The sequence below is a fragment of the Pseudoalteromonas sp. Cn5-37 genome (genome assembly GCF_021532495.1).
In the GTDB taxonomy this organism is placed as follows: Bacteria; Pseudomonadota; Gammaproteobacteria; order Enterobacterales; family Alteromonadaceae; genus Pseudoalteromonas; species Pseudoalteromonas simplex.
The window spans coordinates 1-57,671 of sequence record NZ_JAKGBA010000020.1 but is presented as its reverse complement, the minus strand read 5'-3'; the positions used below and the strand labels follow the sequence as shown (position 1 = coordinate 57,671).

The window sequence follows — 57,671 nt, the reverse complement described above, 5'->3', positions numbered from 1 at the left end:
TTAAAATCACCCAAAACGCCGCAGAAGGGACGCCTCCCGCTGTGAGTATCCGTGGGGTGGGGTTACTTGATTACAATACGGCTAATACCTCACCTGTTGCTATGTATCTTGATGGCGTTGCGGTGGGGTCTGCTAATAATCAAATTGTTAACTTGTACGATATTGAACAGCTCGATATTTTACGCGGCCCGCAGGGTACCTTGTTTGGTCGTAATTCTACCGGTGGTGCAATACTTATACGCTCAAATCGCCCTGAGTTTGATAGCTATGGCTCGTTGACATTAGGCGTTGCCAACAATAATGCCACCAGCGTTGATGGTATGTGGAACCAGCAACTATCAGGTTCCAGTGCATTACGAATTGCGGTTAACTATCAAGACTACGAATACTCAACAAAAAACACTTATGCAGACTCGCCAACAGCTGGCATGGAGCAAAAAAATGCCCGTGTGTCTTTTTTGTCTGAGTGGGATAACGTTGATCTTTACCTGCAAGCGCATATTGAAGATTGGGATGGTATTGCCCAGCCAGTTGGTAGTATTGGTATTGTCGCAAACCCTTTAACGGGTGAGCTGTGTTCACCAGCAGATGCGGGCTCAACACGCTGTTTTGATAACTTTGGTTTTAATGATGGCAGTGATGACTTCTTTGCGGTGAGCGTCAATAACGACTCACCTCATAAATCCGATGGCTACGGTTTTATTGCTGAACTGAATTGGCATTTAAACGAGCAAAGTACATTTACTTCACTGTCGAGCTTTAACGATTTAGAAAGAAGCCACGCTTTTAACTGCGATGGCTCCCCAGCTCGTTTGTGCGAAGGGGTATTAGGGTTAGATACCCAACTATTCAGCCAAGAATTCAGGTTATTAAACGAACTTGCTGATTACACACTCACCAGTGGTATTTATTTTGCCGGTGAGACAATTGAGCAAGATAATTTAAATGATATTTTACGTGATTTCCGGGGTGTTTTACCGACAAATTTAACCGCGACCTTTATCTACGATAACGAAATCAAGATGCAAAATTTGGCTGTATTTAGCCAAATTGAAGTGCCTGTCGCAGATAAATGGATGATTACAGCCGGTCTTAGATATGACTATGAGTCACTTGAGTATGACTCAATCGCCACCTTAAATGCGGTGGTTGATGTAAACGACTTAGATGGGGTACTGGTACCATTTTATCGTGTTACCGATGAGCAATCGGATAACGGTTTTACCGGGCAATTTGCCGTTAATTATCGCTATTCAGATACAAGCAATCTTTATTATCGTTTTGCTAATGGTAGTAAAAGTGGTGGCTACAATGGCGGCTTTTTGTCATCCGAAGAACAAGCAATCTTGGCAAACTATGGCAAAGAGCGCTTAAATGCCCATGAAATTGGCTTAAAGTCGTTCTGGCCTGGGAAGCAACTTAGAATGAATTGGGCGGCGTTTTATTATGATTATAACGACCAACAAGTGTTTATGAACCAAGCGTCAGAAACACCGCAAATGCCCCCAGTGCAATTACTTGAAAATGTGGCTGATTCAACTATTTACGGCCTTGAAACTGAAATTTATTACCAAGCAACTAAACAATTAGCCATGCTACTTTCAGTAGGCTATATCCCTCATGCTGAATTTGAAGAATACGTTGATCCACTTGGTAATAGTATTACCGATAACCAACTACCATTTACTTCTAAATGGAATGTATCAGCGGGGTTAAAATACGACACCAGCTTGGCGTCGTATCCGTTATCGGCCAACATTATTTACGATTATCAGTCTGAGTTTTATTTTGACCAGAACATGAACCCATATGCCCGCCAAGACGGTTTTAGCATTGTTAATGCGCATCTAAAATACGATGTTGAAAATTGGTCATTTACTTTATGGGGCAAAAATTTATTTGATACTGAATACAGTCAGTTAAAGTTCGATTTAAGCTCGTTCCTAGGCATGCTTGAAGACTTTAAAGGGGAAGGGCGTCGCTATGGCTTTGATGTTTCACTGCAATTCTAGTCGTTGCCATCTCCACACTGGTACAGGGGTTTTGTGAATGCGGTTTAAGCTGTATTTTAGTACTCTGCTGTTTTTGTTGTTATTAAGAGTCTCGGCTAATGCACAAGAGACGTTTGTCTACACCGATGCTGTGGCTGATCAAAATCTTCATGATGTCGGTGATGTGTTTACGGCGAACGATAATATGTTCCCGCAATCAGTGGCTGAAATTGATACTTGGCGAGCCAGCAAAAAGCCACAATCTCGAATAAGCTCGGTTGGTGGTAGTTATTGGTTAATTGTTGAAATTGAAAATCAAAGTGATATCGAAGATTTAGTGCTCTATCCGTATAACACCTTGGTTTCAAAAATAGAAAGCCGCATTTACGATATCACTGATCCAACAGCCCCCATACAGCACTTTGTAACGGGTGGTAAAGAGCCAAATCAGTTTGCATTCCACTATGGTAATCGTTTGTCTCTTGAGAAAGGCAAGCGCTATACGCTAATTACCTATTTTGAAAGTGACTACTTTTATACCCCTGCAAAGCTAGTATTAACGCCATACCAAGATTATTTTCAGAATATAACCGTTGAAAATATGGTCATGATGCTCTGCTTTGGGGTGGGTATTGCGCTTGGCTTATATAACTTATTAATTTATTTGGTTTCCCGTGATGTGACACATCTTTACTATGCATTATTTACTGCATCTTGGGTGTTTGCTTGGAGCCACTTTTTCCATATTTCGGATCAGCTATTTGGTTACTATAATCCTCACCTTCATTGGCTTGGCTTTGCGCTCACGCCATTAACCAATATTCTGTTTTACAACAACTTGCTTAAACTCAAAGAGACATTTCCAAAACTGGCGCAATTATCATTGATGGTGGGTGTGATCGCGACCTTGGGTATACCGTTTTGTATTTTATGGCCAAGCTTTGGTTTTTATTGGTCAACGTTAGTGACGGGCGTTGCTTTATGTTTAGGCTTATACATAGGTATTCGCTGTATGCTTATTGGCTTTAAGCCAGCGCGATATTTTGTGCTTGCTTACATAGCCATGATGCTACCGAATATGGTAGGTAATTTAACTAATTTAGGCTTGCTGCCAGCAACCTCCATTAATTTATATTTATTGGGTTTGATAGGCACCGCTATGGACGCTATGTTGCTTGCGTTTGCTGTGGCCGATAAGTTTAGACTGCTTCACGATGACAACGTAGAGCTCAACAAAAATCTAGAAGAAAAAGTCCATTTAAGAACGTTGGAGCTTGAAGAACTCGCCTCAGAGCTTCGCGATGCAAATGAGGCTAAAAGCCGTTTCTTAGCGAATATCAGTCATGAAATTCGCACCCCAATGACGTCAATCATTGGTTATGCAGATGGCATTATGCTCGGGGATATTAAGCCCCATGAGCGCAACCATGGAATTGGGGTTATTTTGCAAAATAGCCGTCATGTTCTTGGATTAATTAACGATATCCTCGATATGTCGAAGATTGAAGCTAACAAGCTCGAAATTGATTTAGTCGAAACAGACTTGTTTGCCACGATTGCCAATATAGAGTCGCTCATTGGCAAGCAAATTCGCGATAAGGGCTTAAAGTTCAGTGTCGATTATCAGTTCCCATTACCAGACTACTTGATTACCGATCCGAGTCGATTAAGGCAAATCTTATTAAACTTAACAACCAATGCCCTTAAGTTCACGCAAGTGGGGCGTATAACCTTAACTGTGAGCTGTCACAACGATAAGTTGTCAATTAGTGTAAAAGATACTGGCATTGGTATGACTGAAAAAGAGCAGCAGTTGTTATTTAGTGCTTTTTATCAAGCTGATTCGAGTATTTCTAGGCAGTATGGTGGTACTGGGCTTGGTCTTAATATTTCAAAGAGCCTTGCGCAGAAATTGGATGGGGATATCAGCGTTAAAAGTAATGTCGGCTCTGGCAGTGAGTTTATTTTCACTATGTCGGTGTACACCACAGACAGCACTCGTTGGCTCAATGATATGAGCGAAGTGAAACTTGTTGAAACCTCACCGTTTAGTAAGCTTGATGCACCAGAGAATTTAAAGGGTAGGGTATTACTTGCCGAAGACCACCCAGACAACCGACGTTTAATTGCGCGAATACTAGAGCGTATGGGGCTGACAGTGACCACTGTTGAAAATGGTAAAGACGCAGTACAAGCGACCCTCGAAGACAGCTTTGACCTTATTTTGCTCGATATTCAAATGCCGATTATGGACGGCCAAGAAGCTTTAAAAATGATGCAAGCAACCGGAGTAAGCGTGCCTATCATTGCGCTAACAGCGAATACTATGAAGCATGAAGTGACGCGTTATATGAAGCAGGGCTTTAATGATTTGATTGCAAAACCAATCGATAGAAATGCCTTTAGTCATAAAATTGCCAGTTATTTAGAATGCGATGAGTTAGCAGATATAAAGTTGCCTGAAAAAGAGTTTCAGGCATTAAAAAATGATTATATAAAAGGGTTAGAGACACAGTACAAAGAAATGCTAGAACAATATAAAAAAATGGATTTAGAAGGGTTCAGCAAAAATGTGCATATGCTCAAAGGTGCAGCTAATATGTTTGAGTGTGAAATGCTGTATGTAAAAGCAGTGGCTGTCGATACGGCCTTAAAAGAGGATACTGTAACCTTGGATACCCAGTTAATTGGCTCATTATTTAATGCGATGGAAAATGAATTTACCAAGGTAACCCATTGATTGTTTGAATAGCGGCTATTTATTTGTAAGCACAGACAAATTAGCTATTTCTTGATATTAATATTGTTAAAACTCTTTGCTGAGAAGGCATGATGCAGTATCAACATATTTCAGTTCCCTCGAGCGGCGCGCAAATTACGATTGATAGTAAGGGCCAATGGCATATTCCTGATAACCCGGTTATTGCTTATATTGAAGGCGATGGTGTGGGTCAAGATATTAGCCCGGTGATGCGAGATATTGTCGATGCTGCGGTGAGTCATGCTTATCAAGGTGATAAACAAATACATTGGATGGAAGTGTTCAATGGCGAAAAAGCGGCAGCATTATACGACGGCGACTGGTTCCCGCAAGAAACCCTACATGCCGTTAGACAGTATAAAATTGCCATAAAAGGGCCGCTAACAACCCCCCTTGGCGGTGGTTTTCGCTCTTTAAATGTGGCTCTTCGTCATGAGATGGACTTATTCGTTAACATGCGGCCCATTCGCAGTTACCCGCATTTACCTTCTCCTTTGAAAGAGCCTGAAAAAACCCAAATCACAGTAATACGCGACAGCTCTGAAGACGTTTACTCGGGCATTGAGTGGCAGGCTGGCAGTATTGACAACGAACGTATGCTTGATTTCTTATGCCAAGAAATGGGTGTCACCCGACTTCGTTTTGATAACCAATGCGGTATTGGCATTAAAAATAGCTCGAAAGAGGCGGCAGAGCGACTAATGCGTTACGCCCTTAACTTTGCCCTTAAAGAGCACAGTGAATCACTGACGGTGGTGCACAAAGGCAATGTACTTAAATTTACCGATGGAGCCTTTAAACGTTGGGCATTTGCCCTAGCAGAGCAAGAGTTCAACGCTGAAGCGCATGAAAATGGTCGTTGGTTGGTGATCAAACGAGACGAACAAGATGATTTAATCATTAAAGAAGTGATTGCTGATAATATGCTTCAACAAGCGCTGCTCACCCCAGAGCAATTTGATGTGGTGGTAACAACCAATCAAAACGGCGATTACTTAGCTGATATGCTAACCGCACAAGTTGGTGGGGTAGGTATTATGCCTGCGGCAAACTTAAATAATGAAGTGGCCTTTTTTGAACCGACTCATGGTACATTTAATCGCATCGCCGGGGAAGACAGTGCAAATCCAACAAGCAGTATTTTAAGCGCGGTCATGATGCTACGTTTTATGGGTTGGCACGAAGCGGCGAATAAAATAGAGAAAGCCCTAGAAGAGACGCTTAGCGCAAATGAAATGACGTTTGATTTGGCTAACTTAGTAGCCGATGCGACGATGCTTAGTTGCAGTGATTTTGCAACAAGCATCATCGCGCGAATAAGTAACTCAAATAATGAACCATATTAAGCGGCATTGGCGCTTTTAACTGCGTAGACACATGGTTTACCTGTTAACTGTGCTGCACGTTGATAAATGTGCTCTGCACCTGGCTCATTGCTTGTCATGCCTGTTAATGTATCCATTAACGCAACCACTAAAATAGCTGGTACTTGGCAGCAGTATTCATCGAGCACCGCAGTTGTTGTTTGTGCATCAACATGGCAATGAGGGTGAGTACGTACTGTGCTATATGCTTTTAACAGTGTGTCTGCTTGTAAAACATCATCATCTTGATGTTTGGTTTTACGACATTGGCAACCAAACTCATCAACCATGGTTGCCAGTGTTTGGTAAATTTCTTCGCAAGCTAAATCGCTTTTTTTACAAAGCTGCTGCTCGATGAATGAGTGTAATTGACCATTGATGTAAAGGCCGTCCTGTTGAGTGAATTGCGCTGAAGTTTTCATAATCATTTTCTCTTTGTTTATGTGCTTAACTTCACTCTAGCCCTTCACTCATTATTAATGAAATTGTTGTTTTCAATAACTGATATTGATTTTATCAATATTATGCTGTTTTTAGCGATCAGCCACAGTACTGGCAAAGGCGAGTAGCTCTCTACGCAGCCACTGATGCGGGTTTGCGTGATGTAGCAAAGGGCTCCATAACATTTTTACTTCAATAGGAACTATTTGAAATGGCACTGGACTTATTACCAAATCAGTGTGTTTTGCAAGCAACATGGCTTGGCGGCGGGGCAATGTGGCTATGAGTTGAGGTGATTGGCAAAGGAGGCTCGCAACCATGTAATGGCGGGTGAATACGCGAATATTGCGGGTTTGTTCTAATTGCCATAATGCCTCATCGACCCAGCCGAGTTTTTGGCTGCCTGATTTATTTGTTACTGCGGCTTCTACGCCCCAACCAGCCCGATTTACCCAAATGTGTTCTTGTGCAAGGTAGCCTTCAAGGTTTTGCTGTTGTAAGTAAGGGTTGTCTGGGTGTGTTAAGCAGCAGTAATTGTCTCGCCACACACTGGCTTGGTGGAATGAGCGGGGCAGGCCGTTAAAGCGATTAATGGCAAGGTCGATGGTGCCTTTTTCCATATCTTGAAGGTTAACATCGCTTGGGCTCAAAATATCAAAATTAAGCCCCGGATTTTTTGCAAGCTGCTGAGTGATAAACGGCGCAATAAGCGTTGATTCAAGATAGTCGTTTGCCATGATCCGAAACGTAATATTCGCGGTGCTCGGGTCGAATACCTCACTTGGCTGAGTAATTTCCTCAGCCATTTTTAACAGTGATTCTATCTCTGGTTTAAGACTGAGCGCTTTTGCCGTTGGCGTCATTGTGCCAGCGGCTCTCACTAATAATGGATCATCAAATAAATCACGCAAACGTTTAAGGGCATTACTCATTGCAGGTTGAGTCAAAGCTAGTTTATTGGCGGCTTTAGACACACTTTGTTCATCAATGAGTACATTTAAATACACTAATAGGTTGAGGTCGACGTGCCTAATATTCATTTGATCAATCTTATTTATTATCTTTATTAATTACCTAAATTAAAGCGCGCTTGCTATTGTGTGTAAACAAGGCGACTAAAATAATCAGCATAAGCGATAAAAATAATGCCACAGCAAAGTTCACATTTGGCTGTTAAATCACACAGCGAACAGTTAAATCAGGTCGTAGCGACTAAGCTTGCCCGTGCGGTGTATGCTGGCTTTGAGGCTATGTTTGCAGAGTTTTTAAATATAACTCTCGGTGCACAAAGTCGTTTTGAACAGCGCCAGTGGCATCAAGTTCAAGGGGCTATGAAATCGCGATTGCAAGTTTACGAAGGGCAAGTAAAAAAGGTAAGCCAAGCGGTAAAAATTATTGCTTATAGCGAAGTAGACGACCCAGCGCTTTGGTTATTAGCCAAACAAATATACGCAGAAATGGTGCAAAATCACGAAAACCAGCCCATTGCTCATACCTTTTTTAATTCAACCTTCGGTGCAATTTGGGACTCACGAAAAATCCGCAATGTGCACTTGTTTGTGCTAAAAGCGCGCTATCAACTGGGGCCAAGGCCCTTTGATTCACTGGTTAGCCGCATTTCTCTGCAAAATGGCTTTGAAAGTGCGATTAGTAGCTTGATAAAGCGCCATGTGTTTCGCTCACAATACGCTAACTTTGCTGATGATGTAGCCATGTTACAGCGCACCTTGATTGCTGGAGCGAAACAACAATGCCCACAAGTTTATGAGCTGCTTGCTCTCAACGATGGCTATATTGAATACGCCAATTCATTGTTTTTCAGAAATAAAGCGTGCTACATCATAGGTCGTTGTATTGCTAAAAATGGCGATAACATGCCATTTGCTATTGCGCTATTAAACAGTGAAAAAGGGTTGCACATTGATGCTGTGATGATGGGAGCTGATCAACTCAGCTTGTTGTTTGGCTTTGCGCGTACTTATTTTATGGTCGACACTGACCAACCCGCCCGATATGTTGATTACCTCAGTGTTTTAATGCCTCATAAGCAACGTTTTGAGCTGTTTAATGCTATAGGCTTTATCAAACACGCAAAAACCGAGTTTTATCGTTATAAAGTTGATACCACCCGTAATAGCCCCGTTGACGATAAATACACACTTGCGCCGGGTACGCCGGGCATGGTGATGCTGGTATTTACCACCCCAGGCTCAGATTATGTGTACAAGGTCATTAAGGATAAATTTAGTGCGCCAAAAACGGCTACCAAACAGCAGGTGATGGCTAAATACGATTTTGTCAAACAAGCCGACCGAGTTGGCCGGCTAGTCGATACCCATGAATTTCGCTATTTAGCGTTCGATTTGAGCCGATTCAGTGATGAGCTTATACAAATAATGCAACAGCAAATTGGTGACAGCCTTGTGATTTCGGGTAATGCACTTATTTTGCGTCATGTGTATGTAGAGCGCAAAATGACGCCGCTTAATTTGTATATCAACGACTGTGATGAGCGAAAACTGCAGCAAGTAATGGTTGATTACGGTAAAGCAATAAAAGAGCTTGCGGGGGCTAATATTTTCCCCGGTGATATGCTGATGAAAAACTTTGGTGTAACCCGTTGGGGAAGAGTGGTGTTTTATGACTACGATGAGATTTGCCCGATGACAGAGTGTCAATTTAGAGAACTGCCAAAAACCGAGGATTCATTAGATGAACTCAGTAGCGAAAGCTACTTTGATATCGCAGAAAACGACGTATTTCCGAGCCAGTTTAAAGTATTTTTTAGCGCTAATAAGCGAGCGTTTGATCACTTTAATGCTGCGCATCAAGATATTTTCACCGCCACAATGTGGCAGCAATTACAAACTGCGATAAACGATGGGCAATTGCTTGATGTTTATCCTTATAAGCAGTCTTGGCGCTTTTCTTCGATGAGAGCTCAAATGAAAAAATCTCAACCTATAACTGTTTAATAGGAACATAGTGTTAGCGTATGCTATTGAAAAATTGCTAAGGAACTCACTATGAAAAACACACTGTTATTATCGAGTTTATTTATTTCGTCTATGGTAAGCGCCAATCCGTTATTAGGTAGCTGGCAATTTGTTGAAGGCAAATATGCAACCAATGACGGCTATGTGACGGCAAAAGCGCCAGAAATATCCTCAGTTAAACTGATTACACCTAGTCATTTTAGCTATATCACTCAAAAGCAAGGCAACTTTCATTATGCTGGTGGCGGCAAATATGTTTTGCAAGACCAGCAATTTATCGAAACTTTTTCCTATGGTAATGTACCTTCACTACTTGGTAAGACCATGGCATTTGATTACAAACTAGAAGGTGACTTGTGGCATCACACCTTGTATGAAAATGGCAAATTAGTCGAAGCTGAGATCTGGCAACGAATTAAATAGAAGGTGATATGCGTTATATTAAGCACGAAGATTCACAGTTACATTTTGCGCAAACAGAAAAACCAGTACTAAAAGATAACGAAGTTCTTATTGCTGTTGCAGCAATTGGCGTTAATCGGGCAGATTGTTTACAGCGACAAGGTAAATATCCTGCGCCCAAAGGTGACAGTGAAATTTTAGGGCTAGAATGCGCCGGTACCATTGTTGAGCAAGGTAGTGCAGTATCCGGTGACTGGCTGAATAAACGTGTTTTTACCTTATGCGCGGGCGGTGCTTACAGCGAGTATGTTGCCGTTGATGCTGCACAAGTGATGCCGTTACCAGATGAAATGACAATGGCAGAGGGCGCTGCTATCAGCGAAGTTTATTTAACGGCTTTTTCTGCCTTATTTCAATTTGGTCAGCTCAAAGCGGGGCAAACGGCACTGATCCATGCGGGAGCCAGTGGTGTCGGTGGGGCGGCAATTCAAATGGCAAAACGCGCGGGTGCTCAAGTAGTGATAACTGCAGGTAGCGATGAAAAGTGCGAACATGCCAAACAGCTTGGCGCAGACCACACCATTAATTATAAAACCACTGATTTTGTAGAGTACTTCAAAGCCAATAATTTACAGGCCAATACCATTGTTGATCCTGTCTCAGGACGCTATTTAAATAAAAATGCTGCCGTTGCAGCAATAGATTGCCAAATTGTGATGTTAGCCTTTTTAGATGCGCGCTTTGCTGAGGTTGACTTTGCAAGGCTGCTTAGCAAACGTATTTCCTTTCATGCATCAACCTTGCGTAACCGTTCAATTGAATTTAAACGTGATTTAAAAGAGCAGTTTATTTCGCGTTTTTATGATGACTTGGCCAACGGGTTGTTCGATTGCAATATCTATAAAACCTTAAATTGGCAAGAAGCGAATGAGGCTCACCGTATTTTAGATAACAACGAAAACTCGGGAAAAGTGGTGATGTTAGTTGAATAACATCAATTTGCCCATATTATTGGTTTTATTAGTAGTTAAAAGTAAAGGTTAATATGAACCCTATTATTGCAATGCTCAAAGAGCACAATGTAAGTGACGAGAAAGTGCGTGAGCTGTTTCAAGCGTTTATGGAAAACCCAATGATGGCAATGGGTCTGGTCCAACAGTTAGGTATCCCACCAGAAAAGCTTCAACAATTGATGGCATTAGTGATGACGCAGCCACACCTTATTAAAGAAGCGGCTGAATCAGTGGGTATCAGTGATGATGAAGTTGAGCAAGCCAAAGCGCAGTTCAAAAATCAGCAGTCATAAAATTAAATGATACGAATTTAAAAAAGGTTAGCTCTTTGGCTAACCTTTTTTGTTGGTCCTATTGATACGAAAACACATCGTCCAGTTTTTTATCAAACAATTGAGCAATCTTAAAAGCCACCTCGAGCGACGGTGAGTATTTACCTTTTTCAATCGCTACTATGGTTTGCCTTGAAACTCCAACAGCCTCTGCCAATGCTTGCTGAGTCATTTCATTGTGATGAAATCGAAGTTCCCGAATGGTATTACTGAGCTGTTTTGTCATCTAGCTGTCTCTTCGATATAAATACGCTTTGCTGGCAATAGTAATAATTTCACTGACTAAAAAACCAATAATAAGAAAGTGCATAATATTATATAGATCTGAGACCTCAGGTAACAGCATGCGTCCAGATACGCGCTCAATTTGCGTCGCTAAAAATACACATATTAAGATAGTTGCAGAGCAAAACCAGTGACCAAGCTTGGTGCTTTTTAGGTCAATGAGCTTATCACGCTCATCATCCCCTAAGTCTGCTTCTTTGTGTTTAATACCAGCAAGTACAGATTGCATAATTATCTCTAGGATCACCGCAACTACGGCAACCCTATACAAATAAGACACCATGGTCTCTTGGCTTAGAGCACCCGCGGCTTGTAGTGAATTAATACCTAACATGTAATAGCTTAACAGGCCTATGGTTACCACCAAGGTGCCCCAAATTGTCATTTCTTTGTAGCTCATTTTCTTCCACCCTATGTAAAAAATATTTGACTTGGTGTTAAGTAAACTACTCATTGCTTGCTGTGTCAAATATTTTTAACATCATGTATGGTATTTTTATCATTGACGCATTTCGTTACATTTAGTTAAGAACTAATTTGTACCGCTCAGACTCCTAATGACACAAACAATAAATAAGGAACGAATATGAACTGGCTTTTAAAGGTATGGAAAAATAACCGCTCATTGATTTTATTTATCTGCTTGATGAGTGTGTTTAGAAGTGCAGTGGCTGATTGGTATGAAGTGCCAACAGGTTCAATGAATCCGACCATCGTTGAAGGGGACCGTATTTTAACGGATAAAATGGCTTATGATCTGCGTGTACCATTTAGTCATATTTCGCTAATGCGTACTGATGAGCCAAAAGCCGGCGATATTATTGTATTTGATTCTAAGGCTGCAAATAACCGTTTGATAAAGCGTGTTATTGGCGTGCCGGGCGATACAGTGACTTTAGTCGATAATAAATTGATCATTAACGGTAAAGCACTTGATTACGCATTAACTGATGATAAGCAAGAGCAGCAAACACTCATTGAAAATCTTGCCGGTGTTCAGCACGCTATTCAGGTATCAAAAACGCCCTCGGTGATGCAGCATTTTGCACCTGTCGTTATTCCAAATGATATGTATCTAGCGATGGGCGATAATCGCGATCACAGTGCAGACTCGCGAGTGATTGGGCTAGTGCCTCGCAGTGAGTTATTAGGCAAAGCTAAAAGAGTCATAGTGTCACTTGATTATGATGATTATTACTTACCTCGAAAAGAGCGACTCTTGCATGATTTGTACTTAGCACCCTAGATAAAAATCGTACAAAATTGGTAATTTAGAATTTTATGTTTCAATATTAACGACATAAAATAATAAGCCAAAAGGTAAAGTATGATAAATGATAAGTGTGCGAGATTAATTCGATCTCTTTTGTTACTCGTCTTTTCAATTAGCCTAGTTGCATGTGGTTCGAGCTCAAAAAACGAATCTACAAAAGTTGATGACACTAACAGCTCAACACCGGATACAGGTGTTGAGCTTGTCGATAACAGTGGTAGTGCTGACTATAAAATTATTATTTATGGCAATAGCCATAGTGCTAGATTAGGGGATTTGCTTGAACAGCTTATTTCCAGTGAGTTAACCAACGCTCAAGTTTCAACGCTTACCGTCAGTGGTCGTTTTTTAGATGAAATAGTGAACACATCGGGCAATGTTGAAAAGCTACAGCAAGCCAATTGGAGCCATGCTATTTTTCAAGGTCAAAAGTATTCTCAGTCTGGCTCTGTTAATTATTCTACAAGTGAGGCTGAGCGATTAATTGCCAGTGCAAAAGAGCTGGAAATTACACCTATTTTGTTTCCTGAGCATCCGCAAAGAGGTGATAGCAAAGAAGGGGAGCTTGTTTATCAATTGCATTTGTCGATTAGCGAAAAAGAGGCAAGCTGTGTTGCACCAATCGGCTTAGTTTGGGACAAAGCAATCGCCGCATTACCTGAGCTTAATTTTTACAGCGCAGATGGTAATCATGCATCAAACGCAGGGCACTTACTGACCGCGATGACTTTTTATGAAGTTATAACAGGTGAGCTTGCAGATACCCTAGCTTACAATGCTGCTTTTGCGATTACCGAACAGCAACACCAGCAGTTTGGGCAAATAATTACACAAGTGCTTGCTGAATATCCTGCATGCCCCAGCTCTTAAGCTAACAACATTAATCTAAAGCATTCATTAAATACAAAAAACCGTTGTGTCTGAAACACAACGGTTCTTTATATTAACTAGCAATTGTGTAATTACATTACACGCATGCCAGGCTCTGAGCCTTCATCAGGGTTAAGAATATAAATTTCTTTTCCGCCAGGGCCTGCTGCTAATACCATGCCTTCAGACATACCAAAACGCATCTTACGAGGCTTAAGGTTTGCTACCATTACCGTTAGCTTGCCTTCGATGTCTTCTGGTGCATACGCCGATTTAATACCTGCGAATACTTGGCGCGTTTCGCCACCTAAATCTAAAGTTAGTTTTAATAACTTATCTGCGCCTTCAACGTGTTCTGCTTTAGCAATTTTTGCTACGCGTAAATCAACTTTCGCAAAATCATCAAATTCGATTTCTGGGCTGATAGGTTCTTTTGCGAGTGGGCTGTTTGGATCAATCTTGTCTTTTTCAGCAACTAGACTTTCTTTTGACTCTTCAATCATTTTGTTTACTTTATCCATTTCAACACGTTGCATTAACGGTTTGAACTTATTAATTGCGTGACCAACCAGCGCTGTTTGCGCGCCTTGCCATGTTAAACCGTCGTTTAAGAAGGCTTCAACGTTTGCAGCCATACCAGGTAGAACAGGTTTTAAGTAGGTGATAAGTACACGGAACATATTTAAACCAAGTGAGCATACATCGTGTGCTTCTTGTTGTTTTGTTTCGTCTTTAATTAACACCCATGGCGCTTTAGCGTCGATGAATTGGTTTGCTTTATCAGCAAGGGCCATGATTTCACGAATTGCACGGCTATAATCACGGTTTTCGTAGTGATTTGCAATGCTTGCAGAAGCCGCTTGGAACTCACCTAATAGCGCTTCGTCCATTACGGTGTTGCTAAGCTTGCCGTCAAACTTCTTGGTGATGAAGCTTGCACAACGACTTGCAATATTAACCACTTTACCTACTAAGTCTGAGTTTACACGTAGTGCAAAGTCTTCAAGGTTTAAATCAAGGTCAGTAATGCCGTTGTTTAGTTTTGCTGCGTAGTAATAACGAAGATACTCAGGATCTAGGTTATCAAGGTAAGTGCGCGCCTTAACAAAAGTGCCTTTTGATTTAGACATCTTCGCGCCATTCACAGTTACAAAACCATGGGCAAATACATTTGTTGGCTTTCTGAATTTTGCGCCATCTAACATTGCAGGCCAGAATAAGCTGTGGAAATAGATGATATCTTTACCAATGAAGTGGTAAAGCTCTGCATCTGAGTCTTCGCGCCAGAATGCATCAAAATCAATCCCTTTTTTATCACACAGGTTTTTAAAGCTTGCCATGTAGCCGATTGGTGCATCGAGCCACACGTAGAAATATTTACCCGGTGCACCTGGGATTTCAAAACCAAAGTAAGGTGCGTCACGGCTGATATCCCACTGCTGTAGGCCATCTGCAAACCATTCATCAAGCTTGTTCGCCATTTCTTGTTGAATCGTGCCTGAGTGTAACCACTCTTTAAGCATGTCTTCAAAAGCAGGTAGGTCGAAGAAGTAATGCTCAGAATCTTTTAAAATTGGCTCAGCACCCGACATTACAGAGCGTGGGTTAATAAGCTCAGTTGGGCTGTAAGTTGCACCACAAGAATCACAGCTGTCACCGTTTTGATCTTCTGACTTACACGTTGGGCAAGTACCTGTTACAAAACGATCTGGTAAGAAGATACCTTTCTCTGGGTCGAAAAGTTGAGAAATAGTATGCTTTTTAATGTGACCTGCTTCATTTAAACGGTTGTAGATTAACTCGCTGAAATGACGGTTTTCTTCACTGTGCGTGCTGTGATAATTATCAAACTCAATGTTGAAATCAGCAAAGTCACGTTGACGTTCAACACTCACGTTTTTAACCATCTCTTCTGGCGTGATCCCTTGCTTTTGCGCATTCAGCATAATTGGTGTGCCGTGAGCATCATCCGCGCAAACGTAATAGGTTTCATGACCTTGTTGTTTTTGGAAACGCGCCCAAATATCAGTTTGGATATATTCTAGTAAATGACCCAAGTGAGTCGGGCCATTGGCATAAGGTAATGCGCTAGTAATCAGGATCTTTCGCTGTGCCATAATCATTCCGAATTGAGATTAGTTCGATGCAAATATGCTCGAATATCATTATTTAATTCATTGTGAGTTGCTCATATGCAACCTAAAGCAATGATATTATCTAATTGTCTGGTTTTAATGCCTTGAATGTTACATAATTCCGCAGCACTTTTCATCAAAGAAACGCTAATTTATTGCTATGTTTGGACTGTCAAAACTATTCTCAAGTAAATCGGCTGAAAAAGCACCTATCATTGCTGCCTTAGCCGCTTATCGTAGTAGCGCATTTGCCATTGGTATTGAGCAAGATTGGCTCGAAGAGCTTAAACAAAACAGCGATAAAAGCTGGCAAGTCAAATTAAACCTCCCTTTTGCAGGCTTGGGCGAAATCAACGACATTGAAAAATTTGTCGCCGATAAACTATCAGTGCCTGTGTCAATTAGCGCTAAAGTGAAATTACCAAGCACATATAGTTTTAAGCAAATCAAACATATTGTGCTCGTTGCTTCAGGAAAGGGGGGCGTTGGAAAGTCAACTACAGCGGTGAATCTTGCCTCAGCTTTAGAGCAAGAAGGTGCCAAAGTGGGTATTCTCGATGCCGACATTTATGGCCCGTCTATTCCACTGCTTCTGGGCCTACAAGGGGCTGAGCCGAAAACAGCCGATAATAAAAACTTACTTCCTTTTGAGGCGCATAACCTCAAAGCGCAATCGATTGGCTTTTTAGTACCAAGCGATGATGCAACCGTTTGGCGCGGACCAATGGCATCAGGTGCACTTAATCAATTAATGAACGAGACCGCTTGGGGAGAGCTTGATTATCTCATCGTTGATATGCCTCCAGGCACGGGTGATATTCAATTAACCATGAGCCAAAAAGTGCCAGCCAGTGGTGCGGTGATCATCACCACGCCTCAAGATTTAGCCCTAGCCGATGCACAAAAGGGCATTGCCATGTTCAATAAAGTGAACGTGCCTGTGCTTGGCTTAATTGAAAACATGAGCTACTTCTTATGTGGTCATTGTGGTGAGCCTAATCATGTATTTGGTAAAGATGGTGCCGTAAAATTAGCACATCGTCATGGTGTGCCTGTGCTGGCAAATATTCCACTGGCCATTGAAATTCGTGAAAGCTCGGAGCAGGGCGATTTAATTGCCAAAGACAACGCGGCTCAAATAAGCGAAACCTACAAAACCGCTGCCCGTGTGCTTGCCAGTAGCTTGTATTATCAACAGGCGCACACAAGCGCAGTTGAAATAGTCATTACTGAAGATTGATTGTTGCAAAGATTTTGTTAATCGATTTTTCTTATTAACAAAATCTTGGGTGGTTCTTTATCATTAACTTTGCTCTTAAACCCCTCTTTTAGCCGTATATAGCCTACATTTTCGTTAAACATGTCCAAAAAACAAAATCGCCACAAATGTTAATATTTTATTGACGTTTTAATAACCTTATCATAGTCTAATGAAAGCGCTTACATTTACGGGGCTTTTTATTTACCTTTAAATGTAAGCGCTTACAATTGACTGGTTAGAATAATATTCATATAAATCAGTTGAGTACTAACAAACACATAATGTTAGGGTTCAATGCAATGAACAGATTCAAAACACACTTAACACAACTTACAATGGCGCTTTCAGTAGCGACATTAGCTGGCTGCGGCGGCTCTGCCACAGATACGAAAATTGATACTGTCAACCCAACTGAGCCTGTTTCAGACTGGGTGATGGTTTGGGAAGATAATTTTGATGGCGATGCTATCGATGACAAAAAATGGAGTTTCGAAATAAACTGTGCGGGTGGCGGTAATAACGAAAAACAATGTTATACCGACAGTGAAGAAAACGCCTTTATTGCAGACGGTATTCTTAATATCGTTGCGTTACCTGCGGAAGAAGGGGCTGATAAGCCTTATACCTCTGCGCGTATTAATACTCGTTACAAAGCTGATTTTAAATATGGTCGCTTTGAAGTACGCGCAAAGCTGCCTAGTGGGCAAGGTTCTTGGCCTGCGTTTTGGATGATGCCTACCGATGAAGTTTATGGTGGATGGCCTCGCTCTGGTGAAATCGACATTGTTGAGTCGGTTAATTTAAAAGTACCAACCGATGACGGTGTAGAATCAAATATCTACGGCACATTACATTACGGCCAAGAGTGGCCAAATAATGATAGCAGTGGCAAAGCTTATACCTTCGCTCAAGATTCTAATCCTGCTGATGACTTTCATACTTATGCTATCGAGTGGCAAGAAGGGGAAATTCGTTGGTACGTAGATGATTATTTATATGCTACACAGCGCCAATCAGAAGTGCTTTATGATGCGAAGGGCAATGAGATTGCACTTAAGCACAGAGGCTGGTATTCAGAGTACTTCGATCAAACAACCGGAGAGTTAACGACTTTTTGGGATGCATCTCCTTACGATCAAGAATTTTATTTAATCCTGAACTTCGCAGTGGGTGGTGATTGGCCTGAAAACGTTAATGCCCTGGGTGTTGATGCAACTGCATTCGAAAATGGTCAAACTTTTGAAGTTGACTATGTACGTGTTTACGAATGTGCACAAGACCCTGACACAGGTAAAGGCTGTGAAACCGTGCGCCCGGGTTACGACAACTTAGACGATGCACTTGTGCAAGGCAAAGCTCCGGCTCCAACACCACCAAGTGATGGCACGGTAACGCCGCTTACTATTTTTGATAGCAGTTTTAACCCTAACTGGCCTGCATGGGATTGTTGCGGTGAATCAACACCTGCGCTTGTTGAAGATGCAGAGCGTGGTAATGTAGTTGAGTTTGTTGTAGGTGCAAAACCTACAGTAAATGGCTTTATTAGCCGTGCTCTCTTTATTACCGATGAAAATGGTGAAGCGTCTCCTTATGACGCCAGCGCTATGTTAGAAGATGGTTTTGTGCGTTTTGATATGCAAGTGACTTCATTACCTTCTACTCCAGATGCACCTTGGCTTTTCAAAATTGAAAGTGATGAAGGCAAGACAGCCGTTGAACTAAACCTAAGTGCTAGCACTGAAGGTGTTAGCCCAGTTGCTGGTGAATGGCAAACTTATACCTTCCCACTGCAAACATTAGCTGATGCGGGTTTAAATGTATCGCTGATTGATGTGATCATGATTTTCCCTGCGTGGGGTCAAGGTGATGGTGCTGTTTATCGTGTGGATAATGTAGAGATCACAAATGATGCACCTCCTGCAACATTAACTCTTTTTGCTGACGAGATGAATCTTGATTGGCCACTTTGGAACTGTTGTGGTGATTTAGCACCTATTGAGGCCGTCGATGATGAGCAACATGGTTTGACTGCTGAATTTTCGATTGGACCAAAACCAACCGTTGTTGGCTTTAACAACCGTACTACATCAGGCGGCAGTGGCAGTCAATTTGATGCATCATCTTTAATTGATGAGGGTGTATTGCAATTTGAGATGAAGATCACCTCTTTATCATCAACACCGGATGCAGCTTGGTTTGTTAAAGTAGAATCTAGTGGTGGCCCTGATAATGGTGGTACTGCAGTTGAAGTTAACCTTAATACCAGCATAGAAGGTGTTGACCCTGTTGCAGGTGAGTGGCAAACCTATACTTTTACGGTCAATTCATTGTTACAAGCCGGTTTAGACATAAGTTCAATTGATGTCATCATGGTATTTCCTGCGTGGAGTCAAGGTGAGGGAGCTGTGTTCCGTATTGATAATGCAGTTATTTCAAACCCGTAATTAACATTGGCAACAAGTGATGGGTGCTGAATATGGCACCCAGTATCCATGACAACATATTGCAAAAGCAGGTAAATCATGAAAAGCACAAAATTTATTAAAACACCTCTTGCAGCGTCAGTTGCGATGATCTTAACTGCAGGGCTGGGCACTATGTCTGCTTATGCACAAGATGAACAAGAGAAAGCTGATAACGATATTGAAGTTATCGAAATTAAAGGTATTCGTGGCAGTATGATCCGCGCCATGGATATGAAACGTGATGCAACAGGTGTTGTAGATGCGATTTCAGCAGAAGAGATGGGTAAATTCCCAGATACTAACTTAGCTGAATCATTACAACGTATTACCGGTGTATCAGTGAGTCGTTCTAACGGCGAAGGTAGCGAAATTACGGTACGTGGTTTTGGTCCTGAGTTTAACCTCGTAATGCTGAATGGCCGTCAAATGCCAGGCACGGGTTACACCCGTTCTTACGCCCTTGAGAATATTGCCGCTGACGGTGTCAGTGCACTTGAAGTAGCGAAATCAGGGCAAGCAGATGTACCAAGTGGTGGTCTAGGTGCTACGGTAAATATTATTACTACGCGCCCATTAAATAGCCCTGGCGAGAAATTTAGCTCGTCTATTAAGGCTATTCACGATTCATCTAATGAGGCCGGTGATGATGTAACCCCAGAGTTTTCTGCAATGTACAGCAATACTTATGTTGATGATACATTTGGTTTTGCGGCATCATTCTCACATCAAGAACGTGATTTTCAACAGCAAAACGCCAATATTCAAGGTTGGCAAGCCAATGTTGATTTACCGACCCTTGATGAAGCTGACTACATTGACCCTCGTGCAGTCGATAGCGAAGGCAACCGTGTCGGTAATCATTTCTTTCCGAAAGACATGAACTACAGCATTGCTGATGTTGAACGTGAGCGCACTAATGGCCAAGTAACTTTACAGTACTCGCCAATTGAAAGCTTCACTGCAACGGTTGATTACACGGCGAGTCGTGCAATCACCGGTGTGAATACCGTGGGTTGGGGTATTTGGAATGAGTTTGGCAGTAACATTAACAGCTATGAGCTTGATGAAAATGGTACAGCGATTTATGCCGATATCAGTGGTAATGATGGTTCATTTACAGCAAGCCGTGGCACTACTGAAGTTAAAGCACGTTCAATTGGTTTAAACCTAGAGTGGCAAATTAACGACCAGTGGGAAGTTGAGTTCGATTATCACGATTCGAAAAACGAAACAGATAACGGCGCAGATGATGGCTTAGGTTCTGATGGTCAAATCATTCTTGGCTCAGATCAGTTACAGAGCAAAGTATATGATTATCGCACTGGTGAAGTTCCGCATGCCTACGTTAACTGGAACAATGGCACAACGGTGCTTGATCCAAGTGAGATTGATTCAAACTTCAGTCAGTTTATTTACTCGCCTGGTGAGTCTAATGTTGAGCAAGCTCAGCTTCATGCAACCTGGTTTAATGAAAGCTTTGAAATTCCACTTGTTAAAGTGAAATTCGGTGCTGCCAATACTAAGCAAACTATGGGCGGTTTTACTGCATGGAGTGGCTTACGTGGCGGCCCTGGTTTTAACCCATCATTCACCGAAATCTTCCCTGATGGCATGTTCACTTATAATGATACAGGCGACATGCTAGATCAATTCTCTGGTGGTGGTAGTGCCCTTGAACCAAATTACTATTACACCTATAGCTTTGAAGAAGCGTTAGCGCGTCAACTTGCTTATTTGAATGAAGACTTATTGGGCGATAATCAATACTCAATTGATCCATTCTTTGATGGTATCGACAGTGAAAGCTACGTAGAAGAGAAAACGCAAAGCTTCTATGTGAACAGCTTATGGGAGTTTGAATTATCTGATTACTTCGTACAGATTAACGCAGGTCTTCGTTATGAAGAAACGGATGTGACCAGTACGGTTCGTCAACGTGTTGAAAGCCAAGTTAACTGGGTGAGTTCATCTGAGTGGATCATGCAGTACGAAACTGGCGGTACAGATAACTTTTATCAAGAAGAAGGTAACTATGATATCTGGTTGCCGAACATCGACGTAAAAGTTGAAATTACAGACGAGCTTGTTGGTCGTGTTTCATGGGGTAAAACCATGGCACGTGCGCCGCTGGGTAATTTGGCTGGTGGCCGTAGCTTAACGGGTAGCCCGAAACCAGGTTCGCGTACAGGTAGCCAAGGTAATACTGATCTGTTGCCATTTGAATCAACTAACCTCGATTTATCCCTTGAATATTACTACGGCGAAGGTAGCTATGCTTCGGTTGGTTACTTCAAAAAAGACGTAGATAACTTTATTCAAACGCAAATAACTGAAACAACCATTGATGGTTTATACGATATCTTAAATGGTCCTCGTTACATTGAAGCTGTGGCATCTGTAGAAGCTCGTGGTGAGCAAGCTACAAGTGACGCTGTGTTCAATGAAATGCTGGCATTAGGTTATGGTAATGTGGATGGTGCTATTGAACCAACGAGTTCTGATCCACTGATGGTATGGAATATTTCTCAACCACAAAACACGGATAGTAAATCGGTTGATGGCTTTGAACTAGCTGTTCAACACTTATTTGGTGAAAGCGGCTTTGGTTTAGGGGTTAATGCTACGTTTGTTGATGGTGATGTTGAATTTGATGTAGCAAGTTTGACTCAACAAGCTCCTTTATCTGGCTTAAGTGACTCAGCTAACTTCCAAGCTTTTTACGATAAAGATGGTTTATCTGTGAAAGTGACTTACGCATGGCGTGACTCTTACTTAATTGGTGTTGGTCAAGCACAAGGCTCATCTGATGCGCCGCCACAATTTGGCGATACATATGGTCAGTGGGACTTGAGTGTTAACTACGACATTAACGAAAACACGACTGTTTTCTTTGAAGGTATAAACCTTAACAACGAAACTGAGCGTGGCTATGGCCGTTACGAAGAGCAGTTCTTATTTGCTCGTCAATATGGACCACGTTACACAATCGGTGCCCGTTATAGCTTTTAATATGTGATCTCAAAAGGAACAAAAGCCGCTCGTTGAGCGGCTTTTTATTATCTATTTTAATTAATTAATAATTATTGAAGCAACGCACAGTTGATTTGTGTAATATATGCCTCACTAAGTCCACTATAATTAGCTTTTCGTAGACGCAAAAGGTTTGTGTTTTTTGTTAAAGTTATCGTTTTTTCCAACTTTAAATCAAATGTTTAAGTTGTTTAGGTAGAATAATAAATGAGATTATCAGATACCCATATTCAGCAATATATTGACGAAGGCCGCATTGTTATAGAGCCAGCACCAAGTAATGAAATGATCTCGGGTGTCACGGTTGACCTGCGTTTGGGCAATAAGTTTCGTGTTTTCCAAGATCATACTGCTGCGTATGTTGATTTAAGTGGCCCTAAAGATCAGCTTAATAAGGCAATGGAATCAATCATGAGTGATGAAATTGTGCTTGATGAAGAAGAAGCTTTTTTCCTTCATCCAGGTGAATTAGCATTGGCTATTACTCATGAAAAAGTTACTTTACCAGCAGATATTGTTGGTTGGTTAGATGGTCGCTCGTCGTTAGCACGCCTTGGTTTGATGGTACATGTAACAGCGCATCGTATTGATCCAGGTTGGTCGGGTAATATCGTTTTAGAGTTTTATAACTCAGGCAAGCTGCCACTTGCGCTTCGTCCAATGATGAAAATTGGTGCCATGAGTTTTGAAACCATGACAAGCCCAGCACAGAGCCCTTATAACACACGTAAAGATGCTAAATATAAAGATCAAAATACGGCAGTAGCAAGCCGCATTAGTGACGATAATAAATAATCCTTCAACATGTGGTCTTTGGGCCACATATCATTATTTGTTCAACTTTTTACTTATTTGCATTCTCATAAATTGGCAATTTAAGCGTATTCATCCCATACTTTTAGCTGGTGTTTAAAGCACGGAGCTAAAATGCACTTTATTGGCAAGCTGATCCATCAGGTTATAAAAAATTTGCTCGTTTTACTGGGCTGCGTATTGCTTCATAGTGCCAGTATTAATGCTGCAAGCAATAACTTACCGGTATGGGTACTTGATTCAGAACAGCCTTTAGCCAAACTTAGTCAGACCCTCGAAGTATCACTGCAAAATGCTGAGCCTTTAAATGCTTTAGAAAACAATACGGTTCGCCTCGCAGCACAAACCTCCTATTGGTTAATTATCGATTTACAGCAATTGCCTGAAAATAAAAACTATGTTGTTTATCTTAGTGAGCCTAACTTAACGTGGGCAAAGTTTTATCTGTTAGATGAAAATTATCAGTCCACCAATGATCAGCGGCTTGCTTCTCTAGAAAGTTTATCGAATGTGCGACCTCATTGGTTAATAGAGCACAGCCAAGGAGCTCGCTGGGCGCTAGTTAACTTCGTGCACAAAAGATCTCTAACATTAGAACTAGGTGTCGAAACAGCAAAAAGTTTTGAAGTTGACTTACATCAAACTATTTTGAGTTACGGTGCGATTTTAGGGGGGCTGATTTTGTGTATGTTTGTTTGTGGTGTTTACTTTTTTGTATCCCAGCGAACAAAATACTTAGTCCTAAATGCCTATTTTATATTGGTCACCATTGGGTTTTTAATCGATAACGGATTAATAAATTATCTAATTGGTGGTTTTAATTGGGAATCTAAATGGCCTGTTAATGAGTTCGCATTATGTTTTGTGAGCTATTTTTTATATCATTTTTTAGCGATCCATACCTATACAGCAAAGTTTAAAAAGGCCTGGCAAGCAATGATGCTGTGTTTATTCAGTGCAGCTTTATTGTCATCACTATTGCCTCATTTTAATCGTCAGTGGTTATTTATAGTCAGCTGTTTGGGCTTTTTGTGCTTTGCCTCTGTAATATTTTATAGTTTGATTAAGCGTAAGGGTAATCGTACTCATCTGCGTATTTTTATGCTTCTAATTATTGTTATTCAGGCGTTAAGTCTGTTTTTATGGAATGGATTTGGTATTGGCTACCATGGAATTCATAACACCATTTTATTGCTCACATCATTGGCGATCTGTTCTGTATTGTTATTAAAAGACCGTCAGCAAATTTCAGCATTTAGTTATTCGATGCTGCACGATGCGGATACGAAGCTACCAAATAAACAATTTTTACTCGCGCAAATGATGAAAAAAGTGTCGCAAAAGCAACATTTTTCAGTTTTATTATTTAAACCTCATGTACTCTCAAATGCACGTTCTACCTTTGGGTTTGAGCAAGCTAATATTTGTATCAATGAAAAACTAAGTATATTAAACATTCAGATGCAGACCATGAATACATTAAAGTTGGAAGTTCAAGCCACCAGAAGCACATGGCTTGCTCATATTGACGATAGTACATTTGGGTGTTTGATCTTGGGCGAACTAGAATTAAGCCATATTGAGCAATTTGCCTGCATGATCCATGGTGTGTTTGAAGAGGGCCTTACTCATGAAGAAATTAACTTAGTCGACCGTGTTGATATTGGTGTTGCTTATTACCCGATGCATGGCAATACCGCGAAACAAATATTGCAATGTGCAATACAAGCAATGACTGAAAAGCGCCTACAAGGTGAACGTTGGCGTATGTTCGACTCAGAAAGTGCGCGGCTTTCTGAACAAAGGTTATCCATTGCGGCAGCGCTTAAAATTGCGATTGATGAAAATCAGCTAAGTTTGCACTTTCAACCGCAGATATGTTTGAAAACGGGCAAAGTAGTTGGCTGTGAAGCATTACTGCGCTGGACACATCCAATTTTTGGTATTGTTAGTCCTGAGATATTTATTCCAATTGCAGAGTCAGCAGGGGTGATCAATCAGCTAACAGAGTGGGTCGTTGAAAAGGGGGTTGAATGGCAAGCGAAGTTTTGCAAACTGATACCCGATCATGTTATTTCCATCAATATTTCTGCAAAGGATTTATTAAATAAAAATTTACCTGTGCTGCTAATTACCATTTTAAATGAGCAAAATGTGGCGGCTGAATCAGTGATGTTAGAGCTCACTGAATCAGCGACCTTAGAAGAGAGTAAAAAAATTAAAGCCATGCTTGATGATTACCGTTTAATAGGTTTAAAACTCGCTATTGATGATTTCGGTACAGGCTACTCATCACTTGCCTATTTAAGCCAACTTGGTTTTGATGAAGTCAAAATAGATAAACAATTTGTGTTAAATCTGCCGTTTTCGGTTAATGATCAAAGTATCTGTAAGGCAACCTGTGATATCGCCACTACTTTAGGTGCACATGTTGTTGCTGAGGGTATTGAAGATGAGCAAAGCCTCACTATGTTACAAAGCTATGGTTGCCAGTTTGGACAGGGATATTATTTTTCAAAACCCCTTGCCGCAGATGATTATTTAGACTGGATAAGCGAGGTGCAAAAACTTGACCTTAATCTTGATGCAACAGCGAACCTAGCTGATTAAAATATTTAAGCAAGGCTTCAAAACAATTCATCGTATGCTGCTCATCCGGGTAGATTAAGCCACTTTTCGATAAGCCACTCACTAAAAAGCTATTTTTGATATTAGGGTGGACGCTAATACACTTTTCAAAACAGCGGGCAGCTAGTTCCTCTGGCATACTCATATAAAGTTGCTTTACTTGCTTATCAAAAGCGATAGATTGTTTTACGAATTCATTTGGATTTTTACCAGAGTTATCTAAAAATACCTGATGATAAAACTCATTTAAGCGTTGATTAAGTGGATGACTCAAGTCTGGTGACTGTTCGAGCCACAGCGCCGAACAGAATTGCATGCTCTTTCTGCCGCTAAATAAGTGCTGACAAATATGATGGTCAAAAGCATGAAACCATTCATGGGCGAGTGCGCCACCGCCTGCATTTTTAGCCAGCGCAAGGGTTTGGCTGTGAGCATTATAATGAGCCTGCACACCTTTTTGTCCGCCATGACCAAAAGCAAAATTGAGTTTCCCTCTAAGGCCAATTGCCGTTGGCGGTAAAGTCAGTATTTGCGCAAGATCGGCTAAAGCATCGTAAATTAAATTCGCCGCTAATAGCCGTTCTTGCTTATTAACCCAATTACCAACCACCATAGTGCGAAAACCAAAGGTGTCGCGAATATCGTCAAAATCGACCTGATCATCAAAGCGATAATCGGGTCCTTGGCGATGAAAACCTGCGCTTAGTCGTTTTGATACACGCATTAGAGATAGCGTGCCTTAACATCATCCGGCATATGCTGGGTTTGCTTATCGACCAGTGCTGCTAATAATCTGTATAGTGGTGTTACATCAATGCCTTCAATTAATTTAAGGCTATGAGCTACAGCTTCTAAAGTTGATAAACTATCTGCTCGAGGTGCTTTACGGATGACGTATTTGTTTTGTGGTATGTGCTTAAAACTCACCGTTTGAAATGCACGGAGGCTAGGGGTTAATTGCAGCATTTTGTAGGCTTTTTTCCATGTACCATCAATTACGATTAAATGATTTAAAGACTGTTTGAAAGCATCTGTAGTGGCAGTGTGCTCATCTAGACTTAAGGCATCCTCAGTAGGGTAAAGAACCGCTGTTGTTGCTTTTGGCAATGTTGCAAGCTGTAAAAAGTCTTGCTCTGACTCACCAGCGATGATCTGGCAATTTTCTAAACCTAAATTCAGTAAATTGGCCGTATTTTTAGTGACTTTTTCCTCACTTGGGTGGCGTAATATAATGATTTTTAGTTTATTATTGATTATGCTTATTGAATCACATAAACAGGTTTTAATTGAAAAGCCACAATGTGAGCATAATTCTCTAGCCATAGATACTCTTGTATACATTTGAAGTCTCTTAAGTATACATGAGCTAGAGCTGTAATTTTGCATTTTTAAAGCAGACAGCTAAAATTGCGATTTAAATATTTGGTTTTATTAAGGGATAAAGATGACGACTATCACTATCGATGAAAGTGCGCTTGAAGGAATGGAGTCGCTACTGGGTGATCAATTTGCTGACACGCTTTCTTTTTGTTGTAGCGAGTTTCAAAGGTTAGGCTCTGAAGTGCACGCTAATCTTGGTTCAGACAACGAAGCTGCAGCGCGTCATGCCCATAGCTTAAAATCAAATGCTGCCCAATTTGGAGCTCAAAGTCTATCTGAGCTCGCTCAATCAATTGAGCATGCACTCAATGAAGGGAATGCTGATATAGCACAGCAAAACAGTGCAAGTATCGATCAGCAAGTTTCTGGCTCTGTAGAAAAATTACAAGCTTGGTTCGCTACTCGCTAAAAACTTGAATTTATTTCAGTTATAACCGCAAAAATCCTCTGGCGTGGTGGCCCCTTACTAGGTTAGTCTTAAGGCTAATTAGTAGAGGTAACCATGTCACAAATCAAAAAGAGTCACAAACTAGACGGTGTCTGTTATGACATACGTGGGCCTGTGCTTGCACAAGCTCGAAAAATGGAAGACGAAGGGCAAAAAGTATTAAAGCTAAACATTGGTAATCCAGCTGCCTTTGGCTTTGATATGCCTGAAGATATGCACAAAGATATCATTCGTAACTTATATTCAGCCCAAGGCTACTGTGACTCTAAAGGCCTCTACTCAGCCCGTGTGGCAGTCTATCAGCACTATCAGCAACGCGGCTTATTTAACCTTGATGTCGATAATATTTATATCGGCAATGGGGTCAGCGAACTCATTCAAATGACCACGCAAGCACTACTTGATAATGACGATGAAGTGCTTATTCCTGCACCGGATTATCCGCTATGGACTGCATCGGTTAAATTAGCAGGGGGTAACCCTGTGCATTATCTTTGTGATGAAGAACAAGATTGGTTTCCTGATATTGCTGATATTAAATCGAAGATCACCTCAAAGACCAAAGCATTGGTGCTTATTAACCCAAATAACCCAACCGGTGCGGTATATAGCGATGATCTGTTGATGGAACTGATCAACATTGCTCGCGAGCATAAATTATTGTTATTGAGCGATGAAATTTACGAGAAAATCTTGTACGACGGTGTCAGCCACAGCTCAATTGGCGCACTGTGTGATGATGTACCAATTATCACATTTAATGGCCTAGCAAAAACGTACCGCGCTGCGGGATTGCGAATGGGCTGGATGGTGCTAAGCGGTCGCACTAGCATGATGGACGACTTGAGCCGTGGCCTAGATATGCTGGCATCAATGCGCTTATGTGCCAATGTACCAGCACAATATGCTATTCAACAAGCTTTAGGTGGTGTGCAGTCAATCGATAACCTGATAAACCCAGGTGGTCGGCTTTACGTTCAGCGTGATATTGCATGGCGTGGTTTAAATGCAATTGATGGTATTAGCTGTAAAAAGCCTAAAGGTGCGCTTTACGCATTTGCGAAAGTGGATACGGCGCACTTTAATATTAAAGATGATGAGCGCATGATTTTAGATTTACTCAAAGCGGAGAAAATCTTATTAGTGCATGGTCGCGCTTTTAACTGGCCTGATCCTGATCATTTTAGATTGGTGTTTTTACCAAACAAAGATGATTTAACAGAAGCCATGAGTAAGATGCAGCGATTTTTCGCTGATTATCGACAAAGCTAAAAAAAGCGAGCCGAGGCTCGCTTTTTTAATAAGCTTTATCAACACGTACCGTGTTATCATTGAGGTACACCAAGCGTACTTTATCACCTTGGCTAAACAGCATTTGGTTGTCTTTATCTTGCACAACCATAAATTGTTCGCCGCTTTCTACTTTGATCATTAATTCAACGAGCTGATATTGTATTACGCGACTGTTTTGCTGACGGTTGTGAGCAACAGAGCCACCAATCATCGAACCTAAAATGGTTGCTACAGTACGGCCACTACCGCCACCAAACTGATTACCGATAACACCGCCAATAAGTGCACCGCCAAACGTTTCCCAGCCGTTGGTTCTGTCTTTGACCAGTTCTTGTTCAGTAATGGCTCGTACTGACTGTACTGAGCCAAACAACACCTGTTGTACTGGTACTGCTTTGTTACGCTGGTAGTCAGCATAACTAGGCGAGCTCAGTAATAAACAGCTTGCTAAGATTGCTACTAGGTATTTCATAAACCCTCCTGGCTACCAGCCAAAAGTTGATTTCTCACGTGTTTTACGGATTTCAGTTTCATCAGCCCACTCAACTAGCCCGCTTTTTAAATCCATTAAACGCATAGTGAATTTGTAATACACATCAGCCTTGTCAGCATTTGATTTAACAATGCTCGATAAGTTGCCGTATAACATATATTGCGCACCAACTTGCTGGCCAAAGGCAATAGCGGTATTTGGATCAACTAGTGGATCGACGTTTTGGAAATTAAGTTGTTCGCGCACAGCTTCAACACGGGTCATATCAACAAAGCGGAACTTACCACTGCGTAATAACTGTGTTGAGATTGAATCAGTAATTGATTCAGTATCAATATGCTCGCTCGTTTTGTTTTTAATACGCTCAACAAACACGATAGGGCGAGTATTTGCTGTCATGGTGCCAACCACAGGTGAAGCAAGTAACGAGTCTGTCATTTGGCTTGCTACTTTTTGTAGATCCGTTGAGCCAAAATTGATATCTGTGGTTTCAACAGCTTGCGCATCACCATAGCTAACAACGGCTTTATTAGCACAGCCAGATAGTAACAAAGCGCTTGTCATTGCAACGGCCGCAGCCGACTTAACAGAAAGTAATTTCATTGTAGTATCCTTAATCTTCAAATTCTTGTGCTTCTGTTGACACTTCACGCACTGCAAGCGAGAAGGTGACAGCATTTGCTGTCGGGGCTAGGCCCGGTAATTGAGTTTTAGCAAATCCAAATAAAGTAATGGGTTGCCAAGGTGAGTGGTTGCCACGAATAACAAAGCCATCAGCGTCATACCAAGTAAATTGATATTGTAAGTATTGAGACTTTTTATATTGGCTTGCCAGTGTCACAACCACATCAGTTAAGCCGTTCGTTTGGCGTGTTTTTACATCTGTAATGGCTAATTTCTTGCCAAGTTCAGGGTTATTAACAATCAGTTGTTGGTTATACTGTTGTGATGCCTGCTCAACCCCAATGCCAGAAGTGGTAGGGCGTGAGGAGCAAGCCGCAACAAGTAAAATGGTTAATAGTGGCACTAAGTATTTCATCATTGCTCCTAGAGTTGTACAACGTGTGTGTCGTAGTAGTTATTTATGGAAGTTAGAAAAATCAAGGTTAACCCTTGCTTACCAACCGTAAAAGTTATTTCGCCATGCCCTGGCACAGTTAAAGTGTGCTGACCTGTGGGCATTGGGTGCTGAGCAATGCTAAGTTGGCTTGGTAAAGTCAACCAGCTTCGTGTATCAGCTTGCTCAGATGCAACGTTATAAATGTTGGCTAAAATGTTACCAACATCGCCGCCACTTCTTGCTAACTCTGCACGTACCTTTTCTTTTGCTACCAGACGCATTACTTGTCGGGTTATTCTGCCAGCACTTTGATCCTTTAATGTCTTCGCCGCTAGCGCTTCGAGCCTAACAATGGGCGTCAGTGGCAAATTTTCGCCATCGAGAGTCACTGTTTTATCACTGGCCGCATAGGGCGCAGCGCGATAAACTGGCATGGCAACACTATAAAAGCGTGCATCGCCACGCGAAGTATAAATAGGTAACCGTAAATTAAACTCTTGCCTTGCTGGTATTAAACCTTGCTCTGCAATTACAATTACTTGGCCTGTGTTTGCTTGAGCTTGCTTTAATTTGCCAAAGCGTTTGCTAAATTCTTCAAAGTCCTGATCAAAACCTTGTTTTTTGGCAAGGCGTAACACTGCTTGCTGTAAGTAGCTATTCTCACTGTTTATTTCGAGCGCTTTCTTATAGTCGATATAGGCATCATCAAATTGTTTATCTGCCTCATAAAGTAGGGCCGATAAATAAAACGTAAAAGCATTTTGAAAGCCATTTTTGACATTACCAATTAACTCGGCCATATCAGGGTAGCCTTCAGCGGAGTTTTCCGCTTGTTCATCAAGTGCGGCTTGATTATCTTTTAGTGCATCTTCTTGCACTTTATTAGCGCGTCTAACTTCAACTAATGCAGATTCAAGTTGTTTATCAAATACATAACTCAGTGCTTTGTAGCTATGCAGCATGGTCATTTCATAGGCTGCTGGCTCATAACCAATCACAGAGTCATTGGTTAATAATGAGTTTGTTTGCTCAAGGCCTGCACTAAGCTGTACTTTGGCTGCTTGACGCTTTTTTTCCATACTTTGATATACAGCTTCAAAGGTCTCATTAGCCTGCAAATTTTGTTTTGCCAAAAACTCAAGACGGGCCGTTTCAAGCTGATTTAACAAATAGTTACTGTGAACACGGCTATTACTTGGCAAAAGCTGCTGAGCACTTGCAATGTTATTTTGAGAAACAGCTTGGCGCACAGGTCTTAGCTGCGTCGCATAATCTTGGAATAGATCAGTAATACCTATGGTACTGCAACCAGATAACAGTAAAGCAGCTCCAATAAATAAACGTCGATGCACTGAACACTCCTTTTAAACAATGTACTCAGATTAGCATACGCGGCTTAACCTTATATGATAAATTATGTAAAAAATCGTAAGTTAATAGACAACTTTCTGGTCTTTTTATTTTTTATGTTAAAGGAACAACGCATTTGTTAAGCACTGTACTGTATACCTTTATTGCACTTTGTGCGTTTGCAGCTAACTCTTTGCTGTGCCGAATGGCATTGCAAAGTGGTGATATTGATCCGTTAAGTTTTACCGTCATTCGCTTAGCGAGTGGGGCGTTTATGTTGCTTGGTATACTTTTATGGCAAACAACTTTATTGAGATCAAAATCACAATCAGCACAACCTTTAACCGACAAAGGTAGCAATATCAGTGCGCTTAGTTTATTTATTTACGCGCTGTGCTTTTCAGTTGCCTATGTTGATTTAAACACTGGCACAGGCGCACTTATCTTATTTTCGGCAGTGCAGTTAACTATGATAGGTCATAGTGTTTTAAATAAAGAGCCACTCAGTAAAGTGCAGTGGGGGGCTTTGTTTGTTGCTTTTGCGGGTTTTATTTACTTAATGCTGCCCTCAGCCACCGTACCTTCTTTCATGCCTGCAATGCTCATGGCGTTAAGTGGCGTAGCGTGGGGTGTTTACAGTATTCGCGGAAAATCATGCAGCTCACCTTTGCAAGCAACCAGCTTTAACTTTCTAAGAAGTTTAATACTTGTGCCAATTTTAGTCTTTCTAGCCGTGGTTGATTGGCAGGGTATCACAGCAACTGGCGTTTATTTGGCGATAGCTTCAGGAGCGCTTGCATCTGGGCTTGGTTATAGCATTTGGTACATTGCACTACCTAGGCTTAAAAGTAGCCAAGCAGGTGTGGTACAGCTAACCGTGCCCGTGCTTGCCACATTAGCTGGGGTGGTGGTCTTAGATGAGCAATTAACAGCGCGTTTAGTTGTAGCCAGCGCCTTAATTCTTGGCGCTGTACTGGTGTTTTTAATGGCTAAAAAGCGCAGTGTCTAGATTAGGGCTTATTAACATTTAATACGTAGCGTTCATACAGGGTGTTTAGTTCGGCTAGTATCGCTTGTTTGCCGCTAAGCTCACTTTGTTCAATACATTGCTGTAATGTTGCAACTGACAAATACTGCATCATCTTAGCAGCTGCACCAATATGACTAATATGCCAAGGCTCAGGGGCAACTCCACCTTTGTATTCTTGGTAAGGGCGATAAAAACCATACTTTTCTAGGTTATCGTCAAGCCATGCAGCAAGCTTGGCAAAGGGCCCTGTGGGCGAATACTCATCAGGGGTTAATTGCAGCTGATAATCATCGTCAATAGGGCGGGTATCGTAAATGTCGAGGTCGGTACCAAAGTGGTGCCTACTTGCCCCAGGGAGTGCTGAGTAAAGCATAATAGCGTGGCACTTTTCAGTATCACTTAGGCTTTTTAAATCTACCGCTTGTTGCTCAAGGGTGTAAACTGGTCGAAGGCCCTGAAATTTAGCATTCCAAATTGCACTTTGACGATAAAAATCACGAAAGCTTGAGGCAATTGTCAGATCAATACCTGCTTCTTTTGCCCCTTGCTGCAGAGCTAAAAAATCATCGACAATATCACGATGCAAGCGATGATTTTGTAGCTCAACTAAATGTGAGCTACTTAATCCTGTGGCGCATTGCTTAAGCTCTGTTTGGTTCATGTAAGCAGCTGCTCTAAAATCACTTCGTAAATATCAGCAAGTTGAATTAAATCATCGGTGCTAACACATTCATCTACTTTATGAATGGTTTCATTACGCGGACCAAGCTCAATGACTTTGGCACCCGTTTGTGCAATAAAGCGACCATCAGAAGTACCGCCGGTGGTTTCAAGTGCGGTGTCGCGTCCAGTTACTTGCTTTATAGCGTGCACGGTGGCATCAACTAACGGGCCATGATCGGTTAAAAACGGTAGTCCATTAACAATCCAATTTAGCTCGTAATTGAGGTTGTGTTTCTCAACAATATCAACCACTCGTTGCTGTAGCTGTTGGTGAGTTACTTCGGTGCTAAAACGAAAGTTAAATTGAATTTCAAGTTCACCTGGGATCACATTACCAGCACCGGTGCCACCGTTAATATTCGAAACCTGAAAACTCGTTGCAGGGAAAAATTCGTTACCTTGATCCCACTCAGTTTGACTCAGCTCAGTTAACGCAGGAGCAGCTAAATGAATTGGGTTTTGCGCTAAATGCGGGTAAGCAACATGGCCTTGCACACCTTTCACAGTTAAAAAGCCAGTTAATGAACCACGACGACCATTTTTTACCACATCGCCAAGTACATCTCGTGAAGATGGTTCGCCAACGAGGCATAAATCAATCTTCTCACCTCGAGCTTCAAGGGTATCGATAACACGGGTTGTGCCGTTGATAAACGGGCCTTCTTCATCAGACGTAATTAAAAACGAAATTGACCCTTTATGAACTGGGTGTTTAGCGACAAAACGCTCGGTGGCAACCACCATGGCAGCTAAAGAGCCTTTCATATCGGCTGCACCGCGGCCATGTAACATACCGTCTTTTACCTGTGCAGAAAAAGGAGGGTGCTGCCAATTTTTTTCAGGACCTGTTGGTACAACATCTGTGTGACCAGCAAAACAAAAATGCGGTGACGCATCTCCCTTACGAGCCCAAGTATTCAAGGTATCAGTGAAAAACAGTGATTCAATATTAAAGCCTAGTTTTTCAAGGCGTTCGTTCATTAACGCTTGGCAACCAGCATCTTCAGGCGTTACTGATTCACGCTGAATAAGCGCTTGAGCAAGTTCAATAACAGGGTGAGTCATTAGGCAAAAATCTCATCGTATTGAGCGGCTTTAAAACCTAAGTGGTATTGGCCGTTATGCACAAGTACCGGGCGCTTGATCATCGCAGGTTGCTCAACCAGCAATGCTAATGCAGATTCTTTATCTAGGTTTTGCTTTTGCTCATCAGATAATTGACGGTAAGTTGTGCCGCGTTTATTAACTAAGTCTTGCCAATCAATGTGCGCTGCAAACTCATTAACTAGCTCAGCACTAATGCCGTCTTTACGGTAATCATGGAAAGTAAATTCTTGATTGTTATCAGTTAAATATTTTTTGGCTTTTTTAATTGTATCGCAGTTGCTGATACCGTACATGATAGTCATAAATTCTACTTTTTAGTTACAGTGAGTAATGTGTCTACCCCAGCAGTGACCTGAGATAGTGAATAATATAGGGGTCCAAGGTGTTGGCTATTGAGAACGCACAGTGTGCCAAGCATAGGGCTGCTCAGCTCGCGTAAATCAAAATAGGCTAATCGTTCACCTTTGCTAATTTTACTGCCGTTTAATTTAGCAATATTGGTGTGGTTGATATGTTCTTCAACCGATGAAAACGATAAGTTTAATAAAACTTTTAAACCGTTTTTTGCCTGTAAAATGTATTCTTTACCGGCATTTTTAACTTGTAATAGGGTGCCATCGAATGGCGCGATGATGTTGTGGCTAGTTAGTTCAACACTAATCCCTGGGCCAAGGGTGGCAAAACGAAAAAATGGCTCAGGGTGTTCGCTAATGCTTTTTACACGCCCAGTAAATGGGCTTTTAATGGCCATGCAGCGCGCTTTTCTGAGACTGCGTTCGGGTAAGTATTGAACTTCGTTAGTCATGGCTTATTTAACATCACCTAGCACATGGTAACCGTCTTTTTTCAGAGCTGTAATGGCTTTGGCCATACTTTGTTTTTTCACCAATACATAATCTGTATCGTAGGTTGATAATGCAAAAATCGAAATCGACGCTTTTGCTAACACACCAGAAATGTTCGCCATAATACCTGTTAATGAAAAACCAAGTGGGCCAATGACTTCCAGTGCTTGCCAGTCGGTTTCTTGGTCCAGACTGTCGAGCTGGAAACTACTTGGGCAGACAATAGACAGCTCATCAGCCGTTTTTGCAATAAAGAAAATAGCTTGTTGGAGTAAGGCAGGGTCAATCGTTGCATCGACATCTAAACTATGAATGGTAAGTTCTTCACTATGAAGTTGTAACGTTTGTTTTGACATCTGCGATCCTATCTTTGAAGCCTTTGAATTTATAGTATAGGTAAACAAAGTTAAGATAAAGCGCAATAATTTTGATTGCTGAGGTTTTGCCCAATATCGCTGTTGAGGTTGTCCACAGATTCTGTGGATAAATATGGGAATAGGTCAGTATAAAGAAGGTAATAGGCTAATTTATAAAGGGTTTATAAATTAGCCTAAATTTTGAAGGGTTAATTTTCTATGCTTTCAACTTGCTTAGCTTGAATCGCTGTAAGGGCAATGGTGTAAACAATATCGTCTACTAATGCACCACGACTCAAGTCATTTACCGGCTTACGCATACCTTGCAGCATAGGGCCAATACTAATTAAATCAGCACTACGTTGTACGGCTTTATAAGTTGTATTACCGGTATTTAAATCAGGGAATACAAACACCGTTGCTTTACCTGCAACGGGGCTGTCTGGTGCTTTCTTAATTGCTACGTTTTCCATAATTGCAGCGTCGTACTGAAGCGGGCCATCAATCACTAAATCAGGGCGCTTTTGCTGGGCAAGTTTAGTGGCTTCACGCACTTTTTCTACGTCAGCACCTGAACCCGAAGTACCCGTACTGTAGCTGATCATTGCAACACGAGGTTCAATACCAAACGCAGCCGCTGAATCAGCTGACTGGATCGCGATATCGGCCAGTTGCTCTGCTGTTGGGTCAGGGTTGATTGCACAGTCACCGTAAACCAGAACTTGATCAGGTAACAACATAAAGAACACTGACGATACCAACGATGAACCCGGTGCAGTTTTAATTAACTGTAACGGCGGGCGAATCGTATTCGCTGTAGTGTTAACCGCACCCGACACTAGGCCATCTACTTTGCCTTGCTCAAGCATCATAGTACCAAGCACCACGTTATCCAGTAGTTGTTCTTGAGCAACTACTTCTGTTAAGCCTTTGTTTTTACGAATTTCAACCATAGGCGCAACGTAATCGTTGATCACATCACTTGGCTCAACAATAGTTACGTTATCGTTAAGCTCCACACCTTGTTGCTCAGCAATACGTAAAATCTCTTCTTTGTCACCAAGTAAAATTGTTTTTGCAATGCCACGTTGACCACAAATTGCCGCAGCTTTAATTGTGCGCGGCTCATTACCTTCTGGTAAAACAACCGTTTTATTCGCTTGACGAGCTTTGTCTGTCAGTAAGAAGCGAAACGCTGGCGGAGACATTTTACGAGTACGACCAACACTTTGTGCCAGGCTGTCTAACCAGTCAGAGTCAATATGGCTGGCGTTGTGATCTTTTACTTTATCGATACGTTGGTCATCATCACACGGTACTTCCATATTGAAGTTGTGCAGTAATAAAGACGTGCGCCACGTATCTTCTTGTGTTGCTAGGATTGGCAGGCCAGTATCCATCGCTTGTTCGCATAATTTCATGATGCGATCTTCAGGTTTAAAGCCACCGGTTAATAAAATAGCCCCAAGCTTGGTACCATTCATAGCCGATAAACAAGCGGCAACGAGTACATCAGAGCGATCGCCCGGAGTGACCAGTAATGCACCTGGGGTAAAGTGGCTTAAAATATTCGATACAGTACGAGCACAGAAAGTAACGCGACGTAAACGACGGTGAGCCATGTCGCCTTCATTAATAACTTCAGCCTTTAGGTATTCACATAAATCACGCACACGCGGCGCTACTAGGTCGAAATCCCACGGGATTGAACCTAATAATTTAAATGGGTGTTTTCTGAAAATAGGCAATGATGCTAAACGGTTTAATTCGTTTTCAAGTTGCTCAGGCTCATGGGCTTCAACAAGGTCAGCACGGGCACGACCTTCGTCATCTAAAGGTGCATTAACTTTATTGAAAATACAACCTAACACGCGAGGGTGGTTAACACCGCCATAGTTGCCTGAGGCGATTTCTAAACGGTCTTCAATTTGGTCGTTGCTATCGTTACTAGGCGTTAAAACAAAAACAATATCAGCACCCAGTGTTTGCGCGATTTCACGGTTTACACGGCCAGCATAAGGCTGACGACGTGTTGGCACCATACCTTCGATAATAGCAATTTCGTCTTCTTTAATAGTGCTTTCAAAGCGCTCTACGATTTCTTCTAGTAAATCGTCGCCTTTACCATCACCAATCATTTGCTCTGCATAGCTAAGCTCAAATGGTGTCGGCGGATTAATTGGTGAGCCATGGGTGACAATTTGCGTCGACTTTTCAGGGCCTGTATCGCCAGAACGTGGCTGTGCAATTGGCTTGAAAAAGTTCACTTTGAGCGCTTTTTGCTCAAGCGCACGCACTAAACCAACAGAAACAGATGTTAAACCAACCCCAGTCGAAATAGGGATCAACATAATTCTACGTGCCATTTACTTAACCCTCCTTTGCAATGCGGGCTGCATCGTTAGCAATAACCCATTCTTCGTTGGTCGGGATCACAAACGCTTTAGCATGCGTTTGGCCTTTTGAAATTAAGCCTTCTTTACCAAAACGTGCCGCTAAGTTTGCAGCTTCGTCACACTCAAGGCCTAAAAAGCCTAATTGGGTGATCACTTTGTCGCGAATGATATCTGAGTTTTCACCAATACCACCGGTGAAAATAAGTGCATCAAGGCGCTGCACAGGCACTAAGAATGCGGCGATTTGTTTTGCTAAACGGTAGCAAAAAATATCGAGTGCAAGGTTCGCTTGCGGGTGGCCTTCAACAGCGGCTTCTTCAATAGTGCGACAGTCATTTGATAGTTCACTAATACCTAACAGGCCACTTTGCTTATTAAGTAAGTCATCAATTTCTTGCACTGAATAATTTAGTTGCTGAGTTAAAAACGTGAATAAACCCGGGTCGATGCTACCACTGCGCGTGCCCATCACTAAGCCTTCAAGCGGTGTTAGACCCATACTGGTATCAACGCTCTTACCATCTTTAATCGCACACACTGAACAACCATTACCTAAATGCGCACTGATCACATTGGTTTGGTCGCGCTCTTTGCCGAGCATTTTTGCTGCTTCACCTGCAACATAATAATGGCTTGTACCATGGAAGCCATAACGTCTTACGCCGTGCTCTTTATAAAGCGAGTAAGGCAGGGCGTATAAGTAAGCAATATTTGGCATGCTTTGGTGAAATGCCGTATCAAATACAGCAATTTGTGGCAGCGCTGAGAACGCTTGCTGTGCAGTGCGAATGCCTAATAAGTTGGCTGGGTTATGAAGTGGAGCAAGTGCCGCTGTTTTTTCGATAGCTGCAAGTACATCATCGTCGATAAGCACAGATTCAGTGAAATGCTCACCACCATGCACAACACGATGACCCACGGCAATTAAATTATCTGCAAGGCCTAGCTCATTAACTAGCTTCACAAGCTCAGCAATGGCTGCATCGTGGGCTTGGCCCTTTGCAAGCTCAATAAGTTGTTTTTCACCATTATATTTATATTTGATTGAAGGCGTGTCTGAGCCAAGGCGCTCAGCTAAACCAGAAATAACTTCGTCAGAAGTGGCGGCATCTAAAATGGCAAATTTTAAACTTGAACTACCACAGTTCAGTACTAAAACATGTTGTGGTGAGCAAAGGGGCGTCGACATAGCTAGGTCCTAAAAGTACGATATCAGTCAGTATATATTAAGGCTTGATAATTAGAATTCTTTGCCAGTATAGTAAATAAGTATTTTGTTGCTACACTTAACAAAGCTAGGCTGTAATTATACTAAAGTCTGGTTGACTTAAGCCGATAACATTTTATCTCATTTAGACTTTAAACGTTAGTCTCCTAACCATTAATTTGGTATTAAAACTAGGACAGGTTTTGCAGGGATTGTATCCGGGAGTGTGTTACACTCGGTTGTGAAACAAGTTGAAAACCCTAGGAGTGATGATGCAAAAAGGTGTCATGTCACAAGTGCAAACAGGTCGTCAGTACGCTAAAAAATGGCCAATGCGACAAGAGCTCGCTCCATTGTTTGCCGAATTTAGAGTGATCAAGGCCACTGATCTGGCAATCACAGTGATGCCAATATTGGCAATGCTGACCGTATTTATGCAAGTGAATTACTTAGGTAGTGATTATTTTCCACAAGCTATCACGATCGCGCTTTTCTTTTTATCACTACCGCTGCAAGGTTTGTTGTGGCTAGGCCGCCGTGCAGAGACCCGTTTAGAGCCAGCAATGCTAAGTTGGTATACCGAGCTGCACAGTAAAATGAAGGCGCATGGTTATCAGTCACAATTAACGACTGAAAAACCACGCTACACTGACTTAGCTCAATTATTAAAAGATATGTTCGAAAAAATGGATAAAGCCTTCACTAAAGAGCACTTCTAATCGCGAACAAACTGGCTCACATAAAACGATAAAGTTACTTTTTGTGGGCCTTGTTGCTCTATCTGCTGCCAATGCTCTGGGCGAAACTTCCAAGCAAACGGCGTCATCATAATTAAATGTTTAATCTCATCGACAGACAACAGCACCTGTTGCTCTAATAAGTTTATCGACTCTTTGCTAAAGCCTGCTGGTGGTTCTATCTCAGTATGCGGTTTTACATCGGCATAAATAAACGCTTTTAACTCTTTAAGGTGCCAAGGGCCAGGACTTGCAACAATTAAACTAGCTTGCGGCTTGGCAAGGCGGGCAAGCTCTTGTGCAAATAAAGGGGCAAACACACTAACAAGCACATCAGCCTGCGCATCTGCAAAAGGGGCTTGGCTAATCGACGCGACACTAAAATGCGCATTTTCGTAACGCTTAGCGGCGTATTTTACCGCGGGCTTAGAAATATCGACACCATATACATCGGCACTCGACTGCGCTGCAATTGCTTGAGTGTAAAAGCCTTCACCACAGCCTAAATCAATCACTGAACTTGGTTCGAGAGATGCCACTAGCTCTGCTAAAGCTTGCTGTAAAAACAAATAGTGTCCGGCACTTAAAAAAGAGCGGCGAGCTTGCACCATTTCAAGATTATCGCCCGGTTGTTTCGATTTTTTATTTTGCACGGGAAGTAAATTGACATAACCCTCTTTGGCGATATCAAAACTGTGGTTATTGTCACAACGGTAAGTTTTGTCGTTTAGAGTGAGTTCAAGTTTGCAAAGCGGGCAGTGGTAGTGAAGACTCATGAGTCTAAATAGTCCTTATCATAAAAGGTTTTAACCCAATGAGGGCGATAGGTGATCATCAAGGTAATGGCCATGCCATTGAGCATTGCTTCAGGAAACCAAATTATGGCACACAGAATCAGATAATTTTCTGAAATCTCAATAAAACTGTAATCACCAAGCAAGTAATAAAACACACCGCTGGTAAGTATTTTAATACAGGCGATAACAGCAGCGGTTAAAAACGCGCATAAAAAGATATAAATAAAAAAGTGTCTTGGTAAATAGGTATAGCAAATTACAAAGCACAGATAGCTCAACGTAATTGGAATGAACGCTGTAAATAACAAATGCACAGGCAATAAACTGATTGGCAATTGTGCAACCAGCACTAACAACAAACTCGCCAAGGTACTTGCAAAAATAGCCAGTCGCCAACCTAAAATTAGGGTCACTGCAGTAACCCCTAAAATATGCAATTCGAGGCCTGGCAATATCCCCGCTTTAATGCGCCACAGTACCGCAAGTACTAAAGCACATGCGAGCACACCAACTTGTCTTATTGGCGTTGCCAATAATTGTGATGCGCTTTGCTTATCAAAGCTGAGCCAGAGTATTATAGCCACACAGCTCCACAAAGGGAGCTGCCATTGCAATGTGTCTATCATGCGTTAAATGTTGACCAAATTGGCGCATGATCAGATGGTTTTTCGATACCTCGCAATTCGTAATCGATACCAGACTCAACACAACGCTCAGCAAGAGCTGGAGTTGCTAAGATCACATCAATACGTAGACCACGGTTGTCATCAAAACCTTTTGAGCGGTAATCAAACCACGAGTATTGCTCAGTTTTTTCTGGGTAAAGTTCACGGAAGGTATCTTTAAAGCCCCAGTTTAATAAAGTGCTTAACCATTCACGCTCTTCAGGTTGGAAAGAACACTTACCTGTTTTTAACCAGCGCTTACGGTTTGGTTCACCAATACCAATGTCGAGATCGGTCGGTGAAATATTAATGTCGCCCATCACAATAACATCTTGATCAGCCGTGTGGTTATCTTCTAAGTGAGTCATTAAATCTTTATAGAACTGACGCTTATAAGGGAATTTGGTTTCGTGGGCAATATTATCCCCTTGCGGGAAGTAGCCATTCATCACCGTTAGGTCACGACCATTTTCTTGTGTCACGGTAACACTGATCATACGACGCTGTGATTCGTCGGTATCGGTTGCAAAGCCTTTAACAACTGATTTTGGCTCTTGTTTACATAACATTGCCACGCCGTAATGTGCTTTTTGACCGTGAAAATAAACGTGATAACCCATTTTTTGCACATCTTCGAGAGGGAAGGCCTCATCATGTACTTTGATTTCTTGTAAGCCAATAATATCTGGTTGATGTTTATCAATTACGGCTTGCAATTGGTGTAAACGAGCGCGCAGGCCGTTAATGTTAAATGAGATTACCTTCATGGTGCACCTATTATTTTTGTTTCAGTGTTTAGCGCAATTCTATCATCAAACTAGGGCTTATTCATGAGCTAATTACGAAAATCAAATTGGGTAAATGTTGATCAATTGCTGCTTAATTTAAAAACATTGTTAACTCACTATTAATTATTAAATTAAATAAATAATTCAGTTGATCTGCTTATTTTTGTTTATATAATGCGCGCAAACCACCCGTTCATATTATGTACTATTTAAAGGTAAACCATGAAAAAACAATTAGTGATGCTTTCTCTTGCATGTATCTCATTTGGCTCATTAGCAAGCAACCCGCACTACTTTTCAGCTGATAACAGTATTGAATCGAAGTTATGTAGCTTAAGTGCAAACGAAGGGTTTACCGCAGCACGTAAAGAAGCAGCAAAGCATGGCATTTCAATGTCACGTTTTTCAAAAAGCATTTTATGTAACGGTACTGACATTCGTGAAATTGCAAAAAAAGCACAATCACAAGAAGTAGCAAAAGCAGCGATTGAAGTGTTTGCTAAAAATGAGCAAAAAGAAACTCAACTTTGTATCACTGCACTTAAAAAAGGTTTAACACCTGTGCGTGAAAAAATTGGCAACTTAAACACGTTAAAATGTAATGGCGAAGCAGTAACAGACTTCGTTAAGCGTTACCAAAACGCAGCTATCTAATAGCGACAGTATAGTTATTTGTAAAAAGCGCTCTTCGGAGCGCTTTTTTTATGAAAAAATTACAGCAACCTATGAAAAGCTTGCTAAATCATAGGCTTAACAGTAACTTAACTAGATTGTAAGTGCTTGATTTTAGTCAATAAGGCATTTTGGCATTCAACTTGAAATAGTCTAATTGAATCTAATCGACTACAAGGAAATGTCTTATGAAAAAGTTAACTTTAGCATCTACAATTTTAGCAGCACTAAGTCTTTCAGCATGTTCTGCAAGTAACTCTTTAGCAAAAATCGACAGCGATTTTGGCAGTCTAGATAATGACAATGACGGCTATATCTCTAAGGTAGAAGCTGACGATGATGCAATTTGGGATCATTTTTCAAATATCGATACCAATATGGATGAGCAAATCAGCCGTACTGAATTTAATGCATACATGCAATTAAATACGGGCAAGGTAGCAACTGATAGTGAGGTATCTGAATCAGCATTTAAAGCTGAAATCGCTAAATTTGACCCAATCGAAAATGACTTTAAATCGTTAGATAACGACAAAAATGGTTATGTTTCTATTGAAGAAGCCGATGACGACGATATCGCAAATCACTTTGGCTATATGGATAGCAACAAAGATAAGCGTATAAGCCGCACTGAGTTTGTTAATTACATTAGCAAATATGGCAGCGACGTTGCCGAAGATGATGCCCTTGAAATGGTTAAAAATAGCTAATTTCAATATTCATTCGTAAATATCCCCTAAAGCCAGTGTTTTACACTGGCTTTTTTACAATAATTTTTCCAACCTTGGCCGACTTCTGTCATAATAGAGCGTTAGTGATTTAAAATGACCTTTAGTAGCGATGGCCACAAAACGTATCAGTGATGAACAGTTAGTCGAAATCATAGAAGCCGCGATTTTTGTTGCTGGAAAACCTGTGTCTAAACGTCATTTAAAAGAGACAGTATTAGCTGATTTAAGCGTATCTATGCCGCGCATTAATAATGCAATTGAACAAATTCAAACGCATTATCAAACCCGAGGCATTAAGCTTGTTGCAGTAGGCAGCGGTTACAGGTTTCAAGCCTGCGCTAGTTTAGCGCCTTGGCTGGCAAACTTATGGCAAGAGCGCGCACCTAAATACTCACGAGCACTACTAGAAACGTTATCCTTGATTGCCTATAGACAACCTATTACCCGTGGTGAAATTGAACAAGTACGGGGGGTTGCTGTTGGCTCAGGAATAATTAAAACCTTATTAGAAAGAGAGTGGGTTAGGGTTGTTGGCCATAAAGAGGTGCCCGGGCGCCCAGCGTTGTATGCCACAACATCCGCTTTCTTAGATTATTTTTCATTAGCTGGTTTAGATGAATTACCGCCGTTACCTGAACTTCAGGAGAGTAAAATCAACCAGTTATTGAGCGATCCTTCTGTGAGAGAACTATCTGAATGAGTAATGTAGAAACTGAAAAGTTACAAAAAGTATTAGCCCGTGCTGGCGTGGGTTCACGTCGTGAAATGGAAAAATACATCGATGCCAACCGCGTGAGCGTGAATGGTAAAGTGGCTCGTTTAGGCGACCGCGTAGAAGCAACCGATGTAATTCGTGTTGACGGTCACGTAGTGAAAATCGAAGACAAAGCCGACCGTATTTGTCGTGTGCTTATGTATAACAAACCAGAAGGTGAGTTATGTACGCGTAAAGACCCTGAAGGTCGTCGTACGGTATTTGACCGTTTACCACGTGTTGATGGCGAACGCTGGATTGCAGTTGGCCGATTAGATATTAATACCGCTGGTTTAATGCTGTTTACTAACGATGGTGAACTTGCTAACCGTTTAATGCACCCAAGCTACGAAGTAGAGCGTGAGTACTCAGCTCGTGTGTTTGGTGAAGTGACTAACGAAACGCTACGCACTCTAACAAAAGGCGTTGAGCTTGATGATGGTCCTGCGAAATTCTTAAACATCAAACCTATGGGTGGTGAAGGTATCAACCGTTGGTTCAATGTCACTTTAACAGAAGGTCGTAACCGCGAAGTTCGTCGTTTATGGCAATCACAAGATGTTGAAGTATCGCGTCTTATCCGTATTCGTTACGGTAAGTTAGAGCTTGATAAGCGTTTGCCACAAGGTGGTTGGGCTGAGCTTGATTTAGACACGGTTAACTATTTACGTAAAACAGTACAACTTGGCCGCGAAACGCAAACTAAGCTGTCGGTTATTCCTGAAAAGCGTAAAGACAAACGTGCTAAAATTAACCAAATCCGTAAAGCGGTTAAAAAGCACAATCAACGCGCTAAACAAACTAAGCGTCGTTAATCAGAAATATAATTGTTTGCAGATAAACTAATTTATTTGCAAACAGGCATAAAAAAAGCAGCGATTTCGCTGCTTTTTTTGTTTCACAATGCTAATTAAGCATTTTCAACTGCTGTACGTGGGTCAACATATTCCATGTTGAAAGCTTCAGCTACTTCTTTATAAGTAACTTTACCTTTGATCACGTTTAAGCCTTTTAAGAAGTTTGCATCGTCAAGAAGCGCTTTCTTATAGCCTTTGTTAGCAAGGTTGATGATGAACGGTAATGTTGCATTGTTAAGTGCGAACGTAGAAGTACGTGGAACAGCACCTGGCATGTTAGCAACACAGTAGTGAACAACGTCATCAACAATGTAAGTAGGATCAGCGTGTGTTGTCGCCTTAGAAGTTGCGATACAACCACCTTGGTCGATTGCAACGTCAACGATTGCAGAACCAGGCTTCATTGCTTTGATGTGCTCAGCTGTTACTAGTTTAGGCGCTGCTGCACCTGGGATTAGTACGCCACCGATAACAAGGTCAGCTTCTAATACGTGTTTTTCTAGTGCGTCAGCAGTAGAGTAGATAGCTTTAACTTTATTACCGAACTGTGCGTCTAATGCACGTAGTACATCGATGTTACGGTCAAGAACAACAACATCAGCACCTAGGCCAACAGCCATTTGCGCTGCGCTACGACCAACCATGCCGCCGCCGATAACAACAACTTTAGCAGGCTCAACACCTGGTACACCACCAAGTAACATACCACGACCGTGGTTTGATTTTTCAAGCGCTTGTGCACCAGCTTGAATAGACATACGACCAGCAACTTCACTCATAGGAGCTAGAAGAGGTAAACCGCCACGTGAATCAGTTACTGTTTCGTAAGCGATACACACTGCGCCACTTTTAACTAGGTCTTCAGTTTGTGGAAGATCCGGTGCTAAGTGAAGGTAAGTAAATAGAATTTGGTCTTCGCGTAACATTGCACGCTCAACAGCTTGTGGCTCTTTTACTTTAACGATCATTTCAGCTTTAGCAAAAACGTCTGCTGCTGTTGGTAAAATTTCAGCACCAGCTGCAACATAATCTTCGTTAGTGAAGCCAATGCCCATACCAGCATCAGTTTCAACAAACACTTGGTGGCCATGGTTTACTAGTTCACGAACACTCGCAGGAACCATACCTACACGGTATTCATGGTTTTTGATTTCTTTAGGTACACCAATAATCATAGTTTTTCGCCTTAATAGAACGGGATAAAATTTTTGACTATTATATTCATGACCAGCCAGTGTGTCTCACCTTTTTTAAGTGGTATTCTAGTGATATAATCTAAAAATATATTTTAAACAGTGCAAAACTCTGGTTTGGCTTATGCATCAATTACTCGACAGAATAGACCGTAAAATTTTAATGGAATTACAGCTCGATGGTCGGATCTCTAACGTAGAGCTGGCAAGGCGTGTAGGACTAAGTGCCACCCCTTGTTTAGAGCGGGTAAAAAAGCTCGAAAGAGAGGGGTATATACTTGGATATAAAGCAGTAGTGGATCCTGCTAAACTTGGCCAAGGTTTGTCGGTTTATGTAGAAGTAACCATCACTAAAACCTCACCAGATGTTTTCGAAGAATTTAACGCTGCAGTTAAAAAGCACGACGAAATAATCGAATGCCATCTAGTATCAGGTAATTTCGACTTTCTATTAAAAACACGTGTAAATGATATGTCGGAATATCGAAATGTACTGGGTGATATTCTACTAAAACTACCAAATGTTAGTGAAAGCCGAACTTATGTGGTAATGGAAGAAGTAAAAGGTGAAGAAGGGGTCATTATTCGCCCATATATTGCCTAAACTGTTAAAATACATATTGAGTAACAAAAACTTGTTCATTATCAGTCCATCAAGGCTAAGATAAAGTGCATCAAACGGCATTTCCTGCTAAGGTATTTCACTGCTAATCGATCAGTAAAGAATAATAAGGAATAGGGAGCTATGCGCCTAAATGGTGTTCAAAGACTGTTAGAAACGGGGCTAATCATCAGCACCTTTGCTGCAGTATTTATTTTATGTGCATTAATCAGTTTTGATCCTGCGGACCCTTCATGGTCGCAAACCGGTGAATTTGTTAATGTTAAGAATATTACCGGCACAGCGGGAGCTTGGGTTGCAGATATCCTATTACTCACTTTTGGCTGGCTTGCTTATTTAGTGCCTGTTGCTATTCAATTGTTCGGTTATTTATTGTTTAAACAGCCACACCGTATTTTCCAGCTTGATTACACCACGCTTGCCTTACGTGTTATTGGTTTTGCGCTGTTTATTACTTCAGCAACTGCCATCAGCAGTATTAATTTTGATGATATTTATAACTTTTCATCTGGTGGGGTAGTGGGAGATGTTATTGCGACAGCAATGATGCCTACCTTTAATTTTACCGGCACCTCAATTTTACTACTGTGTTTTTTCTTTGCTGGTTTAACCCTATTAACCGGTATTTCGTGGGTGCAATTTGTCGATTTTGTCGGCAAGTGGGTAATGAAAGCATTTTACTTTTTACGTGAGCAATTTTCTGCTTGGTTACATCGTGAAAAAGAAGCTGTTAAAAATATTGCCACGACAGAGCCAGACGCTAACTTTGTAGAGCCAGAAAACGAGCCAGCAATTAGCTTTAATGACGATGATGTAGAAGCACCAAAGCCTACTAAGCCTAAGCAAAAGCCTGCTGAAAAAGCCGATGATGACTTTAAAGGCTTTGATGAACTAGACGATATTCTTGACCAAGAAATTGGTTTCAGTGCCCTTGATGATGAATCATTCGATACCGTATCGGCACTGAATGCGCTTGATCAGAGCCCAGTTGTTGAGCCAGAAAAACCTGTCACAACGGTTGTTTCGCCTGCGCGCCCAATGCCTAAGCCAAAACCTGCGTACCAGCCACCGCCAACGGCAAAAGAAAAGTTTGAAGCACTGCTTGAAGAGCAGCCACCTGCAAACCCGTTACCATCTCTTGATTTATTAGACCGCCCAGATAAAGCGAAAAACCCATTATCTCAAGAAGAGCTTGATGGTATTTCGCGTCTAGTTGAAACCAAACTACTTGATTTTAACATTCAAGCTGCGGTTGTGGGTGTGTACCCAGGTCCGGTTGTAACGCGCTTTGAGCTTGATTTAGCGCCGGGTATTAAAGTAGCTAAAATCACTGGCCTAGCGAAAGATTTAGCACGTTCACTGTCTGCTGTAAGCGTACGTGTGGTAGAAGTTATTCCGGGTAAAACCTATGTAGGTTTAGAGCTGCCTAACAAACACCGTGAAATTGTGCGCTTAAGTGAAGTTATTAACGCGCCTAAGTTCGAATCAAACCCATCACCACTGACTATGGTGTTAGGTAAAGACATTGCTGGCGAGCCGGTATGTGCTGACCTTGGCAAAATGCCACATTTACTTGTTGCGGGTACCACAGGTTCAGGTAAGTCAGTGGGCGTTAATGTAATGATATTAAGCTTACTGTACAAATCGGGCCCTGATGATGTTCGTATGATCATGATCGACCCGAAAATGCTTGAACTTTCTGTGTACGAAGGCATCCCACATTTATTATGTGAAGTTGTTACCGACATGAAAGAAGCAGCCAATGCATTGCGTTGGTGTGTAGGCGAAATGGAACGTCGTTATAAGCTGATGTCGGCACTTGGGGTGCGTAACTTAAAAGGTTACAACCAAAAAGTATTGGATGCCAAAGAAGCGGGTCAACCGATTCTAGATCCACTGTTTAAAGACACTGACGGCATGGCCGATGGCCCTGAAGAGCTAGATAAACTGCCAAGTATTGTGGTGGTCATTGACGAATTTGCCGACATGATGATGATCGTGGGTAAAAAAGTGGAAGAGCTGATTGCACGTATCGCGCAAAAAGCCCGTGCTGCAGGTATTCACTTAGTGCTAGCAACACAGCGCCCATCGGTTGACGTAATTACCGGTTTGATTAAAGCAAATATTCCAACCCGTATGGCGTTCCAAGTTTCAAGTAAAATTGACTCGCGTACCATTTTAGATCAGCAAGGTGCTGAAAACTTACTTGGTATGGGTGACATGCTTTACTTACCGCCGGGTACCAGTGTACCTGTGCGTGTGCATGGTGCGTTTGTTGACGACCACGAAGTTCATGCGGTTGTAGACGATTGGAAAAAACGTGGTAAACCAAATTATATTGATGAAATTTTAAGTGGCGATGCCACAGAAGAAATTTTACTACCAGGAGAAACCAGTGAAGACGGTGATGAAGAGTCAGATCCGCTTTACGATGAAGCAGTATCATTTGTAATTGAAACCGGCAAAGTGTCGGTATCGAGTGTACAGCGTAAGCTTCGTGTAGGTTATAACCGCGCAGCGCGCTTAGTTGAACAAATGGAAACATCAGGCATTGTTAGCGCACCAGGACATAACGGTGCCCGCGAAGTCTTAGTGCCAAATGGTGGAGCAAATTAATGAAAAAAATTAAATACCTAGCCCTAATTATGGGTTGTTTATTAAGCGGTCAAAGTTTTGCTGACGACAGCGAAGCGTTGCAACAACAACTGGCTGCGATTAAAAGTTTTAAAGCAGAGTTTTCACAGCAGGTTACCGATTCGCAAGGCGAAGCTATCATGCAAGGTGAGGGGAATATAGCCTTGCAGCAACCTATGATGATCCGCTGGCAGCAACAAAGTCCAGACGATACTTTATTTGTATCAAATGGCGACAAAACGTATTACTTCGACAGCTTTGCTGAGCAAGTAACGATTATGAATACCCACAGCCTGATTGATTCAACACCATTTGTATTGTTGACCTCAAAAGATCCAGAGCAGTGGGCAAAATACCAAGTTGTGGCAACTGATGCAGGTTTTAGCGTCACGCCAAACAAAGGCGTTGAGAGCCAAGTTGAAAAGTTAGACATTAGCTTTAACGCTCAAGAGCAAGGCCTAGCATCACTGACAGTATTAGATACCTCTGGTCAGCAGTCTTTATTTACCTTTAAAGATGCCAAAGTGAACGAAGAACTTGCAACTCAAACCTTTGAATTTACCATTCCTGAAGGCGTTGAAGTTGACGACCAAAGCCAAGGTGATTAAGGCTTGAGTAATCTCGGATTTAATTTTGGTCCTGATGTGCGCCCACTTGCGGCGCGCATGCGACCCGAAACACTCAATGACTACATAGGTCAGCAGCACCTTTTAAGCCCCGATAAACCTCTTTACCAAGCGATTCTTGCAGGTCGATGCCACAGCCTCATTTTGTGGGGGCCGCCAGGCGTTGGTAAAACCACCTTAGCACAGATTATTGCAAACCATGCCGATGCCAGCCTTATTCAAATGTCGGCGGTCACAGCAGGTGTCAAAGATATTCGTGAGGCCGTAAGCGAAGCAAAAGCAAACCTTGCTGGTCGAGGACAGCGCACCTTATTGTTTGTTGACGAAGTGCATCGCTTTAATAAATCTCAGCAAGATGCATTTTTACCACATATTGAAGACGGCACTTTTATTTTTGTTGGCGCGACCACCGAAAACCCATCATTTGCACTTAATAATGCGATACTGTCTCGTGCTCGTGTGTATGTTTTAAAAGCGCTTGAACAAGCTGACTTATTTACCGTGATTGAGCGCGCCTTACGTGAAGACGTAGAGCTCAGCCAAAAACATATAGACATTGCTGAAAACGCTAAGCAAGCGCTTTGCCAAGCAAGTGATGGCGATGCGCGTAAAGTGCTTAACCTGTTAGAACAAGCTGTTGATTTAACCTCGGAGCAGCAGGGTAAATACCTTGTTGATCAACATGTTCTAAGTCAAGTTCTACCAACTCACTTAGCCAAGTATGACAAAGGCGGTGATGAGTTTTATGACTTGATTTCAGCGTTTCATAAGTCAGTGCGAGGTAGTTCCCCTGATGGCGCTTTATATTGGTATTGCCGTATTTTAGCAGGCGGCGGTGACCCACTTTATGTGGCTCGGCGTTTATTAGCGATTGCTACAGAAGATATTGGCAATGCTGACCCGCGAGCAATGGAAGTGGCACTCAACGCGTGGGATATTTTTCAACGTGTTGGCCCTAGTGAAGGTGAGCGCGCTATTGCACAAGCCACCATTTATTTAGCCAGTGCCCCTAAAAGTAACGCAGTTTATATGGCGTTTAATCAAGCTATGCAAGATGCTAAAAATGAGCCGAGCCACCCGGTGCCTGAGCATTTACGTAATGCGCCAACCAACTTAATGAAAGACTTAGGTTATGGCGCTGAATATCGGTATGCACACAATGAGGAAGGTGCGTTTGCAGCAGGCGAAAAGTATTTCCCTGAGGCAATTAATGATCGCCAGTATTACTTCCCAACCGACCGAGGGCTTGAACAAAAAATAAAACAAAAGCTGGACTATTTAACCCAGCGCAACGAGCAAAGTGATATTAAACGTTATGAATAGTTTGAAACTTTACATGATGATTGCAATGGGTGGCGCTTCAGGGGCATGTTTACGCTATTTTCTTAGCGAAACCATGCTAAAACTGCTCGGTAGGGGATTCCCTTTTGGCACGTTGACAGTTAATATTCTTGGTTCATTGTTAATGGGCATTTTATACGGCTTGATTGAAAAAGAAATAATCGCTGTTAGCCCCGCTAAAACCTTAATTGGTATTGGCTTTTTAGGTGCATTGACCACCTTTTCAACATTCTCAATGGATTCGTTGTTGCTCTTGCAACAAGGTCACTTTTTTAAAATGGCCCTCAATATCACCTTAAACGTGGTGGTGTGTATATTTATGGCTTGGCTGGGCCTTCAGCTGGTAATGCAAAAAGGTTAAAAATCGAACATGTTAGATTCTAAATATTTACGTCAAGATATCGAACAAGCGGCTGCACGTTTAGCATCACGCGGTTACGAACTTGATACTGCAGCGGTAACTGCACTTGAAGAAAAACGCAAAACATTACAAGTAAAAACGCAAGAACTTCAAAGCGAGCGTAATGCAAGTTCCAAAGCTATCGGCCAAGCAAAAGCGAAAGGCGAGCACGAAAAAGCACAACAGCTGCTTGATTCAGTCAGTAACCTTGGCGATCAACTAGACAGCGTAAAAGCAGAGCAAGACGCAGTACTTGAAGAGCTTAAGCAAATTGCACTTGCTATTCCAAACTTACCTGATGAGTCTGTTCCTGTAGGTGAAGACGAAGATCAAAACGTTGAAATCTCAACCTGGGGTACGCCTAAGTCATACGACTTTGAAGTAAAAGATCACGTTGATGTTGGTCAAGACGTAAACGGCCTAGACTTTGAAATGGGCGTTAAAATCAGTGGCGCGCGTTTCACTGTTATGCGTGGTCAAGTTGCACGTATGCACCGTGCTCTTACGCAGTTCATGCTTGATACGCACACAGAGCAAAACGGCTATACAGAAATGTATGTGCCTTACCTAGTTAATAGCGCAAGCTTATACGGCACAAGCCAATTACCTAAGTTTGCTGGTGACTTATTCCACACATTAGGTTTAGTGGATGACGACGGTCAGCAACAACCAGGTTTTAGCTTAATTCCTACAGCTGAAGTACCGCTTACGAACAGTGCTCGTGACGAAATTTACGACGAAAGCGACTTACCAATTCGTTTAACAGCGCATACGCCTTGTTTCCGTAGTGAAGCAGGTAGCTATGGCCGTGATACACGTGGTCTTATTCGTCAGCACCAATTCGACAAAGTTGAATTAGTACAACTAGTAAAACCAGAAGATTCAATGCAAGCGCTAGAAGAGCTAACAGGTCACGCTGAGCAAATATTACAAGCATTAGAACTTCCATACCGTAAAGTGATTTTATGTACGGGTGATATGGGCTTTGGTGCAGCAAAAAGTTATGATTTAGAAGTATGGTTACCTGCACAAAACACCTATCGTGAAATCTCATCATGTTCAAACATGGTTGATTTCCAAGCGCGTCGTATGCAAGCGCGTTTCCGTCGTCAAGGTGAGAAAAAGCCGGAGCTACTTCATACATTAAATGGTTCAGGTTTAGCAGTTGGTCGTACACTGGTAGCAATCTTAGAGAACTATCAACAAGCAGACGGCTCGATTGTTGTACCAGAAGTATTGCGCCCTTACATGGGTGGCTTAGAAGCTATTAAATAACGTTTAAGTTCATAACGTTTTAAAAACCGTATTTTGATCAGAAAATACGGTTTTTTTATGCCTAGCATTAATAATAATTGCGGTACACAGTATTTTTAGTAGACTGAAAAAAGTACTACAAGTTTAAAAACTAAACTACATAGTATTTTTATTAAAATACACGAAGGACTGCTGTTATGAAAAGACTACTCGCCGTAGCATCCGCTGCTTTATATTTAGCAAGCTCTGTCGCTTTTGCTAAAGACAAACCCAATATTCTAATTATATTCCCCGATGATGTTGGCTGGCAAAATGTAAGTGCTTATGGACTTGGTACCATGGGTTATAAAACGCCAAACATCGATAAACTCGCCCACGAAGGGGCAATGTTTACCGATCATTACGCGCAACCATCGTGTACTGCAGGGCGCGCTGCACTTATTACAGGTCAATATCCAATTCGTAGTGGCATGACTACAGTGGGACGACCTGGCGCTGAGCTTGGTTTAAAAGCGGGTTCTTATACCCTTGCCGAGGTATTAAAAGAGCAGGGTTATGCAACAGGGCAATTTGGTAAAAACCACTTAGGTGATCGCAACGAGCACTTACCAACCGTGCATGGCTTTGATGAGTTCTTTGGCAATTTATACCACTTAAATACTCAAGAAGAGTTTGAGCAACGTGATTACCCGAAAGATCCTGAATTCTTCAAAAAATATGGTACGCGAGGTGTTTTACATACTTACGCCACAAATGTAGATGACAAAACAGTTGATCCACGCTTTGGTAAAGTAGGTAAGCAAAAAATTGAAGATACTGGCCAGCTTTCTCGTGAGCGTATGAAAACCGTTGATAAAGAGTTTATGGACGCAAGCATAGACTTTATTAAACGAGCGAAAAAAGCAGATAAACCTTTCTTTGTTTGGTTTAACCCAAGCCGAATGCATATGTACACGCGTTTAAGTGATGAGAGCCGTTATTTAGCAGAAGAATACACCACAGAGCATGATTTATACGGCAGTGGTCTGATTGAACATGATCAACAAGTGGGCGAGTTAATGGCTGCACTAGATGATATGGGTGTGCTTGATAACACTATTGTTGTTTATTCTACAGATAATGGCCCAGAACACAGTGCTCGATTACATGGTGGTACAACGCCTTTCCGTGGTGAGAAAATGACGACCTATGAAGGTGGTGTACGTGTGCCTATGATTGTTCGCTGGCCAGGTAAAGTACCTGCAAATACAGTATTAAACGGTATTCAATCGCACATGGATATTTACACAACGCTAGCTGCAGCAGCAGGTGAACCTAATATCGCGAAAAAAGCGCTGAAAGAACATAAGCAACCGATTGACGGCGTAAATAACTTGAATTACTGGCTTGGCAAAACTGACCAAAGCGCCCGTGATCACTTTTTCTACTATTACGAATCAAGTATAAAAGCGATTCGCTACAAGCAATGGAAGCTGCACTTTGAAACGAGCGAAAATTATTATGCTCCTTATGAAAAGCAAAAGTTCCCAATTTTCTATAACATACGTATGGATCCGTTTGAAAGCTTTGATGGTTTAACCGACCGCTCAGACATAGTGCAAGCTAAGCAATGGCTGAATGAGCCTGTGCAACATCTACTTGGCGAACACATAAAATCGCTATCAGAGTATCCACCACTGCAAAAAGCAGCAAGCTTCGACTTTAGCCAGCTAATGGAACAGTTGATGTCTGGAAAGCAGTAACTCTCAATAAAACAATTTATTGGCCTGTTAATTAAATAAATAGCCGCATCGGGAAGCAAATAAGCTAACCATGCGGCTTTTTGCTTTTGGCTAGAAGACAAGTGATAGTAAAGCTAAAGTCGATCTAAACTCGAACAACCAACGTATTCAAAGCATTAAGTTAATTGTGTGAAGTAATATGAGTGATAAACAAAAGCCTGTGCCAACATCACGCTTTGCAAGAGCGGCTCGGCTTGGCTCTTTAGCTGGCAAAGTTGCGAGTAATATGCTGTTTGAAGGCACAAAAGCATGGGCGACCGGCAAGCAAACATCACGACAAGAGTTATTGTTACAGCCAAAAAATATTCAGCGCTTTGCAGAGCAGCTTGCAAATCTGCGTGGAGCAGCAATGAAATTGGGGCAGCTGTTATCCATGGATAGTGGCGAATTACTTACTCCTGAGCTGTCAGCAATTTTAGCAAGGCTACGTTCAGAAGCGACACCCATGCCACAAAAGCAGCTAGTTAAAGTAATGCGTGAGCATTGGGGCGATGCGTGGCTAGAACAATTATCGCATTTTGAGCTCAGACCATTTGCTGCGGCATCAATTGGGCAAGTGCATATTGCTTACCGAGAATCGGGCGAAAAGTTAGCAGTTAAAGTGCAATACCCAGGTATTGCAAAAGGCATTGCCAGTGATGTTGATAACTTAGCTTACCTTCTGAAGCTCAGTGGCTTATTACCTAAAGAGGTAGAAATACAGCCTCTTATCGAGGAAGCAAAACAGCAGCTTATAAACGAAGCTGACTACGAATTAGAAGCGAGTTTTTTAAAACGCTACAGCGAGTGTTTAAAGGGTGATGACAATTACCTTATTCCAAATGTGGTTGATTCGCTTAGTTCTTCTCAAGTTTTAGTCATGAGCTTTGTTGAAGGGCAAGAGCTAGATGAACTGGCAAGTAAAGAGCAAGCTTTACGTAATAAAGCGGTTGAACAGTTACTCAGCCTATTTTTACATGAATTAATTAGCTTTAAACTAGTTCAAACAGATCCAAACTTTGCTAATTATCAATATCAAATCGACAATCAACGCTTGGTGCTTTTAGACTTTGGCGCCACCCGCGAACTACCTCAGCATATTAGTGATGGTTACTTACAGTTATTATCTGGTGCGATTAGTAACGACAGAGCAGGCGTTGCAACAGCAGCACAGCAAATTGGCTATTTTCAAAAAGGGCTTGCTCAAGAATATATAGATAATGTCGTTGATATATTTCTACTCGCTTGCGAGCCACTGCGCCACCAAGGTGAATATGACTTTGCAAATAACGACTTGCCAAAACGCATTAAAGAACTCGGCCTAAAAATGAGTACCGCCTCAGAGCATTGGCACGCACCACCCGTAGATGCCTTGTTCGTTCACAGAAAACTAGCAGGCCTGTTTTTAATCGCTGCAAAGCTAGGTGCAAAAGTGAATATGAACAGTATTTTTAAGGAGTTTGAAGTATAAGCTACTAATTAAGAGGGCTAAGTAGTAAGGTGTGTACTATTATTTATAAGTAACCTTAGATCTAACTTTAGCTAAAAGTTATTTCACAAGTTACGACAAAATAAAGCTACTCCTAAGGAGCAAAGACTGATTTTATTTGCATTTAGATCTAGCCTGCGACATTATATGCCTGAAACACTAAGCCCTCTTAAAGAAGATGATGCACTATCAATAACTTAGGATCAACTGATTTTTTTCAATTGTGCTCCATAGGTCCTCTTTATTCCAAGACACAAACCAATTATTAGTTGTCATTGTCTCAAAAAATTCATTTTCTGAAATCTTTCTAATTTCTTTATCATTTGAAAGTAATGTTTTTAACTTTCTTGACCAAGAGAGCCTATCCTCTTTCTTTATATTAGGGCAAGATATGCAGTCTAAGAGGAGATAAAGATACTTTGAATGAAGTTCAATGTCGGAGATTAATTGAATTCTTTTTGAAATACACTTCACGATGGCGTTGTTTCCTAAAAGTTTGAACTATCTTGCCAGCCTGTGATCAGATCATCTATATCCTACTAGCCCGTGCAACAACAATGAGCAAAATCACAAACTGGTCTCACTATAATCAAGCCCTCGTTA

General features: G+C 41.6%; 52 protein-coding genes (1 of these 52 running past the window's edge). 30 read left to right on the top strand and 22 right to left on the bottom strand.

Going from position 1 to position 57,671, the window contains the following annotated elements; all coding sequences use genetic code 11:
* The 3 genes from L1266_RS17250 to icd all read left to right on the top strand — a co-directional run.
* Positions 1–2,012 carry the 3' portion of a TonB-dependent receptor gene (locus L1266_RS17250; protein WP_235377989.1) on the top strand. 253 nt of this gene lie to the left of the window's left edge, so 2,012 of the gene's 2,265 nt are visible here — the last part of the coding sequence; the start codon falls outside the window, past its left edge; the stop codon is at positions 2,010–2,012.
* Between the two features lie 37 nt (positions 2,013–2,049).
* The gene (locus L1266_RS17245; RefSeq protein WP_235377988.1) at positions 2,050–4,731 is read left to right on the top strand and encodes a 7TM diverse intracellular signaling domain-containing protein; all 2,682 of its coding nucleotides are present in this window, start codon (positions 2,050–2,052) and stop codon (positions 4,729–4,731) included.
* 92 nt (positions 4,732–4,823) lie between these two features.
* A complete protein-coding gene (icd, locus tag L1266_RS17240) occupies positions 4,824–6,098 on the top strand; it encodes an NADP-dependent isocitrate dehydrogenase (protein WP_235377993.1) in 1,275 nt (424 codons plus the stop codon).
* Here the strand turns inward: icd and L1266_RS17235 are convergent.
* Both L1266_RS17235 and L1266_RS17230 read right to left on the bottom strand, forming a co-directional pair.
* Positions 6,095–6,538 carry a hypothetical protein gene (locus L1266_RS17235; protein ID WP_054552932.1) on the bottom strand — a complete coding sequence of 148 codons (444 nt, stop codon included), beginning with the start codon at positions 6,536–6,538 and terminating at the stop codon, positions 6,095–6,097. The genes icd and L1266_RS17235 overlap by 4 nt on opposite strands.
* Before the next feature lie 111 nt (positions 6,539–6,649).
* Positions 6,650–7,597, bottom strand: coding sequence for a LysR family transcriptional regulator (locus L1266_RS17230; RefSeq protein ID WP_055021137.1), 948 nt, complete (start codon positions 7,595–7,597; stop codon positions 6,650–6,652).
* 105 nt (positions 7,598–7,702) lie between these two features.
* Here L1266_RS17230 and aceK point away from each other — a divergent pair, with 105 nt between their 5' ends.
* The 4 genes from aceK to L1266_RS17210 are packed head-to-tail and all read left to right on the top strand — an operon-like array spanning position 7,703 to position 11,261.
* The gene (gene aceK / locus L1266_RS17225) at positions 7,703–9,532 is read left to right on the top strand and encodes a bifunctional isocitrate dehydrogenase kinase/phosphatase (RefSeq protein WP_235377987.1); all 1,830 of its coding nucleotides are present in this window, start codon (positions 7,703–7,705) and stop codon (positions 9,530–9,532) included.
* 51 nt (positions 9,533–9,583) lie between these two features.
* Positions 9,584–9,976, top strand: coding sequence for a hypothetical protein (locus L1266_RS17220; RefSeq protein WP_054552935.1), 393 nt, complete (start codon positions 9,584–9,586; stop codon positions 9,974–9,976).
* An 8-nt stretch (positions 9,977–9,984) separates the two neighbouring features.
* Positions 9,985–10,947 (top strand): zinc-binding dehydrogenase, encoded by a 963-nt coding sequence (locus L1266_RS17215; RefSeq protein WP_054552936.1) that lies wholly within the window; start codon positions 9,985–9,987, stop codon positions 10,945–10,947.
* Positions 10,948–11,000: 53 nt separating this feature from the next.
* Positions 11,001–11,261, top strand: coding sequence for a DUF2999 family protein (locus tag L1266_RS17210; RefSeq protein WP_054561248.1), 261 nt, complete (start codon positions 11,001–11,003; stop codon positions 11,259–11,261).
* Between the two features lie 58 nt (positions 11,262–11,319).
* Here L1266_RS17210 and L1266_RS17205 read toward each other — a convergent pair whose 3' ends face one another.
* Both L1266_RS17205 and L1266_RS17200 read right to left on the bottom strand, forming a co-directional pair.
* Positions 11,320–11,526, bottom strand: a complete 207-nt coding sequence (locus L1266_RS17205; RefSeq protein WP_054552938.1) for a helix-turn-helix transcriptional regulator — start codon at positions 11,524–11,526, stop codon at positions 11,320–11,322.
* Entirely contained in the window at positions 11,527–11,985 is a 459-nt protein-coding gene (locus tag L1266_RS17200) for a hypothetical protein (RefSeq protein WP_235377986.1), read from the bottom strand.
* A gap of 186 nt (positions 11,986–12,171) precedes the next feature.
* On the opposite strand from L1266_RS17200, the gene lepB reads away from it, so the two are divergent.
* Both lepB and L1266_RS17190 read left to right on the top strand, forming a co-directional pair.
* Positions 12,172–12,831 (top strand): signal peptidase I, encoded by a 660-nt coding sequence (gene lepB / locus L1266_RS17195; RefSeq protein ID WP_187490327.1) that lies wholly within the window; start codon positions 12,172–12,174, stop codon positions 12,829–12,831.
* An 81-nt stretch (positions 12,832–12,912) separates the two neighbouring features.
* Complete coding sequence (locus L1266_RS17190) at positions 12,913–13,728, top strand: hypothetical protein (protein WP_235377985.1); 816 nt, start codon at positions 12,913–12,915, stop codon at positions 13,726–13,728.
* Positions 13,729–13,820: 92 nt separating this feature from the next.
* On the opposite strand, the gene metG is transcribed toward L1266_RS17190, so the two are convergent.
* Positions 13,821–15,845 (bottom strand): methionine--tRNA ligase, encoded by a 2,025-nt coding sequence (gene metG / locus L1266_RS17185; RefSeq protein WP_235377984.1) that lies wholly within the window; start codon positions 15,843–15,845, stop codon positions 13,821–13,823.
* Positions 15,846–16,023: 178 nt separating this feature from the next.
* On the opposite strand from metG, the gene apbC reads away from it, so the two are divergent.
* The 5 genes from apbC to L1266_RS17160 all read left to right on the top strand — a co-directional run bounded on the left by apbC (position 16,024) and on the right by L1266_RS17160 (position 26,042).
* Positions 16,024–17,103 carry an iron-sulfur cluster carrier protein ApbC gene (gene apbC / locus L1266_RS17180; protein WP_235377983.1) on the top strand — a complete coding sequence of 360 codons (1,080 nt, stop codon included), beginning with the start codon at positions 16,024–16,026 and terminating at the stop codon, positions 17,101–17,103.
* Positions 17,104–17,423: 320 nt separating this feature from the next.
* On the top strand, positions 17,424–19,568 hold the full coding sequence (locus L1266_RS17175; protein ID WP_235377982.1) for a glycoside hydrolase family 16 protein: 2,145 nt from the start codon (positions 17,424–17,426) through the stop codon (positions 19,566–19,568).
* 78 nt (positions 19,569–19,646) lie between these two features.
* Positions 19,647–22,598 carry a TonB-dependent receptor gene (locus L1266_RS17170; RefSeq protein WP_235377981.1) on the top strand — a complete coding sequence of 984 codons (2,952 nt, stop codon included), beginning with the start codon at positions 19,647–19,649 and terminating at the stop codon, positions 22,596–22,598.
* A gap of 228 nt (positions 22,599–22,826) precedes the next feature.
* Positions 22,827–23,414: a dCTP deaminase gene (gene dcd, locus L1266_RS17165; RefSeq protein WP_054552946.1), complete on the top strand. Its 588-nt coding sequence runs from the start codon at positions 22,827–22,829 to the stop codon at positions 23,412–23,414.
* Positions 23,415–23,546: 132 nt separating this feature from the next.
* The gene (locus L1266_RS17160; RefSeq protein WP_235377980.1) at positions 23,547–26,042 is read left to right on the top strand and encodes an EAL domain-containing protein; all 2,496 of its coding nucleotides are present in this window, start codon (positions 23,547–23,549) and stop codon (positions 26,040–26,042) included.
* Here L1266_RS17160 and L1266_RS17155 read toward each other — a convergent pair.
* Positions 26,008–26,784: a CLCA_X family protein gene (locus tag L1266_RS17155; protein WP_235377979.1), complete on the bottom strand. Its 777-nt coding sequence runs from the start codon at positions 26,782–26,784 to the stop codon at positions 26,008–26,010. The genes L1266_RS17160 and L1266_RS17155 overlap by 35 nt on opposite strands.
* Positions 26,784–27,383 (bottom strand): tRNA-uridine aminocarboxypropyltransferase, encoded by a 600-nt coding sequence (locus tag L1266_RS17150; protein WP_138600097.1) that lies wholly within the window; start codon positions 27,381–27,383, stop codon positions 26,784–26,786. Before L1266_RS17150 ends, L1266_RS17155 begins: the two co-directional genes overlap by 1 nt.
* A 121-nt stretch (positions 27,384–27,504) precedes the next feature.
* On the opposite strand from L1266_RS17150, the gene L1266_RS17145 reads away from it, so the two are divergent.
* Both L1266_RS17145 and L1266_RS17140 read left to right on the top strand, forming a co-directional pair.
* Positions 27,505–27,849, top strand: a complete 345-nt coding sequence (locus L1266_RS17145; protein WP_054552950.1) for an Hpt domain-containing protein — start codon at positions 27,505–27,507, stop codon at positions 27,847–27,849.
* A 93-nt stretch (positions 27,850–27,942) separates the two neighbouring features.
* Complete coding sequence (locus tag L1266_RS17140) at positions 27,943–29,160, top strand: pyridoxal phosphate-dependent aminotransferase (RefSeq protein ID WP_054552951.1); 1,218 nt, start codon at positions 27,943–27,945, stop codon at positions 29,158–29,160.
* Positions 29,161–29,185: 25 nt separating this feature from the next.
* On the opposite strand, the gene L1266_RS17135 is transcribed toward L1266_RS17140, so the two are convergent.
* From L1266_RS17135 to L1266_RS17120, 4 genes are read right to left on the bottom strand one after another with little or no spacing between them, the layout of a single operon-like run.
* Complete coding sequence (locus tag L1266_RS17135; protein WP_138615765.1) at positions 29,186–29,653, bottom strand: glycine zipper 2TM domain-containing protein; 468 nt, start codon at positions 29,651–29,653, stop codon at positions 29,186–29,188.
* Positions 29,654–29,665: 12 nt separating this feature from the next.
* Positions 29,666–30,277 carry a penicillin-binding protein activator LpoB gene (lpoB, locus tag L1266_RS17130; protein ID WP_054552953.1) on the bottom strand — a complete coding sequence of 204 codons (612 nt, stop codon included), beginning with the start codon at positions 30,275–30,277 and terminating at the stop codon, positions 29,666–29,668.
* Between the two features lie 10 nt (positions 30,278–30,287).
* The gene (locus tag L1266_RS17125) at positions 30,288–30,713 is read right to left on the bottom strand and encodes a YcfL family protein (RefSeq protein ID WP_054552954.1); all 426 of its coding nucleotides are present in this window, start codon (positions 30,711–30,713) and stop codon (positions 30,288–30,290) included.
* A gap of 8 nt (positions 30,714–30,721) precedes the next feature.
* Positions 30,722–32,086, bottom strand: coding sequence for a COG3014 family protein (locus L1266_RS17120; protein WP_235377978.1), 1,365 nt, complete (start codon positions 32,084–32,086; stop codon positions 30,722–30,724).
* A 134-nt stretch (positions 32,087–32,220) separates the two neighbouring features.
* Between L1266_RS17120 and L1266_RS17115 the strand changes: the two genes are divergently transcribed.
* Positions 32,221–33,093, top strand: a complete 873-nt coding sequence (locus tag L1266_RS17115) for a DMT family transporter (RefSeq protein ID WP_235377977.1) — start codon at positions 32,221–32,223, stop codon at positions 33,091–33,093.
* Between the two features lies 1 nt (position 33,094).
* Here the strand turns inward: L1266_RS17115 and L1266_RS17110 are convergent, their stop codons facing one another.
* The 7 genes from L1266_RS17110 to L1266_RS17080 form a co-directional block, all read right to left on the bottom strand.
* The gene (locus L1266_RS17110) at positions 33,095–33,775 is read right to left on the bottom strand and encodes a M15 family metallopeptidase (protein ID WP_235377976.1); all 681 of its coding nucleotides are present in this window, start codon (positions 33,773–33,775) and stop codon (positions 33,095–33,097) included.
* Positions 33,772–34,902, bottom strand: coding sequence for a succinyl-diaminopimelate desuccinylase (gene dapE / locus L1266_RS17105; protein ID WP_235377975.1), 1,131 nt, complete (start codon positions 34,900–34,902; stop codon positions 33,772–33,774). Before dapE ends, L1266_RS17110 begins: the two co-directional genes overlap by 4 nt.
* Positions 34,902–35,246, bottom strand: a complete 345-nt coding sequence (locus L1266_RS17100; protein ID WP_054561266.1) for an ArsC family reductase — start codon at positions 35,244–35,246, stop codon at positions 34,902–34,904. Before L1266_RS17100 ends, dapE begins: the two co-directional genes overlap by 1 nt.
* Before the next feature lie 5 nt (positions 35,247–35,251).
* A complete protein-coding gene (locus L1266_RS17095; RefSeq protein ID WP_228482627.1) occupies positions 35,252–35,695 on the bottom strand; it encodes a PTS glucose transporter subunit IIA in 444 nt (147 codons plus the stop codon).
* A gap of 57 nt (positions 35,696–35,752) precedes the next feature.
* Positions 35,753–36,145, bottom strand: coding sequence for an ACT domain-containing protein (locus L1266_RS17090; RefSeq protein ID WP_054552960.1), 393 nt, complete (start codon positions 36,143–36,145; stop codon positions 35,753–35,755).
* A gap of 209 nt (positions 36,146–36,354) precedes the next feature.
* Positions 36,355–38,511 carry a phosphate acetyltransferase gene (gene pta, locus L1266_RS17085; RefSeq protein WP_235377974.1) on the bottom strand — a complete coding sequence of 719 codons (2,157 nt, stop codon included), beginning with the start codon at positions 38,509–38,511 and terminating at the stop codon, positions 36,355–36,357.
* 4 nt (positions 38,512–38,515) lie between these two features.
* The gene (locus L1266_RS17080) at positions 38,516–39,730 is read right to left on the bottom strand and encodes an acetate kinase (RefSeq protein ID WP_138600089.1); all 1,215 of its coding nucleotides are present in this window, start codon (positions 39,728–39,730) and stop codon (positions 38,516–38,518) included.
* Positions 39,731–40,020: 290 nt separating this feature from the next.
* On the opposite strand from L1266_RS17080, the gene yfbV reads away from it, so the two are divergent.
* A complete protein-coding gene (gene yfbV, locus L1266_RS17075; RefSeq protein WP_054552963.1) occupies positions 40,021–40,467 on the top strand; it encodes a terminus macrodomain insulation protein YfbV in 447 nt (148 codons plus the stop codon).
* On the opposite strand, the gene L1266_RS17070 is transcribed toward yfbV, so the two are convergent.
* From L1266_RS17070 to xthA, 3 genes are read right to left on the bottom strand one after another with little or no spacing between them, the layout of a single operon-like run.
* Entirely contained in the window at positions 40,464–41,261 is a 798-nt protein-coding gene (locus tag L1266_RS17070; protein ID WP_235377973.1) for a putative RNA methyltransferase, read from the bottom strand. The two genes, yfbV and L1266_RS17070, sit on opposite strands and share 4 nt — an antisense overlap.
* Entirely contained in the window at positions 41,258–41,908 is a 651-nt protein-coding gene (locus L1266_RS17065) for an energy-coupling factor ABC transporter permease (RefSeq protein ID WP_152967138.1), read from the bottom strand. Before L1266_RS17065 ends, L1266_RS17070 begins: the two co-directional genes overlap by 4 nt.
* On the bottom strand, positions 41,905–42,714 hold the full coding sequence (gene xthA / locus L1266_RS17060; protein WP_138615750.1) for an exodeoxyribonuclease III: 810 nt from the start codon (positions 42,712–42,714) through the stop codon (positions 41,905–41,907). The genes L1266_RS17065 and xthA overlap by 4 nt, the downstream gene beginning before the upstream one ends.
* Before the next feature lie 243 nt (positions 42,715–42,957).
* Between xthA and L1266_RS17055 the strand changes: the two genes are divergently transcribed.
* From L1266_RS17055 to rluB, 4 genes are all read left to right on the top strand, one after another.
* Complete coding sequence (locus tag L1266_RS17055) at positions 42,958–43,389, top strand: hypothetical protein (RefSeq protein ID WP_054552966.1); 432 nt, start codon at positions 42,958–42,960, stop codon at positions 43,387–43,389.
* A gap of 206 nt (positions 43,390–43,595) precedes the next feature.
* Complete coding sequence (locus L1266_RS17050) at positions 43,596–44,117, top strand: EF-hand domain-containing protein (protein ID WP_235377972.1); 522 nt, start codon at positions 43,596–43,598, stop codon at positions 44,115–44,117.
* Between the two features lie 130 nt (positions 44,118–44,247).
* Positions 44,248–44,838, top strand: coding sequence for an SMC-Scp complex subunit ScpB (gene scpB / locus L1266_RS17045; RefSeq protein WP_054552968.1), 591 nt, complete (start codon positions 44,248–44,250; stop codon positions 44,836–44,838).
* Entirely contained in the window at positions 44,835–45,707 is an 873-nt protein-coding gene (gene rluB / locus L1266_RS17040; RefSeq protein ID WP_063704647.1) for a 23S rRNA pseudouridine(2605) synthase RluB, read from the top strand. The genes scpB and rluB overlap by 4 nt, the downstream gene beginning before the upstream one ends.
* 95 nt (positions 45,708–45,802) lie before the next feature.
* Here rluB and ald read toward each other — a convergent pair whose 3' ends face one another.
* Entirely contained in the window at positions 45,803–46,924 is a 1,122-nt protein-coding gene (gene ald, locus L1266_RS17035) for an alanine dehydrogenase (RefSeq protein ID WP_054561274.1), read from the bottom strand.
* Between the two features lie 142 nt (positions 46,925–47,066).
* On the opposite strand from ald, the gene lrp reads away from it, so the two are divergent.
* The 8 genes from lrp to L1266_RS16995 all read left to right on the top strand — a co-directional run bounded on the left by lrp (position 47,067) and on the right by L1266_RS16995 (position 57,050).
* Positions 47,067–47,546, top strand: a complete 480-nt coding sequence (lrp, locus tag L1266_RS17030; RefSeq protein ID WP_054552971.1) for a leucine-responsive transcriptional regulator Lrp — start codon at positions 47,067–47,069, stop codon at positions 47,544–47,546.
* A gap of 141 nt (positions 47,547–47,687) precedes the next feature.
* Positions 47,688–50,180: a DNA translocase FtsK gene (locus L1266_RS17025; protein ID WP_235372839.1), complete on the top strand. Its 2,493-nt coding sequence runs from the start codon at positions 47,688–47,690 to the stop codon at positions 50,178–50,180.
* Positions 50,180–50,806, top strand: a complete 627-nt coding sequence (gene lolA / locus L1266_RS17020) for an outer membrane lipoprotein chaperone LolA (RefSeq protein WP_235377971.1) — start codon at positions 50,180–50,182, stop codon at positions 50,804–50,806. The genes L1266_RS17025 and lolA overlap by 1 nt, the downstream gene beginning before the upstream one ends.
* 3 nt (positions 50,807–50,809) lie before the next feature.
* Positions 50,810–52,147 carry a replication-associated recombination protein A gene (locus tag L1266_RS17015; protein WP_235377970.1) on the top strand — a complete coding sequence of 446 codons (1,338 nt, stop codon included), beginning with the start codon at positions 50,810–50,812 and terminating at the stop codon, positions 52,145–52,147.
* Positions 52,140–52,526, top strand: a complete 387-nt coding sequence (gene crcB / locus L1266_RS17010; RefSeq protein ID WP_082389253.1) for a fluoride efflux transporter CrcB — start codon at positions 52,140–52,142, stop codon at positions 52,524–52,526. Before L1266_RS17015 ends, crcB begins: the two co-directional genes overlap by 8 nt.
* Before the next feature lie 9 nt (positions 52,527–52,535).
* Complete coding sequence (serS, locus tag L1266_RS17005; protein ID WP_235377969.1) at positions 52,536–53,840, top strand: serine--tRNA ligase; 1,305 nt, start codon at positions 52,536–52,538, stop codon at positions 53,838–53,840.
* A 176-nt stretch (positions 53,841–54,016) separates the two neighbouring features.
* A complete protein-coding gene (locus L1266_RS17000; RefSeq protein WP_054552976.1) occupies positions 54,017–55,561 on the top strand; it encodes an arylsulfatase in 1,545 nt (514 codons plus the stop codon).
* 178 nt (positions 55,562–55,739) lie between these two features.
* Positions 55,740–57,050, top strand: coding sequence for an ABC1 kinase family protein (locus tag L1266_RS16995; RefSeq protein WP_235377968.1), 1,311 nt, complete (start codon positions 55,740–55,742; stop codon positions 57,048–57,050).
* Positions 57,051–57,671: the final 621 nt, after the last annotated feature.

Coding starts and splice junctions, on each gene's coding strand:
- L1266_RS17245 (WP_235377988.1), top strand. CDS start 2,050: ATGCGGTTTAAGCTGTATTTTAGTACTCTGCTGTTTTTGTTGTTATTA.
- icd (WP_235377993.1), top strand. CDS start 4,824: ATGCAGTATCAACATATTTCAGTTCCCTCGAGCGGCGCGCAAATTACG.
- L1266_RS17235 (WP_054552932.1), bottom strand. CDS start 6,538: ATGAAAACTTCAGCGCAATTCACTCAACAGGACGGCCTTTACATCAAT.
- L1266_RS17230 (WP_055021137.1), bottom strand. CDS start 7,597: ATGAATATTAGGCACGTCGACCTCAACCTATTAGTGTATTTAAATGTA.
- aceK (WP_235377987.1), top strand. CDS start 7,703: ATGCCACAGCAAAGTTCACATTTGGCTGTTAAATCACACAGCGAACAG.
- L1266_RS17220 (WP_054552935.1), top strand. CDS start 9,584: ATGAAAAACACACTGTTATTATCGAGTTTATTTATTTCGTCTATGGTA.
- L1266_RS17215 (WP_054552936.1), top strand. CDS start 9,985: ATGCGTTATATTAAGCACGAAGATTCACAGTTACATTTTGCGCAAACA.
- L1266_RS17210 (WP_054561248.1), top strand. CDS start 11,001: ATGAACCCTATTATTGCAATGCTCAAAGAGCACAATGTAAGTGACGAG.
- L1266_RS17205 (WP_054552938.1), bottom strand. CDS start 11,526: ATGACAAAACAGCTCAGTAATACCATTCGGGAACTTCGATTTCATCAC.
- L1266_RS17200 (WP_235377986.1), bottom strand. CDS start 11,985: ATGAGCTACAAAGAAATGACAATTTGGGGCACCTTGGTGGTAACCATA.
- lepB (WP_187490327.1), top strand. CDS start 12,172: ATGAACTGGCTTTTAAAGGTATGGAAAAATAACCGCTCATTGATTTTA.
- L1266_RS17190 (WP_235377985.1), top strand. CDS start 12,913: ATGATAAATGATAAGTGTGCGAGATTAATTCGATCTCTTTTGTTACTC.
- metG (WP_235377984.1), bottom strand. CDS start 15,845: ATGGCACAGCGAAAGATCCTGATTACTAGCGCATTACCTTATGCCAAT.
- apbC (WP_235377983.1), top strand. CDS start 16,024: ATGTTTGGACTGTCAAAACTATTCTCAAGTAAATCGGCTGAAAAAGCA.
- L1266_RS17175 (WP_235377982.1), top strand. CDS start 17,424: ATGAACAGATTCAAAACACACTTAACACAACTTACAATGGCGCTTTCA.
- L1266_RS17170 (WP_235377981.1), top strand. CDS start 19,647: ATGAAAAGCACAAAATTTATTAAAACACCTCTTGCAGCGTCAGTTGCG.
- dcd (WP_054552946.1), top strand. CDS start 22,827: ATGAGATTATCAGATACCCATATTCAGCAATATATTGACGAAGGCCGC.
- L1266_RS17160 (WP_235377980.1), top strand. CDS start 23,547: ATGCACTTTATTGGCAAGCTGATCCATCAGGTTATAAAAAATTTGCTC.
- L1266_RS17155 (WP_235377979.1), bottom strand. CDS start 26,784: ATGCGTGTATCAAAACGACTAAGCGCAGGTTTTCATCGCCAAGGACCC.
- L1266_RS17150 (WP_138600097.1), bottom strand. CDS start 27,383: ATGGCTAGAGAATTATGCTCACATTGTGGCTTTTCAATTAAAACCTGT.
- L1266_RS17145 (WP_054552950.1), top strand. CDS start 27,505: ATGACGACTATCACTATCGATGAAAGTGCGCTTGAAGGAATGGAGTCG.
- L1266_RS17140 (WP_054552951.1), top strand. CDS start 27,943: ATGTCACAAATCAAAAAGAGTCACAAACTAGACGGTGTCTGTTATGAC.
- L1266_RS17135 (WP_138615765.1), bottom strand. CDS start 29,653: ATGAAATACCTAGTAGCAATCTTAGCAAGCTGTTTATTACTGAGCTCG.
- lpoB (WP_054552953.1), bottom strand. CDS start 30,277: ATGAAATTACTTTCTGTTAAGTCGGCTGCGGCCGTTGCAATGACAAGC.
- L1266_RS17125 (WP_054552954.1), bottom strand. CDS start 30,713: ATGAAATACTTAGTGCCACTATTAACCATTTTACTTGTTGCGGCTTGC.
- L1266_RS17110 (WP_235377976.1), bottom strand. CDS start 33,775: ATGAACCAAACAGAGCTTAAGCAATGCGCCACAGGATTAAGTAGCTCA.
- dapE (WP_235377975.1), bottom strand. CDS start 34,902: ATGACTCACCCTGTTATTGAACTTGCTCAAGCGCTTATTCAGCGTGAA.
- L1266_RS17100 (WP_054561266.1), bottom strand. CDS start 35,246: ATGACTATCATGTACGGTATCAGCAACTGCGATACAATTAAAAAAGCC.
- L1266_RS17095 (WP_228482627.1), bottom strand. CDS start 35,695: ATGGCCATTAAAAGCCCATTTACTGGGCGTGTAAAAAGCATTAGCGAA.
- L1266_RS17090 (WP_054552960.1), bottom strand. CDS start 36,145: ATGTCAAAACAAACGTTACAACTTCATAGTGAAGAACTTACCATTCAT.
- pta (WP_235377974.1), bottom strand. CDS start 38,511: ATGGCACGTAGAATTATGTTGATCCCTATTTCGACTGGGGTTGGTTTA.
- L1266_RS17080 (WP_138600089.1), bottom strand. CDS start 39,730: ATGTCGACGCCCCTTTGCTCACCACAACATGTTTTAGTACTGAACTGT.
- yfbV (WP_054552963.1), top strand. CDS start 40,021: ATGCAAAAAGGTGTCATGTCACAAGTGCAAACAGGTCGTCAGTACGCT.
- L1266_RS17070 (WP_235377973.1), bottom strand. CDS start 41,261: ATGAGTCTTCACTACCACTGCCCGCTTTGCAAACTTGAACTCACTCTA.
- L1266_RS17065 (WP_152967138.1), bottom strand. CDS start 41,908: ATGATAGACACATTGCAATGGCAGCTCCCTTTGTGGAGCTGTGTGGCT.
- xthA (WP_138615750.1), bottom strand. CDS start 42,714: ATGAAGGTAATCTCATTTAACATTAACGGCCTGCGCGCTCGTTTACAC.
- L1266_RS17055 (WP_054552966.1), top strand. CDS start 42,958: ATGAAAAAACAATTAGTGATGCTTTCTCTTGCATGTATCTCATTTGGC.
- L1266_RS17050 (WP_235377972.1), top strand. CDS start 43,596: ATGAAAAAGTTAACTTTAGCATCTACAATTTTAGCAGCACTAAGTCTT.
- scpB (WP_054552968.1), top strand. CDS start 44,248: ATGGCCACAAAACGTATCAGTGATGAACAGTTAGTCGAAATCATAGAA.
- rluB (WP_063704647.1), top strand. CDS start 44,835: ATGAGTAATGTAGAAACTGAAAAGTTACAAAAAGTATTAGCCCGTGCT.
- ald (WP_054561274.1), bottom strand. CDS start 46,924: ATGATTATTGGTGTACCTAAAGAAATCAAAAACCATGAATACCGTGTA.
- lrp (WP_054552971.1), top strand. CDS start 47,067: ATGCATCAATTACTCGACAGAATAGACCGTAAAATTTTAATGGAATTA.
- L1266_RS17025 (WP_235372839.1), top strand. CDS start 47,688: ATGCGCCTAAATGGTGTTCAAAGACTGTTAGAAACGGGGCTAATCATC.
- lolA (WP_235377971.1), top strand. CDS start 50,180: ATGAAAAAAATTAAATACCTAGCCCTAATTATGGGTTGTTTATTAAGC.
- crcB (WP_082389253.1), top strand. CDS start 52,140: ATGAATAGTTTGAAACTTTACATGATGATTGCAATGGGTGGCGCTTCA.
- serS (WP_235377969.1), top strand. CDS start 52,536: ATGTTAGATTCTAAATATTTACGTCAAGATATCGAACAAGCGGCTGCA.
- L1266_RS17000 (WP_054552976.1), top strand. CDS start 54,017: ATGAAAAGACTACTCGCCGTAGCATCCGCTGCTTTATATTTAGCAAGC.
- L1266_RS16995 (WP_235377968.1), top strand. CDS start 55,740: ATGAGTGATAAACAAAAGCCTGTGCCAACATCACGCTTTGCAAGAGCG.